We start from the raw sequence: 57671 nt of genomic DNA on the forward strand, positions 1-57671 counted from the left end.
ACATCTCAACTTCTACTTAGATTTACATCTCTCATTATACACGCTCGATGATTTACAAATCATTTGCGCTCGCTATAGAAGTGCTATTTGATGCCAATTTTTTTCTCCAAAAGCCTGTTGGATAGCTTCTTCTTTAGATTTTTTTATGTTATTGAGAAGGCTCGTACCTACAGTAGAAATTAGTCGATTTCTCATTTTTTACTCCCAACATTAAGATATCTGTACTTTCAGTTTATTCTTGATTAGTTTTTTCCATCTTTTAAATACTTGAGATGTCGAGAGCCATAACCCAAATAACGGCGAATTAGTTCTAGCCAAATAGGTTTGAAGTCTGTTTGGGAACATTCGGCAATTATCCCAGCATTTTTTTTGATGTTACCATCAATATCTTGAATTACCCTTGTCGCTAAAGATTTTTCCCCCCTTCCCCATTTTTTATCTCTTCCTACTTGATATCGGAGAAAGTTTTTAATAACTTCTGCACTATCTGTTGTGTCAGCAACGCGGACTAAGTTGCGGAACTGTGATTCCTCTAGTTCTTCCTTTCCAGACTTACCATATTCGCAAGTGTCTAAAGCATCTTGAATCCAAATGACTAGATCGTCTTCTGTCTGGCGAATAGCTTTTTGTACTTGTAACTCTATCCTTTGTTCTGTACTTATACTCATACTGCTTCCTCCCGAAATACAAGGTGAAACTGGTTGCAAACTTGAACTTGACCGAAGCCTTCGCAAGTACGATCGCCCGCACCTTTTTCTTCTAACTGTCCTAGTTTATCAAACCAAATATCGGGTTTACTCGTGCTGAATAAATACACGCTGCCTTTATTGGTAATTAACTCCATATCTTTCATCAATTCCCACGCAGAATTCCATCCAGATCGATAATCATAACTGCTGTAGGCAACATGAAGCTTGAGAAAATTATCTTTCTCTTCGCTGTCGAGGTTTGAAAATTCCTCCTCTAAACCAGCCAACTGACATAACATATCTGGAGAAATTACAGTAGTTCGCCTCCATTTTTCAGTTAGGATAGCATCCGATTGCAAGTCGAGGGTAAAGTAAGTACGACCTTCTAACAAGTTTTCTCTGGGCTCGCCAAAAACTGACCAAAGTTGCCAGCGGTTTTTAAGCCGAGCGTTAAATCTATTAATCCGAGATTCGATGCTTTCTGGTATTTTACCATCTTTTGCTTCAATTTTAACCTTTCCTAAGCCTCTTGATGCAGAACCGCCGAGACGAAAGCGATCACTGTTATTATCGATAAACCTTTGCAAAAGTTTTGCTATTTCCTCATTTTCAACTAAAATCAAGCTGCGATAGACAAAATTATCCCAAATTTTTAACAACTTTGATTTCGGATTTTTTTCAAATAATTCGTTCAAAACTTCAATACTGTAGAGAATATCATCTTCAGATGTAGCGCGGCGTCGATTGATACCAACTCTTGTTAAGAAGCGGGTGCTAACGGAATGGCTGCGATATTTATATTTTACTGTGCTGTCATCAGTTTTGCTATAAAAACCTCCATAGGGTTCTACTCTCGCATCGGTTTTATCTTCTAAAGATTTGGGGTCGCTGGGGTCGAATGGATAGTTATATGCTTCTGCACAAAAGCGATCGATCAGAGTGTCGAATACACCATTACTCTTGGGTTTAAAACCGGAGTCTGCTTTGGAACTGACTGCTGTAGCCGGTAAAACTCTAACTTCATCTGTAACAAGTTCAAACTCATCCTCCTCATCCTCATTTTTTTTATCTTTGTATATCTTGGCGATCGCCGGATAAGCATTTTGAAAAATTGCCGAATTTTCGCTTAAAAATAGCGATTGAAAGTGATTGCCATGTGCTGCCAAATTAGCATTTTTTTGACCGTACTGTTCCAGCATTTGACCCGCGATCGCACCCCGAATTACCGAACCGGGAATGTAGGTTTCAACCTCGCTAACCGAACCGCCCGGTTTCTGTCGGCTAATTGCCAGTGGCGATAAAGCTGTAATTTTTAATTCAATTCGTTTCATGGCATTTTTCTTGGTAGCAAGCTTGACCAATTAGCCTCTTTTTCTTCTATTTCGGGTAGTTGTTTCCAAGTTAACCAACCAAGTCCGGCAGACTTGCTCCCACCTAAAGCATGAATGTGATGCAGCCCAGATAAAATCAAAAGTTTAGCGTATTCAGGACAGTCTGGTTTCAGTAGGGAAATTGCACCCTGAAACTCTAGTTTAGTATTAGCAGGAGAAGTCTCTAAAAAGTAGAGTTTTTTCTCCTCCGCTGTACCGCGACGGCGGTTAATTGTCACACCCGGACGCAGAACTTCTGGTAAATCTTCTGGTTCGGTAGCACAAATCAAATCGTCCACAATAATTCGAGAAGGCAAAATAGGATTGCCAAATATTTGAGATATTAGACAATGATAACCTCTGTATCCATGAATCTGATAAATTTCTCTAAATTGAGATTCAACCTGGTTTTCACTAGGACAAAGTTTTTCCGCACCGGGAGACTCAAAAATCTGCCAGCCCAATCCTCTTGCTAGTTTTTCGCATTCGTGTCGCAATCTTCCTTTTAGTTGAGAAGCTGGAATCAACAATTGTCCTTTGGCATTGCGGACAATTGGTTTATCTGCCAGGGAACCAGAAGAGCCGCCCGCACCTACGCACAAAGCTGTGTCAATTACCGCTGTCAAGGAAATTGTTTCTACCCCATTAGGAGGTAAATGATTCAAATCAATCATGAATTAACCTCTGTTTGTTCTTGCTGTTTAGATCCAGATTTATCTTTTGTATCTTCAATAAAAGGATAGAGATCGACCAGTTCGCGCCAGATAGTTTCATAAGTCATTTTTTCGGCGTCTGTACCATCCTCTTTTAAGGTCATCCAGGGAGCTAAATTTCCTTTGTTCTTTGGATCTTTAGGCTGACACCAAGCACGATCGAACTCGGTTTTAAGCAGATTTTTCTGCTCTTTAGTCTTGAGTCGGACTTGGAAATAAAGGTAGTTGAGAATGGCAGTATGTTTTCCTTGTTCTAGTAAACTGCGAATTTGGTAGATCTGCGATCGCGGAAATTCAGAATCCTTTAAAGCCTTAGCAGTTTTCAGCAGTCCCTCAATTTCATACAGAGTATAGGGTGCACCGTACAGCTTAAGTGTTGGCTGTCCCCGTCTATTTTTAGTTAATCCCTGGCTGCGGAATTCACCGATATTTGAAGAAATCATTGTTACTGATTTCATCACTAAAAAGTCGATCGTCCCTCCTAGATAGTCATCTTTTTTCAATTCCTTAGCCCGTTTTTTAGCTGATTTAAGCAACTGCTCGGTAAGTTTCTGGGCATAGTAAATTGGTGTATTTTCTGCTGCAATCAAAACACCTGTTGACATACTCAGCTTGCATTGTCCCGAACCTGATGGGATTCGATCGCCCCGATATCGGTGTATCAGTTGAGGAGCGTAAGTTTTTTGGAAACTGTAGCGCCGTTGTTTTTCTGGGGTGTCAAGAAGCTGCTTTTCAAACTCTTCTCCGATCGTTTTGGCGATCGCCAATGCTCGCTCTGCTGGCACAATCAACATTACATCATCGCCGCCGATCGTCAAAATTTCAAAGGGATGAATCCAGACTTCTTCTTTGCTCCTTCGACCTGACTCAGCATCAGGCTTGTACTTGTGAGGTTTGAGATGTTTCGCCAGAGCAACATACACAGACTTCTCTGTTGCTTCAAAAATATCGCGACTGAAACGCTGATAATCTTCGGGATTTTTAATTTCTTTCTGAATGTAACCTCCCATGTTGTTACCATCAGCGTAGATATAAGCAACAAAACCTTTGACTAGGCTAGCGTCCGCAATTTCTCTAACCGAGCGTGCTTCTTTAACATCTGATGGGCGAATTTTTCCGTAATAGTCATTATGTTTTTGATAGGTTTCGTCCAAAAAGCTGTCAAAGTTATTAACCCAACTTTCAACTGATCCCGGATCTAAATTTTCCGGGGTTGCAAAGTCCCACTCTAGCTGAGAATCCACCCACCAAGTTGGTAATTTACGGGATGATGGGAATTCTCGTTTTGCAATCTGTCCAATTAATCGCTTGCGAGCTAAAGACTCAGAAAGCCAAGGCTCGCCGGGAAGTCCTTTATTTGTATCATCAAAATCGCTTTTAGCTTGAAAAACAGCCGATCGCCGATCGCTCTCATCTCTCCTCAAATAAGGATGGGTTTCAAACATCGGCGGATAGCGGCGGCTGGAGCGATAGCCCTCCGGCCAATTATTTCCATTCCGTCGCTGATTGAATAAAGCTGCTAGCTTTCCCGCCAATTCATTAAATGTCTTGCGTTCCTCAAAAGCTTTTTCTGAAGATGTATCCTGTTGTTCAAAGTAAGCTTTGATCAATGGGTTATCGGGATTTTCGAGATATTTTTATTTCCAGAATGTCCGAGCGTTAATTTCATCTGGCAATAGCCCAAACTGAATTTCCAGCGCTTTAAATTTAGCTCCAACTGCACAGGAATTGGCCGTTAACGTCTGGTGCGTGTAGCGTTTTTCAATAGCGTCAGCCAAATCGTCGGCAAAAGCTGCCGGACAAAATGCTAAAATATTCCCGCCTGTCGAGTAGATAATTAACTCGGAAATCAGCGCTTTGGAAAGTTCCGGGAAATTTTCTGGTTTATCTAACCATTCGGATCTAACTTGTTGGCAGTAGTCTTTAGCTTTTTGGCACTGAGGATAACTTGGGTCATTTTCGCAACCAAAAAAAGCAGGGAGATCGACTAAATTAATTCGGTCTAGCAAAGCTGATGCGCCGCGAATATCCGGTAGTTTTGCCGCCTCAAACACATACTGCTTGATTTTGGTTGCACCGCCGTAAACTAAACCAATTTTAGATTCCCAGAGTACCGGATATTTTTTTGTCAGTTCCGTTAGTTCTTCGAGAGTTTCAGGAAACTCAAGTTTTTCTAGTTCCCGAACCCGATCGACAATTTCCCTCACCTCTGTCGGCACTTCCTCCCCAGAATTCACAGCCTGTCGCATTTCCTGCAACACTCTGATATCACGAGGTTCGCGCCCCTCACCCCAAGCCAGACACCAAGCAATACCAGTCGCGATCGAACTCCAACAACTTTTCATATGCAAACCACTCCCAATCAGGTTGAACAGCCCCTAGATTGCCTCAATAATTGGTAATTATTCAAGGTGCAATTCCATCTAATTTCCTATTGTCACCTAAATTTTCCCGAACATCACCAGCCCGAAAAATAATCGCCCAAATCCCCAAAAAACCAGCAACTCTCGCAATTCTCACAACTCCCCCAACTGTCGCCACCAACGATTTTTCTGATGCGACTTGCTCTGCATCTACCCAAGATGACAGCAAATAAGGTAAAGTAAACGGCACAAGAGTCTAGAACTCTCGAACGACCGCAACTCGGCAAACCCGCCCCCGACCAGCAAAACTCGCCGGTACAGGCGGCATTAACCGCTAACCGTCAACCCCTAACAACCGACAAAAATGCAAACCTACTACTACGTTTTAGCCAGCCAACGCTTTTTGCTAGAAGAAGAAGCCCTAGATGAAGTGTTTAAAGAAAGAACTCGCAACTACAACGAACAAGAAAAACAAATAGACTTCTGGTTGGTCAAACAGCCCGCTTTCCTAGAAGCACCGGCAATGGCAGAAGCTAAAGCAAAATGCCCTCAGCCAGCCGCCGCTATTATTTCTACAGATCCTGTATTCATTACCTGGTTGAAACTGCGATTAGAATATGTACTGACAGGTGAATTTAAAGCACCATCAGAAACTATTCCCGATGCCCTTGCATCCCTACAGACAGCATGAACAAAATAGCAAAATATCAGACAAAACAACTAACAATAATTAGGGGTAAATTGTACAAATTTATTTTGTCTCTCCCCCTATTTTCTGCTACTTCGATCGCGCTTTTGGTATTGACTATTTTATCGAGTTCTGTTAAAGCTCAGTCGAGCTGCCAACCGCCGCAGTCCGACGAATATCTACTGTTAATTGTCACCAGAACACGCGAACAGCAAGAAAAAGCAAAACGCTCTTTCCCTGGAAATACTAACAACACAGTTTGTCGGTACATCAATGACACGGTGACGCGAGTTGGTGGATTTCGCGACTCGCAAATCGCCAGCGATTGGGTTAAATACATCGAAGATGTTGTCGGATTGCAAGCTTACGTAGTACGATCGCCCGCAGCGGCACTACCCCAAAATTTGCCAGTCTACAATCCTCAGCCAGCACCAGGTTCTGAACCAATCACTAATCCTCCAAGCGGTAATCTTGCCTTCAATCCCCAACCCCTGGGGCCTGGTTATGCAGTGTTAGTAGATTACTTCAACCAACCGGAATTAGCCGCCCAAGTTAGGGAAGCATTAGGCACGCAAGTAGGCTTAGCTTCCTACGGCCAGCGTCCCTTTTTATTCGTTGCTTATACAACGGATCAAAACGCCGCTACTGCTGCTGTAAAAAGATTGAGCGATCGAGGTTTTTGGCCGATGTTAGTAGACAGCCGCCGCGTTACTTTAATTGCTCCTGCTGTTCGCTAAAAGATAAAACTTGGCAATTCAAATTGCTTCTTGTCAAACAAAGTCCGCTTAAGGGAACTAATAACAATTATTGTTGTTGTTGTTGGGATTCTAGCGGGCTGCTTCCTAGCTGACTTTCTGCCCGCTTTTTTGCTTCCATTGCCGCTCCGTAATCTGGTTTGTAGCGAATTGCTTTGTCATAGGAGGCGATCGCATCTTCGTATCTTTTTACCGCCACCAGTGCATTGCCGTGACTGTACCAGGCTTCCGAGTAGTCAGGCTTGACATAGACGGCTTCATTGTAAGAGACTAGCGCATCTTCGTAGCGCTTTAAATTGTACTGAGCATTGCCTCTATTGTACCACGCTTGATATTCTTTCGGGTTTAAGTCTAAGGCTCTGTTGTAACACTCAATTGCTTGTTCGTACTTGCGTAATTCGTGGTACGACCAACCTAAATTGTACCATGCTTGATAATAATCTGGTTTTAATTTGACAGCTTTTTCGTAAGCTTCTACCGCTTCTTCATGTCGGCGCATTTTTAGCAAAGCGATGCCTTTACTGTACCAGGCTTGATAAAAATTTGGCTGAAACCGCACGGCTTTTTCGTAGGCTTCAAAAGCTTCTTGATTTTTGTTTAATTCTAGGAAAATATTGCCTAAGTTATACCAAGCTTCAAAATTATCGAATTTAATTTCAACTGCTTTTTCATAGGATTCTACGGCTCGATCGTACTGTTTTAATTTTTGGTAAGCTTGTCCCCGATTGTACCAAGCACGGTACAAGTTGGGCTGAAATTGTACGGCTTTTTCATAGGAGGCGATCGCCTCTTCGTACCGCTGCGAATCTAACAGGACATTACCTCTACCTTCCCACGCTGCGGGATAGTCGGGCTGGATTTTCAAAGCGTTATCAAAAGATACGATCGCCTCTTGAGACTGCTGCAACTTCTCCAAAGCATAACCGCGTCCCGTCCAAGCTTCTAAGTATTCGGGCTTTAATTCTATTGCTCGATCGTAAGCTGCCTGCGATTCTTGGTATTTTTTCAATTCGTACAAAGTTTTAGCTTTTTCCTGCCAAACTTCTGCGTAGTCAGGTCTGAGAGTTATTGCTCGCTCATAAGCTGCCAGAGCTTCTTTAAATCGGCTTAAATTGTAAAGAGTATTGCCTCTGTTGTACAGGTCAGTTGCATTTGCAGAGTTAAACGTGTTTACACCATAAATTGATGCTATAATACTGATGCCAATTAAACTGGCGATCGACAATATTTTAAAATACAGTTTTTTTCGGGATTTTACAGGCTGATTCGCAGCAGCAACCGGAGGCAATACAGGAACTGTACCGCTGCAATAGTTTTTTAATTGTTTAATAGCTTGCAGTGTTTCGCCGGCACTAGAATAACGTTGCCGAAAATCATACTTTACCATCTTATCTAAAATCTTCGCAAATTCCGGACTGACTGATGTTTTGTCCTGCCAAATAATTTCCTCTGTAGCGGGATTTTTTAGCATTTGGTGAGGATTTATGCCCGTGAGGAACTGAATTGCGATCGCACCTGCGGCATAGATATCGCTGCTGAGTTTCGGGTTGCCGTGAGCTTGTTCGCTGGGCATATAACCGGGAGTACCGATGCTGACACTCAAGCTATTCTTGGGCTGAGTATTGGTAATTTGAGTAGTAATTTCTTTGACTGCGCCAAAGTCAATTAAAACTAACTTGCCATCTCGATCTCTGCGGAGGATATTGCGGGGATTGACATCGCGGTGAATCACATTTTGCTGGTGTACGAAATCTAAAATGTCGAGAAGTTCCTGCAATATACAAATGACTGCATCTTCCTGCATGACTCCTGCTGTGCCCGGAACAACTGACGTAATTTCTTGACTTAAATCGTGGCCTTCTATAAATTCTTGAACGAGATAAAACTCTTGATTTTCTTCAAAGTAAGCAAAAAGTCGGGGAATGCGATCGTGATTTCCCAACTTGTACAAAACTTGTGCTTCAGTATCAAATAAACGTCTTGCTACCTGTAGAGTTTCCGGATCGGTTGCTTGAGGTTTAAGCTGCTTGACGACGCAGAGGTGATTGCCTGGTAGCTGCTTATCTTCAGCTAAATAAGTTTGAGCAAATCCGCCGCCTCCCAAGTGACGGATAATGCTGTAGCGAGTACCGAGTGTTATTCCAAGCATGAAATTCACCTAATATTTCCTAGTCTTTCTCCCCTTTCGGAGTAAAACAAGGGTTGGGGAGAGGTTTTGCATTTAATTAAGTGTAACTAATTTGCGATCGCCTTTGTAGCACAAAGCCTGTAAACTTACAAGCAAATTCTGCCGGTAACTTACAAACATAAACTAGGAATCTTACTCCCTCCCCTTGCCAAGGGGAGGGCTGGGGTGGGTTATTTCAGGCAATGAAAGTCAAAACTTCGCGCGATCGCAGCTATGCTGTAGGGAATCGCCCCTCAATTTATTGAGAATTCTAATAACTATTCTTCCTCTCCTAAAATACCTGGCAGATCGCGGGCTGCATGGAGTAGTCGGACAATCTCAATACACTCATCCCTTTATACATAAAAAATTAGATGCTTGTCAAATTTCTTGACTGCCAACTTCGGCAAACGAACCAGACACGAATTGTCAACATGATAAAAGGTACTAATACCAAGCCTTTGTCCTAATTGTGAGAAAGTTTGCCTTGCCTAGTCTAAAGAATCTCAACGCCGCATTAAAATTATTTTTAGCGATACAAGCAAACTGTTCGTCAATGTCAACATTAGCCGTTAGTCTAATCAAAATTCGTCTGGTAATGTCTTTTGTTTGCTGACTTTTTCTACAAGTTCAGTGATTTTTTTCCACCACTCATTGCTAATATCAATCGCTTCACCGCTATCTAAACCTTCCAATAGTAATCTCTCAAGTTTTGTTTTTGCCACTCGTTCTAGTTATTGGCGAATCAAGCGTCAGATGTATTAACTAGCGGTACTGTAGCCACCTTTGGCAACCTGCCGATCGAGTCCCGCATCGATTCGGGCAGCGAAATTTTGAGTGTGGTCATAGTTTGTAAAGCTTTACATCTTTAATTTAAAAATGGCAAATACTGTCAATCTTTGCCAACTGTTGCTTGAGGTTGGGCGTGAATCAACTAGCCAAAGCCCGATCGCACTCCCTGAACCCTCGATCGACTTTCTCGCCCCCACAGCCCAATTGTAAATTTTTGTGACATTTTTAATTTGGTAGCTTTAGATACAGAATTGTCTGTTATAGTGATAGAAGAGAAGAAAAAAGCAGCTCAACATTAATCTAAAGAATACGGAGGAACCCCATATGTCTACCGAAAATCAAGCTCGCTCTCTGATGATGCGCCACCACCAACTGGTGAAGAACCGGCAGCAATCCATGCTCAACCGCACCGCCACCGAAGTCGGGATGGAAGATACCCACTACTGGGGTCACATTCAAGGCAAACCGCAGCCCAGCTTTCAAGCCAGTTACGATCGCAGCAACGCCACTATGAGCTAGGGCAAGCTCAATTTCGACAATTGTCTACGAAGTTATTACCTATAATTTGGAGAAATCAGTTATGTCAACTCAAGAACAAGCCCGCAACCTGATGATGCGCCATCAACACGTCGTTAAAAACCGTCAGGAATCCATGCTGAGCCGTGTGGCTGCTGAAGTGGGTTTAGATGCTGGTTCTCCAGCGAGTATCGATCGCAAATAACTCCTTTTTTCAACGGCGAGATAGTTGAATCGAGTTTGTTGTTTGCCAGCTAAAAATTAATAATGTCAGTTACAACACCGTCGCGACTTCTTCTTGAGTTCTAACTCTAGATAGGAAGCCGCGATTAATTTTATGGGGTTGGTAAGAGACAAAAAGTGAGTCACAGCCTCGCTTAACTGCATTTCCACGCCTGGGAACCAGAAAACGAGCAAACCCTTAAAAAATCAGTTGTTCGCCATCTAAAATCTAAAATCTAAAATCTAAAATCTAAAATGATATAATCCCCTTTCAGCAGATTGAAGGCTAATAGGGAGGTCATCATGTCGGACTGGAAAGAAATTGGCGGCGGAGTTACAGCACCCAGAGGGTATCGAGCCTCGGGAATTACAGCGGGTTTGAAGCCTTCAGGCTTGCCAGATTTAAGTTTAATTTTGTCAGAGGTGGATGCCATCGCCGCCGGAGTCTTCACCACATCCAGTGTCCGGGCCGCTTGCGTGGACTACTGCCGCCAGCGTTTGCAAGCTAAACCCAGCGCCAAAGCAATTTTGTGCAATGCGGGACAAGCTAATGCGGGTACTGGCGAACAAGGTTTGGCAGATGCCCTCGAAAGTGCCAAATTGTTGGGAGAAGCGCTGAATATTCCTCCAGAATCGATTCTTTTGGCCTCCACTGGCGTCATCGGACAGCGGATTAAAATGGAGCCGCTGAGGGCGGGAATTCCGCGATTAGTTGCTGAGGCATCGGAAACTGGTTCCGATGCGGCGGCTAAAGCTATTTGTACGACTGATTTAGTGCCGAAAACGATCGCCCTGGAAACCGTGTTTGGCGATCGACCCGTGCGCATCGGCGGCATTTGCAAAGGTTCGGGAATGATTCATCCAAATATGGCAACTATGCTGGCCTTTGTAACTTGCGATGCAGCAGTGTCGTCGCATTTGTGGCAAGAAATGCTGAGTAGGGCGGCGGATAGAAGTTTCAATCAAATTACTGTTGACGGCGATACCAGTACCAACGATTCTCTAATTGCTTTGGCCAACGGTCAATCCCGCACGCCGGCAATTACCGAAATGGGGGCGGATGCTGAAAAATTAGAGGCGATGCTGACAGAAGTTTGCGTGCATTTAGCAAAGGCGATCGCCCGCGACGGCGAAGGTGCAACTTGTTTGGTGGAAGTACAAGTTAGCGGCGCGCTGGATGAAGTTTCTGCCAGTAAAATTGCCAAAACAATTGTCGGTTCTTCTTTGGTGAAAGCTGCTATTTTCGGACGCGATCCGAATTGGGGCAGAATTGCGGCGGCGGCGGGACGCGCTGGCGTACCTTTCGATCAAGAGAATTTGCGGATTCAATTGGGGGATTTTTTGATGATGGAACACGGGCAACCTAAAGAGTTCGATCGCGCTGCTGCGAGTAATTACATGAAAGCGGCTGCGGAGGGGGAATATTTGAAAGCTGATACGGTTTTAATTCAGGTTAGTGTCGGGAATGGCAGCGGTTTTGCGAAAGCTTGGGGATGCGATTTGAGTTACGACTACGTGAAGATTAATGCGGAGTATACGACTTGAAGAATTGCGGGCGATTTTGCAACCCGCAATTTCAATCGCCCGCAATTCTAACCACCTGCCATTTCAATCACTATTTTCCCAGTTACTGAGCCTGTTTCTAACAATTCATGCGCGGCTTGAGCTTGTTCCAGGGGGAAAGTTTTGCTGACGTGAATTTTGAGCAAGTTGCGATCGCACAAACGAGCACACTGCTGCAAAATATGAGCTTGGTGTTCCTGTTCCTCCACCAAACCTTCCAGCATGGGTGTTAACATTAATTCCAAACTAATTCGCAGATTTCGCATTCTCGCTGTTTTCAAATTGCCCAAAGTTGGATCTGGTTCCAAAATAGTTACCAAATCTCCATAAATTTTCACAGCCGGAATAGTTTGGTAAAAAGTTTCTCCCCCGACTGTATCAAAAGCCAAGTCAACTCCTTGTCCTTGAGTCCAAGTCAAAACCTCATCGACAACATCGGTATTTTTGTATAAAATAACTGAATCTGCACCTAAGTGCTTGACAAAATTGGCTTTTTCCTCAGAGCTAACAGTAGTGCAAACCTCAGCACCCTGCAACTTCGCCAACTGTATCGCGACGTGGCCGACACCGCCGGCACCGGCTTGAATCAGCACCTTCTTTGATAACACCTGGCCAGCTTGCAAGCGCCCTCGATCGTACAGCGATTCCCATGCCGTAATTAAAACTAACGGTGCAGCCGCCGCCTCAGCAAAACTTAAAGCAGCAGGCTTGATGGCGAGAAAGCGTTGGTCTACAACGGCAAACTCAGCATAAGTACCGATCGGCCCGCCCAAACCGCCATTGCAGAAAAAAACCTCGTCTCCCACTTGAAAACTTTGCACGCCAGCACCAACAGCCTCTACGACTCCAGCACCATCGCACCCCAAAACGTGAGGAGTTTTTTCGGGATAAAAAGTGCCGCGGGCCCGCAATTTAGTATCTATAGGATTGATCCCCGCCGCCCGCAACCGCACCAAAACTTCAGTATCTCTTTGTATAGTAGGGGCGGGGATGTGTTGCAGTCTCAATACGAACGGGCTTCCGGGCGTGTCAAAAACGATCGCTTTCATCACGGTTGTTAACTCTGTTGTCGCTTTCACCTGCGATCCTACCTTGTATGCGTTACTCATTCGTGACGATACTTAGTTATTTTAAAAGAGATTGGCTTCAGGTAACTACAACAATTGTCGAGCGGTGCTAATCGATGTTCGATCTAAATTTATTTTTTTACTTTGAAATTCTTGCATACTTTGTGGGATTGTCGGCGACTTTAGCCTTGGCGTCGGCGATTTATCTCAAGTGGCACCGAAGGCGGCCCGGTCTGCCGCTGGCCCAAGAGCAACGGCAGTTGGCAGAATTAAAGGCCGACGATTTATCAGCAGGATTGAAAATGCGGAAAAAATTTTTGATTTTCCCAAACTCAAATCTGTGGCGGCCAACTGACAGTTGCTTGGGTAAAGTTTTAGGTATTGGCCGCGCTGTATTCTTGGCTCAGCAACAGCGCCTAACTGTGAATTCTTCCCCTGTTGTTGGGCCTCGAACCAACAACAGCCTAAGTCAGAGCATTTCGGGTTCGATGGGGGAAAATCGCGATCGCCCGAATGCCGACAACCCTCCCAAAGTCACCGCTTCCCCGCAATTAGAGGAAGACTTGCTCGGCGACATTCTCGCAGGTACTGATTCGCCGGGGGGAGCAGAATTCTTTGATGCCTTAGTTCGCCACCTAGCCTCAGCACTCGGAGTTTGCAGCGCCGTCGCTGCCAAATCGATTAAGTCAATGGAAAGCGCCGATGCTGCTCCCGATAGATTGCAAGTTATCAGTTTTTGGAGCAACGGACTGTGGCAGCCAAACTTTGAGTACGACACCGCCAATACTCCCGAAGCGCTGGTACTCGATCGGGGAATGTACTCCTGTCCCGACTACCTGCTGGAAACCTTTCCAGAAGACCGCAGACCGGTAGTTACAGGTGCGCGCAGTTTCCTGGGAGTCTTGCTCAAAAACTCTTACGGCGAACCTTTAGGCATTATTTGTATTTTCCACGATCGACCCCTGCCGGAAGCACATCTTGCCAACTTCCGACTAATTCTCAGCATTTTTGCCGGACGGGCTGCCGCCGAATTAGAGCGGCAGCGCTTAGAAGCAGCACTGTGCACTGTAGAAGCGAAATACTGCGCCCTTGTAGAACAAATGCCGGCTGTCACCTACATTTCTCCCCTCAACCGCAGCGCTGCCAAACTTTACATCAGCCCGCAAATCGAGACTTTTCTGGGTTATTCTGTCGCTGAATGGCGGGCAGACCCCGACCTGTGGCTGAAACTGGTTCACCCAGAAGACCGCGACCGCGTGTTAGTTGAAAACGCCACACAGAAATTTACCGGTGGAGAAGAGTTTTGGGACGGGCCGCTGGTTTCAGAATACCGCGCGATCGCTCGCAACGGTCGAGTTGTCTGGTTCCGCGATCGAGCGATCGCAGTTCGCGATGAAGCCAGCAAGTCTGTTATCCTTCAAGGTGCAATGTTTGACATCACGGAGACTAAAGTAGCTGCCAGCGCGCTGCTAGAAAGCGAATATCGCTATTACACCTTGGCAAAAATCCTGCCGGTCGGGATTTTCCGCGCCGACGCTAGTGGAGATTGCTTGTACGTCAACCAGCGATTTTTGGAGATGGCGGGGCTGACAGCACCACAGGCACTAGGCGAAGGTTGGACGCAAAGTTTGCATCCCGAAGACCGAGCGCGCGTTTTGAGCCTGTGGTATGGCGCTGTCAAAGAGAAGTTGCCTTGTAAGTTAGAGTACCGCTTTTGCAACGGCGACCTCACAACCTGGGTATTTTGCCAAGCAGTGCCGGAAATTGCCAAAAGCGGGGAAGTTCTCGGCTATCTCAGCACGCTGACCGATATCAGCGATCGCAAGCAGGCAGAATTCGCGCTGCAACAGGCTGAAGAGAAATACCGCAGCATCTTTGAAAACGCGATCGAAGGAATTTTCCAGACAACGCCCGACGGGCGCTACCTCAGCGCTAACCCTGCTTTGGCGAGAATTTACGGCTACGACTCGGCCGCCGAATTGATCGCGAACATCCACGACATCGACCACCAACTCTACCTCGATCCCGACCGCCGCGTCGAGTTTTTGCGGGCGATCGAAAAACACGGTTTTGTGTCTGAGTTCGAGTCTCAAGTTTACCGCGCTGACGGCACCACCATCTGGGTTTCCGAGAACGGCCGGGCAGTGCGCGACGCTGGCGGCAATTTGCTTTATTACGAAGGTACTGTCGAAGATATCACCCTCCGCAAAATAGCAGAAGAGAAGTTAGTACACGATGCTTTGCACGATATGCTAACGGGTTTGCCCAACCGAGCTTTATTTATGGATCGCTTGGGACACGCGATCGAGCTTTCAAAACGCCGTCCCGAAATTTTGTTCGCGGTGCTGTTTATCGATCTCGACCGCTTTAAGGTTGTCAACGACAGTTTGGGGCATTTAGTGGGCGATCGGTTGCTGATCGCGATCGCGCAGCGCCTGGGAACCTGTTTGCGGGCTGGAGATACCGTTGCTCGTCTCGGCGGCGACGAATTCGCTATTTTGCTGGAAAATATCAAAAACACCGAGGATGCGACTCACATTGCCGATCGAGTGCAAGCGGAACTGGCAGAACCTTTTTACCTCAACAAATATCAAGTTTTTACCAGTGCTAGCATTGGGATTGTGTGTTCCGGTTTACCGCAGCATCCAAGCGAAAGCAGCGAACAGTCGAGTCCTGGAAATCTGGTAAATATCGATCGGGAAACTTATTTGTCTGGCTTATCTTCCGACTCCCCAGTTCCCAATTTCCCGTTCCCAACATTGTACGATCGACCAGAAGAACTGCTCCGAGATGCAGATGCTGCCATGTATCACGCTAAGGAATTGGGCAAAGCTCGCCACGAAGTTTTTGACTTAAGTATGCACACTCGCGCCGTCGCCCTTTTGCAACTGGAAAACGACTTGCGGCGCGCTTTAGAATTTCAGGAATTTCAGCTTTACTACCAGCCCATCGTCTCTCTCACTAGCGGTAAAATCAGGGGTTTTGAAGCGCTGCTGCGGTGGTATAACCCGGAGCGGGGTGTCGTATCTCCCGGGGAGTTTATTTTAGTAGCAGAAGAAACTAGATTGATTGTACCTATTGGTTGGTGGATGATGCGATCGGCTTGCAGTCAGATCCACCAGTGGCACCAAAAATTCCCAGCAAATCCGCCCTTGACTGTCAGCGTCAACCTTTCTAATCAACAATTTAAACAACCGGATTTAATCGATCGCATTCGCGAAATTTTACAAGAAACTCAGCTTGACCCCCGCACTTTTAAGTTAGAAATTACTGAAGGCGTCATTATGGAGAATGCCGAATCAGCAGTCGCTATCCTCGCGGAATTGAAAAAATTAGAAATTCAATTATATATTGACGATTTCGGCACTGGCTATTCTTCTTTGAGCCGCCTGCACACTTTTCCAACTGACGCTTTAAAAATCGATCGAGCTTTTGTCAGCCGCATGACTGAAGATGAAGGAAACGAAGCCATCGTACAGACAATTTTAATTTTAGCCAGTCATTTAGGCATGGATGTAATTGCTGAAGGAATCGAAACCAGCGAACAGCTTAATTTACTCAGAGCGCTGCAATGCGAATACGGACAGGGATACTTTTTCTCAAAGCCGATAGACAGCATCGCAGCCACACTTTTGATAGAAAGTCAACCTAAATGGTAATTGGACTGTTGACTGTTGACTGTTGACTGTTGACTGTTAACCTTTGGCTGTTGGCTGTTAACTGTTAACTGTTAACCTTTGGCTGTTGGCTGTTGGCTGTTAACTGTTAACTGTTGACTGTTGACTGTTAACCTTTGGCTTTTTGTTTTAGTGAGTTAAGATAAGCATTAAGTTTTGGTGACAGTTCATTTAATAAGGGATGCAGGCGATCGCTCTGTTCTTGAGTTAAAAGATTTCGAGCGTAGGCAAGTCTTAACCAGTGTCTTGTTTCGTTTAATGAACCCAAGAGCAATTTTCACAAAACGCTGATTATCTTGGCAGCTATAACGTCCATGTCCTTCTGCAATATTAGCACCAACACTATCAGCCGATCGCACTATTTGTTTGCCCATCGTATCCTTCGTAAACTCGTCCCATTTTTTAACAATAAACCATATTTCGTTTGATATTTTTTCAGCTAATTGATAAACTTGTAGCTGTTGAAAGCTTTCCATATTAGCTCCTTTAACATAGTTGATGGCCAACCATTGACTGTCAACTGTCAACTGTCAACTGTCAACTGTCAACTGCCAACTGCCAACAGTCAACCGTCAACAGTCAACCGTCAACTTCCTTAAACTTTCGCTTCCAAAGACTTGAGAAACTCAGTATTTACCCCCGACTCTCGCGTCAGGGCAATTTTCCCAGTACGAGCAATTTCCTTAATCCCAAATCTATTTAGAACCTGGACGATCGCCACCATTTTACCCGGATCTCCGACAACTTCCAATGTCAGCGTATCATCACCAATATCTACCACTCGCGCTCTAAAAATCTGAGCTAACTCAATTATCTCCGATCGCGTCCCGCTAGCAGCATTAACTTTCAGCAACATCAACTCCCGTTCCACACAGGGAATTTCCGTTATATCCTGAACTTTAAGCACGTTAATCAACTTGTACAGTTGCTTGGTCAACTGCTCAATAACTTGGTCATCTCCGGGTACAACCATCGTAATCCGAGAAATTCCTCCTTGTTCCGCCGGGCCAACGGCCAGACTTTCAATATTAAAACCCCGACGGGCAAACAAACCAGCAATTCGAGTGAGGACACCCGCTTCATCTTCAACTAAAACCGAAAGAGTGTGTTTCATTTCTCCAAAAAGACGCATTTCGTGCAATTCTACTTTCGCCAATTCGCCTTTTAGCAGAACTGCACGGTCATTGAACCTGTATTAAACAATATATAGCAGTTGACAGTTGACAGTTGACAGTTACATATAGCAGTTCGATCGCTTTGTGAGGTACGCCCGCTGTGTCATATATCCCAGAACACCTGATGTTACTGAGAAAGGCTCTAGTATCCGACTCAAACCGTTGACGAAGCAAGGGATCGCGGGATCTATTCATGACGTTATTTATGTCAAGACCGATGTAGCGGTTGCTATATTATCTTGTACGAGCAGGTATGGGGTGGATTGTTCAATTCTAAAATTGCTTTCGCATTGTTCGCGCTCGCCCTGCAACCTCTAAAATCTAAAATCTAAAATCTAAAATCTAAAATCGATTGACGGGGACTGAAATTTTGAGACCCATTGGGTCTCAAAATTCCTTCACAGAAAAACCCGGTGTTGCAGCGACGGCATCTGGCGGCGGACTTGTTCTAGTCTATCGGGATTAATTTCTGCAATCGCCACTCCCGGTTCCTCTCCAGCATCCGCCAAAACCACACCCCAAGGGTCTACAATCATCGCGTGACCGTGAGTTTGACGGCGGCCGTAGTGGCGGCCCGTTTGTGCGGGGGCGATCGTATAACAAGTATTCTCGATCGCCCTAGCTTGCAGCAAAACCTTCCAGTGATCCTTGCCAGTGTAAGCAGTAAACGCCGCCGGCACGAACAAAATATCGGCCCCCTTGTACGACAAATGCCTGTACACTTCCGGGAACCGCACGTCATAGCAGACAGAAAGTCCCAGCGTCCCCAACTCCGGCGACACATAAACCGACGGCAAATCTTCACCAGCTTTGACAGTGTTCGATTCCCTGTAAGTAATGCCGTCTGGCACATTCACATCGAACAAATGTACTTTTCTGTACCTTGCCACTTCAGTGCCGTTTGGGTCTACCAGCAAAGAGGTATTGTATACCTTCCCCCCCTCCGTCGGCACCGGAAACCCGCCGCCCAGAATCGTTACCTGGAACCGCTGGGCCATCGTTTTGAGGAATTTTTCGCTTTGGAGTCCGATCGTCTCTGCTTGAGCAATCTTTTCCTCCTCTTCTCCCATAAACGAGAAATTTTCTGGTAAAGAAACTAACTCTGCACCCCGACGCACTGCCAGGTCGATTAATTCCTCTGCCTGAACCAAATTTTTTTGCAGGTCAGGCAAGCTAGTCATTTGAATTGCTGCGGCGAGATAAGACTTCATCGATTCACAATATTAGTCATTAGTCATTAATCATTAGTCATTAATCATTAGCCATTAGCCATTAGTCATTGGGAACTAATTTGACAACTAAATAGTTGAGATCCTTGGCTTTAACCCATTTAGGCGCTGGTTTTGTACTCACTGCTCCGGTTTGAGAGTTTTGATATTTGAGCTTTGAAATAACTTGATAAATCACCGCTCCAACTTCAAAACTCTCAATTTTTTTCCTAGGTTTGGGAACCTAAATTCACTGATTTTTTATGGCATCGGATGGAAAAGCAGGTCGGGGAAAAAACGGTTGAATTCAATTAAAATTCCCGCCGTTATCACCATCCAAGCTGCTGCCAATACTGGTGCGGTCGAAAGATACTTCAGAAAGTATTGCATGAATACTGCTCCTCAAAAGTCGAGACAACTTAAATTATGCGAACCGATTTTAGATTAAGGATTTTAGGCTGGGAATTTGTACACCAACTAAAATCTCAAATCTCAAATCCCAAATTGCTAGCGCGGCGAAACAGTAATTTCGTCGTCCTTCGCAAACATTTCACCAGTGGTGATTTCTTTGAGAGCTGCTAGAGGCCACAAAAAGCCACTCAGCATCAATGCGACTGCCTTTGGAACATCGATAATAATCTCTTTTTCCTCAGGAGAGCCAGATTTTTTGGCTGCTTGCAGATAAGCGCGGCCTACCCAACCAATCCAACCAGCAATATACAAGAACAGCACGCTGGGAATCAAAAAGTCTCCGGCTTTGCTCAAATTGCCGTCTACGATTAAGTGCGGATATCCTTCCGGGCCGCACATAGCTTGAGAATAGCGATCGAATCTTGCTTTCGCAGATGCGGGGTCGCCATTCGTAGAACGGGCATTTTTAGCCAGTTCCTTAAATTCGGGAGAGTCCTTGCACGGCACTAAATTGTAAGCCGAAGCAACTGGAGCAAAACTGATCCAGACACTCAACACTAAAATTGCAGCAAACAATCGTCGCATGGAATTGTTTCCTTTTGTTACAAAACAATAAGTTTTTGTACAAGCATTTCAACTTGCCGATCTGGAATCCAGATTACCGTGTTTGTTGACAGTGTAAAGTATCCATCTTTGATGCGGCAAATCCCAATAGAATGAGGGATTCGCGTTTTCACAGGTCAGTGCTGAGCTAGCAATACCGCGAGGATATTCCTTCCTTGCATCAGATGAAGACCTTACCTGTCGATGATCGGGCAAATATGCCTCAACAATAACCTGAGTACAGGTAGAGCGGGGGACTTGCGCCGAATTAGTTAAGCTAGCAATAACTAACCTATCAAATAAAATTACCAGTTAATGGCAACCATTTTCGCAATCGAAACAAGTTGTGACGAAACAGCAGCAGCAATTGTTAAGAATCGTCAAGTTTGCAGCAATGTTGTAGCATCGCAAATTAAAATCCACGAGCAGTACGGCGGAGTAGTGCCGGAAGTGGCTTCGCGAAGTCACCTAGAAATGCTAAATCAGGTAATTGCCCAGTGTCTCTCGGAGGCAAACCTGAGTTGGTCAGAAATTGACGGCATTGCAGCGACTTGTGCCCCCGGTTTAGTAGGTGCATTGTTAGTCGGGCTGACAGCGGCGAAAAGCTTGGCAATAGTCCATCAAAAACCTTTTTTAGGCGTCCACCACCTCGAAGGGCACATCTACGCTTCTTACCTTACCGAACCCGACTTGCAGCCACCGTTTTTGTGTTTGTTAGTTTCCGGGGGACACACTAGCTTTATTTATGTCAAAGATTGCGGCGTTTATGAAACTGTAGGACACACACGCGACGACGCCGCCGGCGAAGCTTTTGATAAAGTTGCCAGACTGTTGCAGCTAGGATATCCCGGCGGGCCGCTGATTGACAAATTGGCCGCCCTTGGCAACCCCCAAGCATACCCTCTACCAGAAGGCAGAATTTCTTTGCCTGGTGGCGGCTACCATCCTTACGACAGTAGTTTTAGCGGGTTGAAAACCGCAGTTTTGCAATTAGTACAGAAACTCAAGAAACAAAATCACAATGTGGGTGGCGAAGGCATCTTGCCTGCCTCTACAGTTAATGATATTGCGGCCAGCTTTCAGGAAACAGTAGCCAAGGGTTTAACTAAAAGATCGATCGACTGTGCCCTAAATTTCGGGCTTACCACTATTGTAGTCGGCGGCGGAGTTGCAGCAAACAGCGGACTGCGAAAACACTTACAAGCCGCCGCCACCAAACACAATTTGCGAGTATTGTTTCCGCCATTAAAATACTGTACAGACAACGCAGCAATGATCGGCTGTGCGGCGGCCGAACACTTACAGCGAGGACACACATCGCCGCTGACTTTGGGAGCAAATTCAAGAATGGCCCTCAGCGAAGTCATGGAACTGTACAAGGTGCAGTAAGGATAAGTTTGTAGTGAGGACGGAGATCCCTCAAAAATATCAAAGATTGACTGCAAATAAATAAAATTGCTATAAAATATTTTAAGTTTGTAGTGAGGACGGAGAGTCCTCTCTCTGGCTTTGAATCAATCAGGACTAAAGTCCTTACTGCAAACAACTTTTCTTATGGGTCCTTCTTCCGACTTCCATTCGTTACATCCGTTACAAAATCCGTTGCCGAACTTCCTTCTTCCTTAAACCATGAAAATCCGCGACGCAGTAGAAAGCGATTTGCCAGCAATTGTTCAAATATACAACGCAGCAATACCGGGCAGAATGGCTACAGCAGATTTAAAACCAGTCTCAATCGAAAGCCGCCTCCCGTGGTACAGAGAACACTCCCCCAATTTATGGCCTATTTTGGTAATGGAATCAGAACAAAATATTGTTGGCTGGCTGAGTTTTCAGCTTTTCTACGGACGCGCTGCCTATCAGCATACAGCAGAAGTTAGCATCTACGTTGCACCCGATCGCCAACGCTGCGGAATCGGACAAAATTTATTGCAATCGGCAATTGTGCGGAGTCCAGAATTGAAGCTTAAAACTCTCATAGGAATAATTTTTGCTCACAATCAGCCGAGTGTAAGATTGTTTGAGAAATTTGGCTTTCAGCGGTGGGGATATCTGCCACAAGTTGCCGAACTTGACGGGGTTGAAAGAGATGTCGTAATTGTCGGTTTGCGTTGTTTGTAGGGACTGAGATGTGGCACCATTCTCAAGAACAGGCAAGATGCCTGTTCCACAAGAGATGAATTTTCTTGTGGAACAGGCATCTTACCTGTTCATAAAATGATTATTGACAATGCTGCCACATCTCAGAAGCAACTGATATCAATTCCGGTGACACCGGAATTGATGTGAGGTTTGCTCAATCTGGTAAAATTGTAATTTCATCCAAAGATGCGATCGCCACATCAGCTTTTTCCAAATGGCGAACCTCCGCATTTCCCCAACAAATCCCAATACAGCCCGCCGCGCCCGCATTTTTACCCATCTGAATATCCCCCGCTGAATCTCCCACCATCAAAGTTGCTGCAGGTTCAACTCCGAGTTTCTCACAAGCTTGCAAAAACAATTTCGGGTCTGGTTTATGAAGGGTTGAATCAACTCCCATTTCTAACTGAATGTAGTCGGCTAATGCGTGGTGTTTCACAAACTTCTGCACCGCCGCAGTCGTAGCCGCCGAAAGAATTCCCAGCTTCAAACCCGCTTCCGAAAGATATTTCAGCACTTCCAAACTGCCGACAAATAAAGGAGAAACAGCATTATTTTTAAACATTTCGTCAGCTTCGTCAAAAGCGCGGCGCGCAATCGTTAAAGATTCCAACCATCCCCTGCCGGTTTCCGCGATGTATCCCGCCGCAACAATTTCATTTTCCCTGCGGCTGCCCACTGCAAGCAAGCCTGCGGGGTCGATGCTGCCACCTTCGATACCAAAAGCCATTTGTAACGGCTCTCCAACGCCGGGAATTTGAGCGTCTGCGAGGCGCGATCGCTTAATCCCCAACAGTCTCAAAAACTCCTGAGAATCCTCTAGAGTGCCGTCTTTGTCAAAAATCACGGCTTGGATATTTGAGAATGTAATGCCCCGACATTTAATAGTTACCAAGAATCATAACTCCCGAATTTCTATATTTTTTTCTATTTTCTCATATTGCGCTCTTTATAGCAATTATTTTTAGCAATAATCACTTGATTGTCTGACCATTGCTCAATAACGGCAGGTGCGTTGCCGCCCACCACGCTGAATACACTTATCCTCATTTAACCTCATATCTTTCACCAAATCAAGTCAATTTACAATCAACTCCTGCCCACGAATAGCCTCATAAAAATGACTGGTAACTTAATTTAAAATAATTAAATAAGAGTGTTATTGGTGAAATATATCAGTTAAATTGAATGGTTTTTTTTTTGATAAGAAAATGCAAAATATCGTCCGGTAATTGTGTTTTCTAAAAAACTAAAGTTTTAGTTTGTAAACAAATTATAAAAAATGGTGGTGGCGACTTGTGGTTAGTCTACAGCCATGAATATATATGTTTTTTTACCATAAAAATCAACTAAATTGTTGCTTAGTCAAGCTGTTTAAGTATGACAACATGAATAATTATCGACCATAATCTCGATATTTAAACTTTTATTCCGGGTAAACTTAACTTTTTTTTTAATGTATTGACAAGCGCACTTTCACTATTTAATCGGCTAAGAATTCAGGTAAATTGAATAATTATAAGACTTACGCACGATTGTTTAGAAACCGGGTTATTTTTACGAAAAAACGCGTTGTAGACCGCAGATTCGGTAAAAAACCCGGTTTTTGGGCCCCGACGCGTAAGTCCTGAATTAAAATTATCACTGATTGTCCTGACTGTGTAGGACTACCAGGTGTGCATTGATGAATTCGTGCACTGTGAGTTTCAATCCTCTCGGGGGAAGTGGTTTAAGGAAAAGATTGTCAAGCTTTTGAGAACACTTCCTCGCTCATCTCCGGTTCCGGGGGTGCAATCTGCTGCGATTTCAATTGTCTGACAACTTCGTCAAAAGGCAAAATTCGGACTTGATTGTTAAATACATTGACTTGATAAACTCTGCGGTAGCTGAGGTCAAATCCTGTCAGCCAGCCACTTTTGGGATGATAAGCACCCGTGTCAATATCCAACCAGCCTTCGCCCCTGACTAATTCGCCTGGTCTGACACCCTCAAAGGTAAAAGTGATGGTGTGACCCGTGATAATTAATTTATTGGGAAAATAGGGTTTCGATATGGTGTGAAATTCTTTGCGAATCCAGCAGAATTGTTCGATCGACTGCTTGTCAATTGGCATATGGGGGTGGACGCCGGCGTGAACCAGCCAGATGTCCCCTAAGTCCAGGTGGGTGGGGAGCGATCGCAGCCACTCTAAGTGTTTGTACGGCATCATCCCTGTATCTCTGTAGCTCGCTACTGTCGCATCGCCGCCGCTGTACAGCCAAGATTGCCACGCTCGCATATCCATCGGCACCGCCGACAAAGCCTCCAGCATCAGTTGTTCGTGGTTCCCCAGCAGAGTTTGGTAGGGGCTTTGCTGGACAAAATCTAATACCTGAGCGCTTTTGGGGCCGCGATCGATTAAGTCTCCCAAAAAATAGACGCGATCGTCCGAGCTGGGGGCCAGTGCCTCTAGCAGGGTCATTAAGCCGTCGTAATGCCCGTGTACGTCCCCAATAACAATGCGCCGGTGCTCCATTGTGCTTATGCGCTTCCCTGACTCAAAAGCCAAATCTTTGGCTTATAGCATCTGATTTTGCTGCTATTTGCCTCCCCTCTTTTACGGTGGAGGGGTGTCACCCATTATACTGCTTCGGATCGGGATTTGGTAAAGATCGCCAGTATCTGTTTCCGTAGCTACCGATCGGTAAGTGGGTAAAAATAAACATAATGTGGGAGAGGGCGGGTTGTGCAAAGGTCAACTCGCTTCTAGTATAGATCCTGGGCTTAACCCCCCCTATAATTTCTTGTCAATTGTGCTTTTGCAACTGCTGTTACTGAGTCAAAGCTTTGAGGAATGTCTGGAGTTCTGCCAAAAAACCTTTCTTTTTTAGCGGTTTTGCAGGTGTGGTGGAGTCAGGATCGGCGCTTGGGAGAGAAGCGGCTAAAATCCGCTCTAAATCGTCTCCCACAGGTTTTTGGGCGGTTTCAGAAATTAGTTCGTATTCGTCGTTTGTTTCCAGCCAGACTTGCCAGGATTGGGGGTAGCAGCGGAATAAAGCCGCAGTGTCTAGGGGTCTGATGTAGTAGCAGGATTCGATTTTGTTGAGGAATCGATCGCGCAATTGGCGGCCCGCATAGCCTATACCTATGGTGGCAACATCTTCGAGGCGCGGGTTGAGTAGAATTACTGGGCGACCCGCCGCAGCTATGTAAAGTTTTTCAACTTGGGCCACTTCTACGGCTGCTGGATTGATCAAGAGGAAAAGTTGATCTTCCGGTGCTATTTTGTCTTCAACAGGGGTGCGACTGCTGCCCAAATCAGTGACTTTAAACGGTGTTTCTCCCCAGTCGCGGCGCGCGAGGGCGGCCGCACCGGTGTCGGGAAAAAAGACTTTTACTCCGGCGTATATTTCCTCAAATTCTGGGAGGAATTGTAGGGTGATAGACTGTGCTTGCAGGGCGATTTCTGGAAATATTAATTCGACTTGCAGTAGAGTTTTGCCGTCCGAGAGGGCAGCGGAGGTGGCAATGCGGGATTGGGCGATCGCCTCGTTGAGATCCTTGGGCAGTTCTGTCATTAATCTTATTGTTTTTACTCGACTTCTCTCAATCTAATTTTACCTGATATCTTGCACCATTTTCAATTACCTATTTAGGAACGGGCATCTTGCCCGTTCCACAAGAAAATTCACTCTTTGTGGAACGGGCATCTTGCCCGTTATTGAAAATGGTGCAAGATGTAAGTTTTACCGCATCAAGCAATAAAAGCTAACACCGACACGGGCGAACCGGAACCTCCCAAAAGGCGCAATATTCCGATAACTAAAGTGATTTCATCCGCAAGTAACAAGTCTAGATTTGCTAGATTTTCTAGCACTATTCGCTGCTTTTCCAATACCAGTTTGTTAACGGCAAAGCTTTCATCTCGGCCGGTATCGACTCCGTGGGTGTCGGTTCCTATTCCGGCGATCGAGCGTTCTTCTAGCAAAAATTGAGTTGCTGCTTTTCCAAATCCGGGAAAGTGGCAAATGCCGCTCTCGTCTCGGTTGAAAAATGATCGCTCGTCATCCCATTTTTCTTGCCAGCCAGTATACAATAAAACCAGATTTTCCGGTTCTATAAGTTTGTGCTGCCGTTCCCAATTTAATACATCGTCTATGGTTAAAGTGTAGTCTGGATTGGCAAGACTTTGCTCTCGGATGTCGATCGCAATTGCGGGGGAAACTAGCGACTGCGGCGCATAACTATCAATGCTGGTGCCTCCTGCATAAAAGCTGTTGGGTGCGTTGATGTGAGTGCCGCTGTGTTCTCCCATTGAGAATTTTCGCAGGAAATAGCCGTGTTTTTCTATTTGAGATACAGTTTCAAATTCTGTCGCTGGATCTCCGGCCCAGGTAGGAATATTTGGGTGAATTGCATGGGTTAAGTCTACAATTTGGCTGTAGGCGATCGTTTTTAGATTGTTTGACTTTAATTTGTCTCTCATTATGTAAAATATATCTATTATTTATTAAACACAGTTTATTTTTTGACAGTCTGCGAGCTCAATCTAAAATCTAAAATCTAAAATTCGATTAGTCGATCGACGGTAGCTTCCATCACATCCTTTGTTTGCCCGGAAACAGTATACACCAAAGCTTCTCGATAAACTCTCCCGGCCGGGTGTACCGCACCGTTAGCAGCGCCGCTAGAAACTGCAACCGCAGCGTGCCCGCAACGCGCCGCTAAATCAATGGCTTGAGCTCGCAGCGCTAATTGTTCTGCTTTCGAGCTATGTTTAGATTGTTGAAAATTTTGTTTTAGCCGATCGAGCTTTTGCTCTAGTTTTTGAGAAGCTGCCGCTATAAAAGGTGAATTCTTAGCAGCCGCCGCTGCTGCAATTACATCCAATCCCGCTCGAATACAGCCAAAAGTACCGGGGACAAAATTCAGTATATTTTTGCTGTCGTTTTCCGAAATCCAGCCGACAGGTTTAACTGAAATTATTTCCGATTCATGCAGCCACCAATTATCGAGAGTTGCTGTCACAGTATTAGTCGAGTTCATGGCGATTAACTGCATGATTTCGCTGAACGCTATTTTACCATATTCGCGTTCAATATTAACAAAAGGCAGCAAACCGAAAACAGCGCGTTCGTCAGGAAGTACCGCAGCTACAATAAACTTTTGAAACAATCCAAAACCTGTTATCCAAGGAACTTTTCCTGACAGTAAATAGCCATCTTTTTCGGGAGTCGCGGTGACGGCAGGATTGCCCGATCGCCTTAAATGCGAAAACCCAATACCCAAGCGTAACTCTTTTTGGGCGATCGCGGGCAAGTATCTGCTTTTTAGCATTTCATTGTCGCTGTTGGCAAGCATCGCAGTTGCGCTGTGGTGCTGAGTTTGCAAGAAAGACAAAGCGCCGGAATATCGAGCCGTCAATTCCTGATATTCGTGAAAAATCTCCGGTGCAATTTCAGCCCCGCCCCATTTTTGGGGAACTCGCAATGCTAAGAGCGATCTATCTTCCAATCCAGCAACTGCTGTTTTCAGTGCTTCCGAGTCGCTGTCGATAATATCCGCCTGGGGTGCAACCCACTTTTGCAGGTAAATTTCTGTGCTGTTGAGAATTTCTTGGGAATCCATTTTTTATAATTATTTTATAGCAGAGGTAGGGACACGGCACTGCCGTGTCCCTACTACTCGCTCGCTCGCGGGGTATACTTCATAAACGTATAATCTGCCATTTATTCAAATTCTTATGAAGCGAGCCTAAAAGCCCGCCCCAAAAATAACTCATTTCCAAACTTTCCAAGGAGCCTTCCCTTCATCCCAAAGTTCGTTTAAATACTTGTACTCTCGATAAGTATCCATCGCAAAGAAAAAGCCGTCATGACGGTAAGCCATCAACTGTCCGTCTGCGGCCAAACGCTGCATCGGCTCTTGTTCTAAAATACAATCATCTCCTCCCAAATACTCAAATACCCGGCGGTTAAATATCATATATCCAACACTGATCCAGCCGTCGATTTGAGGTTTCTCAGAAAATTGTACTACCCGGCTATCGCTGTCTACCTCCAAAATTCCAAAGCGAGAGATCGGGCGAAATGTAGTGACAGTTGCCAGCTTACCGTGAGACTTGTGAAAATCGACTAAGGCGTCAATATTGACATCAGCTACTCCATCACCGTATGTCACCATGAAATTCTCGCGATCGATATATTTTTCGATCCGTTTTACCCGCCCTCCCGTCAGGCTTTCTGCCCCAGTTTCAGCCAGTGTCACCTTAAAATCTTGTTCGAGATGTTCCTCGTGATAAGTGATGGTATTTTCGCGTCCCAGACAGATAGTAAAGTCATTGTTCATGGCTTCATAATTGAGGAAATATTCTTTAATCATGTTGCCGCGATAGCCCAAACACACAATAAAGTTTTGGAAACCGTAGTGTGCATAGATCTTCATGATGTGCCAAATAATCGGATGCCCCCCTACATCAACTAAGGGTTTGGGACGAAATTCTGTTTCTTCTCTGAGACGAGTACCGAGACCGCCGGCTAGGATAACTACTTGCATTTTTTCACAGTTTTAAAGATGATTAATTAATTTATCATCAATCATTAGTGATTTTTTCAAAGAATTATTAATATTTTCTCATAATCAGTAAACCTTTGTAAACCACAAAAATCACGAACTATTATAAATAATCGTAGGGCGTTCCGTGCGCACCGTGTATTTATGAATAATCCTAAGGTGCGCATGGAACACTATGTATTTAAATACGGCCCGCAATTTCTAACTAACAGTAGGGCGTGCACTGCCCACCGTATATTTAAATGCTGCGCGCAATTTATAACTTACGAATGGTAGATTATAAAATAGACAAAAAAACAGCAATCATTTATACTAAATCTAAGAAAGAGATTCAACAGCAATGAAAAATCAACTCGATCGCCTAAAAAAGTTTTTAGGTATCCTCTGTGCGATCGCCTCAATAATTATATTATTCCAATCGGCAATACCTGGTGTTTACGCCACGGTTATTGCACAAGAAGGATCAACTATACCACAAACCACCCTAGCTTTTGTGCCCAACATACCGGGCGGCGGATTAGACTTTCACGAATCAGCAGGAGGACACACTTTAGAGAGACACGTTGGCAAAACAGAAGCACAACTAGCACAGCGACTCGCCAGCGAAACGAGAATTTCTGCAGCATCTTCTTTTACTGACCGTTCCGTCGCTGAAGCGGCTATTGGAGAAGCAATGAACAGAAATCAAAGTGCGATCGACTCTTGGGTGAAAAGTCGAGGTAATCGTTATACGATCGACTACAACGCCAACAGAATAATTGGCATTACTCTGCGCCGCCGCGCATCCAAAGCAACTTCAGCATCTCGTCTGAGAATCGTCCTCCAGCGCAGCACCAAATTACCTCCCGGATACTTTATTCTCACAGCCTATCCCCAATGATCAATCAATTTCCTCATTTAACCCAATTTTTCAGTTCCTACTTTCACCAAGACTGGCCTTTAGAAGCTGACACTCCCAGTGATGTAGTGAACAACTACCGCAGCAGCGAACCGCCCGCAAGTGTTGAAGCTGCATCGCAAGAACTCAGCAAACTGCTAGAAACGCCGATCGCCCCAGCAGATTTAGAAACATTTATCCTCGATGAATTAGGGTGTTACTACGACCCACAATCCGAAAATCAAACAGTCCGAGAGTGGTTGGAATCGGTGCAAAAATCTTTGAATAATCCTAGATAAAATCTATATATTTGTAAGGACACGGCACTGCCGTGTCCCTACAAATTGTTCACAATTTAATAGGATAGGTAGCTCACTTGCTAACCGTCAATAAGTAGCCTTCGTGGACGTTGAAATTAGGGATAACATAAGCCAAGCTGCCACTACCCACCGAAAAATTTTCTTCTTTAACTGTGACAAGCTGTGGCACTGCTCCTTCTTGATTGTTGGGAATCTTTTCTAATTTTAGAGTGATTTTCTGACCCCTTTGAATACCTAGCTGCTCCAAATTGCCGAGGGTTAATGTTACCGTTGTTGCTGAGGAAAAATTGGGGTCGAAATAACCTAAAAGTATCTGTGCTTTACCTTCAGGATTTGACTTGCTGGCTAAAGCGACAAGGCGATTGTTATTTGACCAACTCCGCACCCGCGAATTAACTCCGTCAGCATAAGCTTTGTAAGTCCACCAAGCTGCTCTCGGCTCAAAAGTATTAGGCGTGACCATCCCACTCAGCGTATTGTTGAAGCAATTGCTAACTTTATTTGGCCCTTTGCTCTCCCAACAAGCTCTGCAAGCACCGTCAGCTTTTGCATACTCTAAGTTATACAAATAACCTAAGATTTCTCCCGGCTGGTACTGCGCTAAGTTCCCGACAATTTCGTTGACGTAAATTTTTTGCAATTTCAGTTCCTTGTAAGAGGGGCTTTGCTGAAAATTGCGTTTAGCCTCAATTACGTGATCGTCAATAAATAAAATCATCGTGTCGTTAAGTTCGTGCCACGATAGGAAATTCACTTCAAGTTTGTTAGCCTTGCAGTAATCCAAAAAAGCGGCGAGATATTCTTTGCTGTAGCGGCCGAGGCTTGGCCCGCCAATCATTGCTGACGGCCCCAATTCTTCCCGCAAGATTTTGTAAGCTCTTTTGTAAGTTTCAAAGAATTGTTCTCTGCTTCCCTTCCAAAATGGATCTTTCCAATCTGGCTCATTCCATACATCCCAAATAATTTTTTTGCCTTTATTTTGCTGGGCTAACTGTCGGATGAATGCTTCCCACGCGGGGTAGTTTTGATAGGGCCAGCCATTGGGATTGCTACCGTAGCCCCACAAGTCGCTGACTACTAACTGAAACTCGGCTCCGCTGGCGATTACGCGATCGTAAATATCGAGTCTCCCCGCCCGCCAAAGTTTGGGCTGCAAGGGTTTTATCGAGCTATCCGGCGGTTTGGCAGTGTCGATTCCGTGCAGGATGCCACTCATGGAAATTGTACCGGTGGCAGGCTGTCCAAAATCTACTGTCACGTTCGATCGCAGTTGGGCGATCGCTCTTGGCTGTCCCAAATAGGCTATTAACAGAACAGTGACAATAGCTAAACCAATTGGCAGCAGTTTATTAATACGTGGGAACTTGAATGTAAATTGCATATCTTTGTTTGGTTGATGTTTGGTGGAATGGGCATCTTGCCCGTTCCTAAGAATGCTGCAAGAACTCAGTTTTAACGAACTGATGAAAACACTTCAAAACCCTGTATTGATTCTATCACTTGTTGCCACGAACGCGAGTTGATCAGCTCGTCGATCTCGAAATTAACTCCTTTTTCCGCAGCGAAAGTACCAAAATTTTGCACCCACTGAAAGATAGTTTCTGTGGTCAAATAAGGTGTGCAGGCCCAAGCAGATTGCAAATTATTCACCATCTCGGACATATCTCCCCGCTCGTAAGCCTCCCAAGCTTTCCACACTAAATAATAGTATTTCAGCAGGCTATCCACTTGCTGTACCTGCTTTTGGAGTTTCGGACTAATAGATAAACTGTCGCTCTCATCATCACTTACAAATGCCTGTTCAATTATTTCTCCATATTCCCGAAGCATCCGTTCTTCTTTGAACAGTTCTTGGGCTCGCGCTTTGCACGCTTGTCCTGCAAGCCTGCGCGATTCGGGATTTTCGGCCCATATTTCCACCGTTTCTACCAATTCTTTTACTGTTCTTTCTGGGTCGATTGTAGGATCGGGGAGCAACTTTCCCGTATCTCCCAATTCTTCAGGAATCCCGCTGACTGCTGTGGCAATTACGGGCAATCCTTTCGCCATTGCTTCCATAATTGCTAGGGGCATTCCTTCTGCTTGGGAAGATAAAATAAAGATGTCGCTGGCGTCGAGCCAATCGGCAATATCCCAGCGCTGTCCTAAGAATTTAACCTGTTCTTCTACTCCCAATTTGCTCACAGTTGCTCTTAATTCAGGTTCCATATTGTCGTGAGTAGTAGACCCCGGCCCGGCCCAAACAAAGTAAATTTGGGGCCAAATTGGACGATTTTTCAATTGGGCGATCGCCTGCAATTGATACTGATATCCTTTAATTGGAGTCAATCTCGCCGCCGTAAAACAAACGACAGCATTTTCGGGGATTCCTTGTTCTTGACGGAGGCGTTGGCGAGTTGAAAGATTCGGCGGTTCAAAATAACTGTTCGGTCTCCCATAATAAATAACTTTGCCTCGTTTTAGAGGCACTTTAAAAATTCTTTTGCACAAGTTTAAATTTTCCTGGGACACTGCTACTACTGCTTTGGCTAAATCGTACTGATAGGAGACAGCCGCCAAATAGGGAATTTGATCGCCCCGATCGAAACTTTCATAATTGCGACCCATATAACCGAGAGTAACTATGTACGGTATATTCTGCTTAATAGCAACTTGTTTGGCTGCAAAATTGGCCATCGGCGAGCCGTCGCTAAATATAATTAAATCCGGTTGAGCCTGCGCGTAAATTTTTTCAGCATCGCCTAAATTGTAAGCACCTCGCAAAAACTCTTTTATTGTGTCAAAATCTAGCCAAATATGTTCTATACCTAACTTTTTTTGTTCGGCAATTAAAGGGTGAGAAGCTTTAGTTTGAACGCTAATAACTTGGTAGCCTTCGGCTACTAATTTACACATCAGGGAGTGGTTGAACTGAGCTAAGCCTCCCACTCCGTGGTCTTCTGCGTACAGTAGTATGCGGGATTTTTGCGGTTTGCAAATGGAAATATGTGCAGGTTGAAATTGAGGAGTATTGTTAGCAGCAACCACTACGATATCTTGCCATTCTTTTAAATTGGTTAAGGCATAAGTATCAAAGTCGGTACCGTATTCTTGCGAAACACCCCTAAAAGTTTCTAACCATTTAAATACTGTTTCCGTACCTGTAAAAGGAGTGTAATGAAGAGATTTCTCCAAACACTCGACCATCTCTGCCAAATATCCATCACGGTACATCCGCCACGCTAGCCATACTAAACACCTGTAACGTTCCTCACGTTTCAAGTCGCGGATGTACTGAGGTAAGTCTAGCCGCGCGAAAAATTGCTCCATCACAATTTCCATATTTTTCATTACTTTGGAGCCGCTGGACATGAGATTACTGTCGTGCTGGCGATAGCAGGTTAATATCTCTTTTAACCAAACTGACTTGCAGCCTTTTAAAGCTAAACGTAAGACAAAATCTAAATCTTCGGTTGGCGGCAAGCGATGATCGAAACCCCCCAAGCGTTCCCACCACTCTCGCCGCAGCATCATGGCGCTGGGACGCACTGATTTGTACAAAACAAAAGTTTCTAAATCTAATTTTGGTGCTTCTTCCCAAGGCTTAACTCCATAGATGCCTTCGTCGTTTTTGCCAACGATAAGCCAACCTGTTTGCACCAAATCTAATGTGGGATCAGCGTCAAAGCAAGCTACTTGTTTGTCTAGTTTTTCTCGTAAGAAGAAGTCGTCAGCATCTAGAAAAGCTAAAAATTCCCCTTTTGCTAATTGGCAAGCACGATTTCGAGCAATTGCTGCTCCTTGGTTATCTTGATAGATGTATTGAATTAAATCGAGGTAAGGTGCTAAAACTTGGCTGGTATTGTCTGTTGAACCGTCATCTACGACGATAATTTCCCAGTTTTCATAACTCTGACTGAGAACGCTCTCTACGGCTTTGAGAATGTAGCGCTCGCAGTTATAAGTCGGGATAATGACACTGACGCGTACTTTTTTGGGAGTGAGGATACTAGCTATTAACTGTTTCCATTCTGGTAATTTTCCCATAGCAATGGCCTCGGTTTGGCAGCCGTAGGTTTTAGCAATTCCGGTGATGCGCTTTACCCAATCTGCTATAGTTGCTGTCAGGGAGTACGGGGTATAATCCAAAGATTTTTGCAAATAGTCAGTCATTTCTGCCGGATAGCCACTGTAGTACAGTTGCCACGCCATCCATGTCAGAGCCTCATAAAAAGCAAGCTTTTCTAATTGGCGGATGTCCTCGGGTAAGTCGGCTCTACTGAAGAAATTTTGCTTTAATTTAATACAAAGGTTTGCCTGTTTTATCGCTCTCTGGATGGACACATTTTGCCCGTGCTGGCGGTAGCATACTGTCACTTGAGGCAACCAAACAGCTTCGCACCCAGATAGTGATAAACGCACAATTAAGTCGGCATCATCTACTGAATCATACTGAGAATCAAAGCCACCGACTCGTTCCAGCCACGCCCGCGAAAACATCATGGCGCTGGGAAGTAGGGGCATATAAACAATCCAGGTTTTTAAGTCGAGCTGAGGAAAGTATTCCCAGGGTTTTATATCGCAAATACTTTCGCCTTGCTCTTTAACAATTCGCCAGCCACTATTAACAATTCCTAGTGATGGCTGAGCGTCAAATAACGCAACTTGTCCAGCTAACTTATCGGACAAGAAAAAGTCATCTTGATCTAAAAAAGCAATTAATTCACCTCGGGATTCCTGAATTCCTCGGTTGCGAGCGGCAGCTACTCCTTGGTTTTCCTGATAAACATAGCGAATTTTGTCAAAATAAGGCTGCAATGCTTGGCGGGTGTCGTCGGTTGAGCCGTCGTCTACGACGATAATTTCCCAGTTTTTATAGGTTTGGCTGATGACGCTTTCTACCGCTTGCGCGATGTAGCGATCGCCATTATATGCTGGAATAATTACACTTACTCGCGGTGTCGGATTTGCTATTGACATGAGTTTTATCGGTGATAAGGAAGGGTTCGGCAACGGATTCTGAAACGGATGTAACGGATGTAAGGGAGGTCAGGCAGAAGGCAGAAGGCAGATACAATTCTACTGCTGACAGCAATCCGAATTTGAAAGGTAAATCTGGTATTTTAGCGTGCATAAAATACATATTCAATACCCTGTAATTTCTGGACTAATTGTTGCCATTCTGCTGAATTAATTAGAGAATATGTATCTAAATTATGCCCTTTAGCTGACGAGAAATTACCAAAAAATTCTATCCAGTTTAACAGCGTTTCTGTACTCAAAAAAGGCGTACACTGCAAAGATTCTTGAAGCCACTTCTGCATCCCGATGAGATCTTCTTGACAGTAAGCGTGCCACGCTTTCCACACTAAAAAGTTGTAGCGCACCCGGCTTTCTACCTTCGCCATCCACTCCTGCACCTGTTTTTGAGTAACAAATTGATCTTTTTCGCGATCGGAAAGTAAAGCTTTTTCGATCGCCTCAACAGACTCGGCGAGCATCCGCTCCTCTTTGAACATTTTCTCGGCCCGCTGCTTGCAAGCTTTGCCGATTTGGCGGCGCAATTCTGGATTCATCGCCCAAGCTTCTAAAGTTTCCGCCAATTCCCTCGCTGTTCCCTCCGGATCGGTATTCGGATCGGGCAACAACCTCCCAGTATCGCCGAGTCCTTCTGGAATGCCACCCGCTGCCGAAGCAACTACGGGCAATCCTTTAGCCATCGCTTCCATGACTGAAAAAGAAGGTGCAGCATCGCCGAGAGATGTCAAAATGAAGATGTCGCTAGCATCCAGTAAATCTAAGATATCCCAACGCTGTCCGATCAATTTCACCCGATCGCTCACTCCTAACTCTCTAACAGCTTCCCTCAATTCTCTTTCTACATCGCAATGGCTTCCCTCACCATTCCCTGCCCATACAAAATACAGTTTAGACCACACGGGAGATTGTTTCAACTGCTTGATTGCTTCGATCTGATATCGATGCCCTTTAACGGGTGCCAATCGAGCAGATGTGAAACAGACAATCGCATCTTCAGGAATTTCTAACTCTTGCCGCAGGCGTTGGCGAGCCGAAGGATTAGGAGGTGCAAAATATTCAGGAGAGCGCCCCAAGTAAATCACTTGCCCCTTATCTTTGGGTAAATCAAAGTCATCCCACAATAAATTCAAATGTTCATAAGCGCCAACAATCACCGCTCTAGCTTGCAGGCACTGATACAGCACTCCCTCTCGATAAGGCACTACATCCCCGTAGGCAAAATTTGCGTGATCTGGCATGACTAACCCGATTACCATCATGTATGGTATTCCCATCTGAATAACTACCTGTTTAACTGCAAAATTGGAATAGGGCCAGCCATCGCTAAAAATAATCAGATCAGGTTTATTAGTAGAAAAAATCTCTTGTGCATCCTCAGTATTTCTTAACACCCGCGCTAAATCTCTATGGCTGCTAAAATCCAGCCACAAGTGCTCTATACCTAACTCTCGTTCTCGCTCAAGCAAGGGGCTAGAATGTTTGGTTTGCACGCAAGTGACTTGATAGCCCAACAAGGCTAACTGACAGAGAATGGCATGGTTGTACTGCGCTAATCCTCCCACGCCCGGATCGTCGGCGTTGTAGAGTAGAATGTGCGTTTCCCGACGGGATAGCTTCGCTTCACGCGGTTTTGAAGGTGTGGGAATAGAACTCTGTTGAGATTGGGGTGGATTAGTCATCACCATCAGAATTATCTCTTGCCATTCCGCTAACTTACTCAGCGAATAAGCATCAAAATTTTCACCATATTCTTCAGAAGCTATCCTAAAAGTCTCCAGCCAATTCAATACTGTTTTTGTGGGCGAAAAAGGCGTATATTGCAATGATTTTTCCAAACACTGGGCCATCTCTGCTAGATGACCGTCGCGGTACATCCGCCATGCCAGCCACTTGAAGCATAGATAGCGTTCCTGGTTTTTTAACTGGCGGATTGACTCAGGCAAATCAGGTCGATTGAAGAATTCTTTCATCAAAATTTCTGTATTCTTCATTAGCGGCAAACCGCTTGACATGATATTAGAGTTGTGCTGGCGATAACAGGTAAGAATCTCTTCTAACCAAACTGCTTTGCACCCCTTTAAAGCTAAACGCAAGGCAAAGTCTAAATCTTCAGCCAAGGGAAAATTATCATTGAAACCGCCCAATTTTTCCCACCACTTTCGGCGCAGCATCATCGCACTAGGACGCACGCATTTAAATATAATAAAGCTTTCTAAATCTAATTTAGGCGCTTGCTGCCAAGGCTTCATTTCAAAAATATCTTTCCCTGTTTCATCGACCATCAGCCAACCTGTTTGCACCATATCTAATGCGGGGTCAGCGTCAAAGCAAGCTAGTTGTTTCTCTAGCTTGGATGGTAAGAAATAGTCATCGGCATCTAGAAATGCTAAAAACTCGCCTTGCGCTAGTTGGCAAGCAAGATTTCTGGCGGCTGCTACTCCTTGATTTTCCTGATAAATGTAGCGTATTCTGTCAAGATAAGGCTGCAATACTTGCTGCGTGCTATCTGTCGAACCGTCATCTACAACTATAATCTCTAAATTAGTAAAAGTTTGACCTAGGGCGCTTTCTACCGCTTGCACGATATAGCGGTCGCCATTATATACTGGTATAATTACGCTGATTAGCGGTGTTCGATTGACTGTTGACATTATTTAGCTCGCTGTTAACCTATTATTGTCTAGTTTATATTAATTTCGCTGAGATTGAGCACTATTTATATGCCAGTCGGCAGAGGTATTTACTTGAATTTGAACTTTGACAAGTTGTACCATACAATAATACATGGAATTATTACTCAACAGGAACGCAAGAAGTGAATTCAGAAACAGCAGCGGTTGATTTTCAACAACAGGCAGAAATATATTTAGCTTTAGGGAAGTTGGATGAGGCGATCGCACTTTGCCAAAAAGTTTTGGCATCTCACCCCAATTCCGCCGAGACTTGCAAGACCCTGGGGAAGGCGCTGCAAGCTCAGGGTAAACTAGAAGACGCAAGGTATTGGTATAAAGTTGCGCTCGCCCTGCAACCGGATTTTGCCGAAGCTTTTGCTAACCTCGGCACTCTCTGCGCTACATTGCAACAGTGGCAAGAGGCGATCGGCTGTTACCAAAAAGCCATCTCCCTCCAACCGGACTTTGCAGGATTTTACCGAAATTTAAGCCGGATATTTACCCAAGTCGGTCAAGCTGAGGAAGCGGCAGATTGCTGGTATCAAGCACTCACGATCCAACCGATAGAAGTAGCGGAAGAATATCTCGACTTAGGTAATACTTTGTTGGCGCAAAACAAGCCTGAAAATGCCCTAGTTTGTTACCACCGCACCATTTATTTAAACCCCAGTTGTTGCGAGGCTTATTACCAGTTGGCAGCAACTGCCAGCCAACTACAACAGTGGGACGAAGCTATTGTTCACTACCGCAAAGCTATTCAACTCCAGCCAGATATTGCTGAGCTTTATTACAAATTAGGCAAGGTTTTTCAAGACAGCGGACGATTAGATGAAGCGGTCACGGCCTACCGGGAAAGTATTGAGTTAAATCCCAACTCTTTTTGGTCTTACTACAATTTAGGTAGTGTGTCGGTCAAGTTGGAACAATGGCAAGAAGCCGTCGTTGCCTACCGCACGGCTGTTGAAATTAACCCGGATTTTTCTTGGTGCTACTACAGCATCGGGGAAGCTTGCGGCAAATTAGAAAAATGGTCGGAATCCGCCGCTGCTTACCAGCGAGCTATTGACTTAGATCCTAATTATTCCGGCTCTTTTCATAACTTGGGAGATGCTTTTTTTCAACTACAAAAATGGTCGGAAGCTGAGTCTGCATATCAAAAGGCGATCGCACTTAATTCAGACTTCTTTTGGTCTCATTATAATTTAGCTTTAACTTTAGTTAAACTCCAGGATTGGTTAGGAGCAATCAGCGCCTACCAGCGGGCGATCGAATTCAACCCACACTTTTCTTGGACTTACCACAATTTAGGAGCAGCACTGTTAAAAACCCAGCAGTGGAAACCAGCCGCTGCCGCCTACAAGCGCGCTATTGAACTCAACCCCAATCTTTCTTGGTCTTATTACAATTTAGGCGATGCTTTGACTGAGATGCACGATTGGAATGAGGCTGTTTCCGCTTACCTTTGCGCCCTGCAAATCGAGCCTGAACTCCCGAATATCTACACCAAGTTAAGCGATGCTCTCATCAAAAGAACTCCGACCGATTTAGACGCAGCAACTAGCTACTATCACCACGAATTGCAGCCACTGCACCCTCCTGAATTTTACTGCGAAATATCCCAAAAGTTGGCCGAGAGCGATCGGCTTGACGCAGCCATCATGTTGTACTTGATGGCATTAGAAATTAGACCAAAAGATCCCGAAATATCCCAAAAATTAGAGGGGATTTTACAAAAACAGCGTCAAACAGGGGAATCCAGTATATTATTAGAGTTGGAGACTCACGATATTCGCGATCGCTACATTGCCCGAGCCGTCAAAGGCAAGACTTTTGGAGAAGTCGGCGGACTGTGGGGAACTGTCAACGAAAAAGTTTCTGTAGCTAGCAAATACGGTGCAGTTTCTCTGACAATGATTGATGTGATGCCCCCATCCGCACAACTTTGGCAAGATTTTCGCGGACGCATGGCAAGTTTAAATATTGCTAATTATAATTGTATCAGTCGAGATATAACTCAGATTCAGCTTGCAGAAATTGGCGAGCCTTACGATGTCGTCCACTGTGCAGGAGTTTTGTACCATCACCCCCACCCTTTGCAAATTTTAATTAGCTTGCGTCAAATAACTGGGGAGTATTTAATCTTAACTTCAGCTATTACTCAAGAGGTTATAGAAAACGAGCGGGGACGCTACGAAATTCCAGCTTCTGGGGTAATATTCATTCCCGCTTTAGGCGAAGCAGAACGAGCTATCTTAACCGCTTACTGGCAGCAACACACCGACGGCGCACCAATTTTCGGAGTAATTCAGAAAGCAGTTTTTGACATCAACGACTTTGGGCCGTGGTGGTGGCTGCCTACAGCTACTGCTTTAGAATCTATGTGTAAAGTAGCTGGATTTAAGGTTTTAGATAAAGGATTGACTTGGAACAATAATGCTATGACTCTGCTGCTAGGGATTTGAGGATTGGTAAACGAACAATAACAGTGCCAGACGCGCCAAACTGTTAAAAACCAGGTTTCTGAGCGGATTATTCGTTTCCTTCCGCCAATATTCCTACTAGAAACCTGGTGTTTTCCTTAAGTTTTAAATAAAATAGCTGCAAACATCTTTTCTGAAAACAGGAAAATAATTAATGAACAATCACCAACCAGGGACGGCATTAGGCAACATTTTAGTAGTAGACGATACGCCAGAAAACCTGCGCCTGTTGTCTACGATGCTTACTCATCGGGGGTACGCGCCCCGCTGCGTGATTAACGGAAAAATGGCTCTGAGAGCCTGCAATTCTAACCCGCCGGATTTGATTTTGCTCGACATAATGATGCCGGAAATGAACGGCTACGAAGTCTGTCAGCACCTGAAATCTGAAGCGAAAACTCGCGAAATTCCAGTAATTTTTATCAGCGCTAAAGATGAAGTATTCGACAAAGTAAACGCATTTGCTGTTGGAGCTGTTGACTACATCAGCAAGCCATTTCAGTTTGAAGAAGTGCTCGCCCGCATCGAAAGTCACCTCACCCTGCGGAATTTACAAAAGCAGCTAAAACAACAAAATATGCTGCTTCAAGAAGAAATTAACAGCCGTTTAGCCGTTGAAAAAGCTATTCACGAAAAAAACCAAATTCTGCAACAAGAAATTAGCACCCGCCGCGCCGTTGAAAAAGCTTTGCAAGAGCAAAATTTGCTCCTCCAACAAGAGATATCGAACCGCCAGCGCGCCGAATCTGCTCTCTTAAAATCTAACCAAGAATTGGCGCGTTCAAATGCGGAACTAGAACAATTTGCTTATGTGGCTTCTCACGACTTGCAAGCGCCTTTAGCAACAATTGCTAGTTATGCTCAACTTTTAGAAAAACGCTACAAAGATCAACTCGACAGCCAAGCTAGTAAGTTTATTGGCAATATCGTTCACGGCTGCACGAGAATGCAAAATTTAATTGACGATTTACTGGAATATTCGCGAGTTGGCAGGAGTCAGAAACCTTTTCAACTGACAGATTGCAATCACGCAGTGGAGCAAGCAATCGCCAACTTGCAATGGGCTATCCGCGACACTCAAGCAGTTGTTACCTACAGCGAATTGCCAGCGGTAATGGGAGATATTTCTCAACTCGTACAGCTATTTCAAAATTTAGTCGGCAATTCGATTAAATATCGCCAAGATGCACCGCCTGTGGTTCATATTACCGCTGGTAAACAGGAGAAAGACTGGTTATTTTCTGTCTCGGATAATGGAATTGGGATTGCGACGCAGCATCAAGAACGCATCTTTCAAATTTTCCAGCGCTTGCACACCCAAAAAGAATATTCTGGGACAGGTATTGGTTTAGCGATTTGTCAAAAGATTGTGGAACGTCACGGCGGATCTATTTGGGTGGAGTCGAAGCTGGGTGAAGGTTCAACTTTTTACTTTACTCTCGCTTAATTGAGACATCTTTTCGGCACAATATAGAAGCTATAAAGCCGCAAAATTTGAATTAAATCTTATATTTTAAGGCAGAATTTAGAAGGTACAAGGTAGAAGTAATAAAAATTAAAATTTTAAATTAAAGAATTGAAGAATTGGGAATGACTTGTGACTATTGGGGGTTGGAAGCGCGAGCTTAAAGTTGCATTTTTTTTTGCAACTTGTATAAATTACAAGTTAGAATAAAAAATGTTTTTCGTTGACATATTAGTTATTGCGTGATATAATTGTAACTCTTCTTCTACACAATTTTTGTAGCGCTCGCTCACACAGCAATGTGAGCGCCAATGTATGTGTAGGTGCAATTAAATAACTGCCCCGGAAATCAAAGGTAAAATTTAAGTTTGTTTAACATTTTTTTGATTAATAACTATTATGAAAGCAGCTTTTAACTTAGCTTTGCCTCCTATCTGCTTGAAAGTTCTGTTAGTAGAAGACAACCCTCAAGAAGCAGAGCTGATTGAAGATTTGCTGTCAGAAATTAGCGGCCAGCAGCGTATACTGCTGACGAAAGTAGAACGCCTAAGCGAAGCGCAGCAGCGATTGAATGAAGAAACTTTTGACATAATTTTATTAGACCTTTCACTGCCAGACAGTCTGGGAATCGAGACGGTTGCTCGGGTACAAGAGTACGGAGTAAATGTGCCGATCGTAGTTCTGACTGCCCAAAATGACGAAGAGCTTGCCCTGCGGTTGATTTCCGTCGGCGTACAGGATTATTTAGTAAAAAGAAAAATCGACGGCGAACTGTTAATTCGATCGCTCCGTTACGCCATAGAACGCCAGAACAGTCAAGATGCTTTGCGAAAAAGTGAAGAAAAATATCGCTCGGTGGTCGAAAATTCCCTGATCGGAATTGCCATCATCGCTCCAATTATTGACAGCGAAATTCCTCAAAATTGCAACTGGATAGAAGTTAACGACGCGCTGTGCAATTTGCTGGGCTATGAGCGCTACGAACTCGTGCAAAAGAATTGGCGGGAGTTGACTCATCCAGAGGATTTTGATGCCAATTTGAAACACTTGTCTCAAATGTTAGCAGGTGAGAGCGATGGTTACATCTTAGACAAAAGGTGGATCAGAAAAGACGGCGAAATAGTTCACACGCGAGTTTCCCTGCGCTGCATCCGCCGCCTGGACGGGTCGATCGACCGGATCATCGAAGTAGTGTTGGACGTGAGCGATCGCTACCGCTACGAAGCCAAACTGAAAGCGTCAGAAGAATTTTTAAACCACACCATAAATGCTACGCCAGACCCAATTTTCGTCAAAGACGAGCAGCACCGCTGGATGATATTAAATGATGCTTTTTGTCAGTTGGTCGGTAAATCGCGACAAGAACTGATCGGCAAATCAGATTATGACTTTTTCCCCACATCAGAAGCTGCTGTTTTTTGGACAAAAGATGAAGAAGTATTGAGAACGGGTGTCTGCTTGGAAACCGAAGAAAAATTCACAGACACCGCCGGTAAAGAACACATCATTTCTACCAAAAAAAGTGTTTTTACAATAGCAGACGGCAGTAAAGTAATAGTGGGCACAATTAGAGACTTTACCGAATACAGACGGCAGCAAAAAGCCCTGGAAAAAAGCGAAGCTCGATTTCAAAAACTGGTAGCTAACCTGCCGGGAATAATTTATCAATTACAAATGTCAGAAACTGGAAAGATGTCTTTCCCTTACATCTCTTCAGGCAGCAGGCAATTGTACGAATTAGAGGCAGAAGCAATAGAGCAAAATGCGGATCTGATTTTCAGCGGAATTCATGCAGACGACCTCTTAGATTTAAAAGCATCGATCGCAATTTCAGCCATTACGCTGGAACCTTGGCAGCAGCAGTGGCGACAGACTTTGCCATCTGGAAAAGTTAAGTGGCTGCAAGGAGCTGCCCGACCAGAAAGGCTCAATAATGAGAGCAAATCTGGCAGCGAAGGCGATATTCTCTGGGACGGTTTAGTGATGGATATCACTGAATTAAAGCAGGCACAAACAGAGCGCGACCGCTTTTTTACCATCTCCTTAGACTTGCTTTGTATTGTAGGTTTCGATGGCTATTTTAGACGATTAAATCCTGCTTGGTCAACGGTTCTAGGCTACAGTAGTGCTGAACTTTTTGCCAAGCCGATGATCGAATTTGTGCATCCAGACGATCGACAAGCTACCGCAGACGAAGGGGCAAAACTAATAGCAGGTAGCTCCAGTATCTCGTTTGAAAACCGCTATCTTTGCAAAGACGGTTCTTACAAATGCCTCCTGTGGACGGCATCGCCATTTAGTGAAGAAGGTTTAATCTACTCAGTCGGTCACGACATTACCTCTCGCAAACAAGCCGAGTCCAAACTTCAACGACAAGCAGTAGCAATGGCCGCTGCTTATGACGGTATCGCGATCCTCAATGCTAGGGAAGAATATATTTATTCTAATCAGGCTTATCTGCAAATGTACGGCTTTTTAAATTCCTCCGATTTATTGGGTAAAAGTTGGAAAATTCTTTATGAACAAGCAAAATTTAAAGAAATTGAACTAGAAATTCGTCCGGCTCTCCATGAAAAAGGATACTGTAATATAGAAGCAACAGGTCAGCGGCGAGACGGTACTTTTTTTCCTCAAGAACTTTCGCTGACTATGCTTGCCGATGGCGAGATAATTTCCATAGTCCGCGATATCACTAATAGAAAACAGGTAGAATCAGCACTGCGATCGAGCCAGCGCCGCTACCAAACTTTAGCAGAAGCATCGCCCGTTTGCATATTCCACACCGACACCTTGGGAAATTGCCTTTATGTGAATCAGCGGTGGAGCGAAATTACGGGATTAAAGCCAGAATTAGCAGCAGAAAAGGGCTGGATGAATGCCATACATCCCGATGATGTAGAAGGGGTGAAAAATGAATGGCATCGAACAATTATTGACAAAATTCCTTTTAAATCAGAATACCGCTTTCAGCGTCCAGACGGTCGGATAATTTGGGTGATCGGTCAGGCAATTGCAGAAATCGGAGACAAGCAGGAAATTAAAGGCTATATCGGGACTATTACTGATATTAGCGATCGCAAACAAGCAGAATTAGATTTGCTGCGAGTTACTCAAGCTGTAGAAAGCACCAGCGACGCGATCGGCATTGCTGACTTGACAGGGCGATCGATCTACCACAATCAAGCCTTTGTTCAGCGGTACGGCTACACAGCAGAAGAACTGAACACAGCAGGCGGAGCAACGGCACTTTACCCCCAAAGTCAAGTGCTGGTAGAAATGTTTAAAACAGTCCGTAAAGGCAAATCGTGGCAAGGCGAACTCCAAATCAAAACTAAAAGCAACGAAGTGCTAACGACTTTATTTCGTGCCGACTGCATTAAAGATGAAACTGGCAATTTAATCGGGCTAGTGGGCGTAATTACCGACATCACCGAACGCAAACAAGCTGAGATAGCCCTGCTGCACCAATTAAGGCGAGAACGGCTGGTAGTTGCCATGCTCGATCGCATTCGCTCCTCCCTCAATTTAGAAGAAGTCCTGACAACTGCTGTCGAACAAGTGCGGCAATTTTTGCAAACAGACCGCACAGTTATTTACCGTTTTAATCCCGACTGGAGCGGCTGTGTCGTTGTGGAATCCGTAGCCAAAGATAGAATTTCGCTGCGAAATTTTAACAATCTAGATGGCTGTTTTAGAGAGAAATTTGTTGATATTTATCAGCAAGGCGGTATTAGATCTATGGAAGATATTTACCGGGAAAATTTGACGGAATGCCACATGAAATTTCTCGAAGGATTTGAAGTAAAAGCTAACTTAATAGTGCCGATTTTAAAAGCACTAGAAAGCATTTCCCAGACCCAACCGACCGCAGAAAATCAGCTCTGGGGACTGCTGATCGCCCAGGATTGCAGCGGCCCCCGTCCCTGGGATTCCTCAGAAATAGAATCCCTCCGGCAATTGTGCGTCCAATTGGCGATCGCGATCCAGCAATCGACGCTATTTGAACAAGCACAAACCGAAATTGCCGATCGCAAACTTGCAGAATCTGCCCTCCAACAAGCCAAAGAAGTCGCAGAAAGCGCCAACCGCGCCAAAAGCGAATTTCTCGCCAACATGAGCCACGAGCTGCGCACGCCTTTAAACGGAGTTTTAGGTTACGCTCAAATCTTGAAAACCGACAAAGACTTAAGCTCAGATCAGCAAGAAAGTCTCAGCAATATTCAACAGTGCGGTCAACACCTGCTGATGTTAATCGATGATGTTTTAGACCTTTCCAAAATCGAAGCTAGAAAAATGGAACTCTACCCGGAAGAGTTAAATTTTCTAAATTTTACGAAAAACATTGCCGATCTCTTTCAGATGCGGGCATCGCAAAAACAAATTTCCTTCAATTACCAACAAGTATCTCCCCTGCCTACTTGCGTTCGTGTAGATCAAAAAAGATTGCGCCAAATTCTCATAAATTTACTCAGCAATGCCGTTAAGTTTACTAACAGCGGCGGTGTGACTTTCAAAGTCGGCTATGTCGGCACAGGTGCCTGGAGTCGAGGGCAAGGGGAAAATTATGAATTATCGATTTTGAGTTCGGAACTGAAAGAAAATTATATGCGCTTCGCCCACAATACTAGCGCAGCCGAACACGCTTTAAAAATTCGTTTTCAAGTCGAGGATACCGGCACAGGAATAGACCGAAGCAAGTTAGAAGAAATATTTTTGCCCTTCCACCAAGTAGGAGGCAATACATTTGTTGAAGGTACGGGTCTCGGACTCTCGATCAGCCAGAAATTAGCGAAAATGATGGGCAGCGAAATTGGCGTCAACAGCACTTGGGGAAAAGGCAGCACTTTCTGGCTGGATTTAGAATTGCCCGCAGTCCAACGGTACTTGGAGGTGTCTCCTTTGCGGGAAAAACGCTGGCTTGTGGGTTTTGTTGGCAATAAGCGGAAAGTGCTAATCCTGGATGAAAATCAACTAAATCGCGATTTGTTGTGCAGGCTGCTGGGGCGTTTGGGATTTGAAGTTGCAGAAGCACAAAACCGTCAAGAATGCCTCTGCAAAGCAGTTGAATTTCAACCGGATGTGATTTTTATCGACTTGGGGATGCCTGTAATGGATGGCGTAGAAACTGCCACAAGACTGCGGGAGTTACCGGAATTAAAAAATGTCGTGTTAATCGCTATGTCAGCTAGCGTTTTCGAGGCTGCGCAGCAAGAGAGAATCCTCGCAGGGTGCGATGATTTTCTTCCCAAGCCGATCGAAGCAAATCACTTTTTGGCACAGTTGCGCGTGCATTTGGGCCTAGAATGGATTTACGGGGAAGCTTCGGAAAACAAAAAGCGCAAAACTCCCAGTTTGTCACCCGCATCGGATTTTCCTGCTTATTCTTCTCTGTTACCTGCGGCTTCTGAGTCGGTAGCAAAACTTTTGAAACTCGCTGCTATGGGCGACATTGAAGAAATTTTTGAGGAGAGTTCTAAGCTGGAGAGTTTAGAACCTAAATTAGTACCGTTTGTCTCGAAGCTGCGCCAACTTGCTAAGGGATTTCAGCTCAAACAAATTCGGAATACTTTAAAGCAATATATCGAGGGAAAGTAGTCATAGCTTTTTATATTTGGGATTAATTAATTTAAAAATTGAAAATGACTGATGAAGCTCGTGGCTGGGTTCACTAGCCAGCAGTTGCATTTAAATTGTATGTTGAGGGCGGTCTTTCCTGCCCGCCCCACAAAAGTGAAAGTTTATTTTACCATACAATTTAAATGCGGATTAGCTTAGCAACCGCGCCAGACGGTTAGGAGGTTCTTAATTGCACTTTCTCCATCCGGTCGATTGCTTTTTCTTTCTCTCTTAGATAACTAAAGCCTTCTTCCTTCTTCTATACCATTTAGTTTGACCTCGAAAAAAACAGCGAAGCCGAGGGAAACCTCCTATTTTACTGAAAATTAGTCGATCGCGCTTTCACGCCTTGTTGATACCGCCGCGTTATTTCTCCGGAAATCGGGCAATTGTCGCTCGGGCAATTGTCAGTGTCGGCGGCCGTAAATCCCCACATTAAACAAGTTATTTGTCGCTTCAGAAGTTGTTCTCCCAGAGTTCGATTAGCTGCTGTTAAATGCCAGATATTGCGCACAGCATAGATTTTGAGCAGAGCCTCCTGTGGCTCGCTCTTACCGTGTTTTGTACTATTTAAAACCACAATTTTCTGGTAAACTAAAGTGTAAAGTTGCCTTTCATCCCTAGACAGAAGTCCCTGGGTTTTCAGGCTATTTTTTGACAATGGAGTTTTTGAGAGAGTTGGGATTGAAATTACTTTGCCTCAGTAACGGCCACGGAGAAGACGCGATCGCCCTTCGCATCTTGCGGGAACTCCAACAGCACCCGCATCCCCCAGAATTAGCCGTGTTTCCGCTAGTGGGCGAAGGGCAAGCTTTCGCTCAACTAGAAAACGCCCGCATCATCGGCCCGGTGCAGCGAATGCCTTCGGGCGGCTTTATTTACATGGACGGGAGGGAATTTTTGCGCGATGTTAAAGGCGGTCTGCTTCAGTTGACCCTCGCTCAGTTTAAAGCCATCCGCGCTTGGGTGCGATCGCAACAACAGTCTGGGAATCAAGACGGCGTTATTTTAGCCTGCGGGGATATTGTACCGCTGCTGTTTGCTTGGCTGGGCGGCGCGCCCTACGCCTTTGTGGGTACGGCAAAGTCCGAGTATTATTTGCGCGACGAGAACGGGCCTCTGGCTCGCAAATCCCGAGCCTTTGGTTGGTGGGGTTGCCCGCGATCGGTTTATTTGCCTTGGGAGCGCTGGTTGATGACTCGATCGCGCTGTCGGGCCGTTTTTGCCAGGGACGCGCTGACCGCCGAGACCTTACAAAAGCTGGGAATTCCCGCTTACAATCTCGGAAACCCGATGATGGACGGACTCGAACCGGAAAATCCAGCCGGTTTTTACGGCCCTGACGCAGAGTTTCGGGAAATGGAGCGATCGCTCGTCATCACCTTACTCCCCGGTTCAAGAGCGCCGGAAGCCTATGCTAATTGGCTGCTAATAGTAGAGGCTGTAGCCGGAATTTTGTTGCTGTTTGCCGATCGCAAATTGTTATTTTTCGGAGCGATTTCCCCTGAGTTAAATCTCGAAGCTTTGCGACCTATTTTAGAATTTTTCGGCTGGCGACAAGACGGCGAAACTAGAACGCAGCGGCGAGAAGGAAGTATTTTGCGACCTCCTGTTTCAAGCGCTCGAGAAATTCAAAAAGAATCTCCTAATTTGCTATTGCCCTTGACATTTGTGCAGAGAAACGCCACGATGATTTTAACTCAGCAAAGTTTTAACGATTGTTTGTACGAAGCAGATTTAGCAATAGCAATGGCAGGAACGGCTACAGAACAATTTGTAGGTTTAGGAAAACCCGCGATCGCCATTCCCGGAAACGGCCCGCAATTTACTCCAGCTTTTGCAGAAGCTCAAAGTCGCCTGTTAGGCCCGTCATTAATTTTAGTCAAACATCCCGCCGAAGTTGCCGCTGCCGTGCAGTCTTTGCTCCGCGACCCCGACAGGTTACAGCTAATCGCTGAAAATGGCTTGCGGCGCATGGGAGAACCCGGTGCAGCAGCCAGAATTGCCGAGTGTTTAATTCAGCGCTTCGGCGGTGAATCCAGCAACTCTCAATTGCCTGCAATCCACTAGGGACAAAACAATTTTCTGTTCCTGCCCAGTATCTTTAATACTACTTTCTTTTAAAAAAATCTTGTTCGCTAACTACTAATTTCCGTAGGTGCGCCTCGGCGCACCTTACTAATACTGCATTCGCAGAAAATGTCAATTCGCCGTTTTTTCTGAAGATTGAACCCAGAAATCTGTCTGAGGAATTTTAAAATCAGACTTAACCAAAACTCCCGGTTCTCGCTGCACCGGCAGCACATCTAAAGTATCCGTTTGCGCGCAATATTTTAAATCTTCAATTACACCTAAACCGAGGAGGCGCTGGCCGTGACTGGCACGTTCCAACAATTCGTGCAACCTATCTTGCCAGTGCAGGTAAAGAGCAATAGCCCCAAATACTTCATCGTTACCCGCAAAATCGCTCGCAGGAATACCGCTTTCTGCTAGCAGACTTTGGGCGATCGCACCAGCACAAACCGTATCTTCCAACGAATAACTCCCTTCCCAACCCGAACCCACAATCCAAATAGTTTCCGGCTGTTTATTTAACAAAAACTGCACCACAGATTTGCGGTTAATCAAAGCCGCCGTTAACACAGTTGCAGCAGCTTGCACTCGCTCCAGAGCCCGAGTACCGTTAGTTGTGCTGATAAAAATTCGCTTTCCAGTCACCGTTTCTGGCGTGCAGTCCAGCGGAGAATTCCCCATGTCAAATCCGTCAACTTTGCCGCCGCCGCGCTCTCCGGCGCGAATCCGCTTATCTGCGGGCCATTTTTCGCTCTCGGCCATTAGCTTATCTAAGTCGCTGAAAACTTGGACAGCTTCCGCCCCATTATTCAGGGCTGTTGCCATTGTCGTAGTCGCCCGCAGCACATCAACTGCGATCGCGCAAGCCGGCATTTTGTCGGCTGGCGTAAGTTCCGGGGTATGGTAAATAAAAAGCTTCACTTTTGGGCTACCTGCGATAAATCCTCATCAGCAATAATAATGGAAAGTGGATAATAGAAAATAGAGTCGAGTCCTCAAAAGCAGAAAATATGTCTAAACAGCTCAATTCAAATCCCGCCCGCGCCGCCATTACCGCACCAATTGGACTCCTGGCAGGTTTTACCTATCCTTTGCGAGCTTTCACGCTGATTTTGCAAACTCCCAAGCTGTGGACTTATGTATTAGTTCCCGTGGTGCTAAATTTTATAATTGGTATCGGTCTTTATTTAAGCTTGCTATTTCCCAGTTTGGCAGGGATAGACGTTTTGGTTGCCGATTTGTCCGTCCGATTTAATGCTCTAATTGCGAGTTTTCCAGCTTGGCTGAGCTTTCTCGGCGTGTTAACAGTTGCTTTCGGCTGGCTGCTGCGCGTACTCCTAGTGTCAGGACTTTTGCTGATAATTGGATTTTTGTTAGTGCAGTTTGGCGTGATTTTAGGTTCGCCCTGGTACGGCAAACTTTCCGAACAATTGGAACTCCTGCGGAACGGTCAATTGCCCGCAGAAGCACCAATGAATCTGGCGAGTAGTTTTGGGGATATTCAAAGGGCGATCGCCTTTGAACTGCGAAAACTACAAATTTTGTTGAGCGTCGGTATACCGCTGCTGCTGCTGAATTTTATCCCGGGAGTCGGCTCTATTCTTAGCAGTTTGGGTGGCGTAGCTTTGGGCGCGACTATTGTCTGTTTGGACTTTTTAGATGCACCTTTGGAGAGGCGCAGGCGACCTTTTCAGGAGAAGTTGGAGATAATTCGGGGGAGTTTGCCTGCCAGCGGGAGTTTTGGTGTGGTTTGTTTGGGTTTGGTGAGCATTCCGCTGTTGAATCTGTTGGCGATTCCGCTGTGCGTGACGGCGGGAACTTTGTTTTTTTGCGATCGCATTTGGCCGGCCCGCTTTGCCCCAGAAGAAACTCATAGCGATCGAGAAACTAACATTACCAATTAAAAACTAGGAAGATGCTTCTTCCTTCGGCTGACTCTGGGAGTTAAGACCCAAAAACGGGCTTAAAAACAGCCAGCTAATGAAGAAAAAGGATGCTGTAAATAGCTGGACAATATCGATCGCCGACAGATATCCGTCAGATAATAGTGCAATAGTTCTATCTGTCAGCCCGAATATCCAAGAGAGAATCCCAAACAGCCAAATGACTTTTTGGAGCATGGGCAAAAATGCTAAAACTTCGGAGTTTTGCTGGTTCATTGATTTAGCCCTTGTTTGCGAAGAATCTGATTAACCTGGGCACCCCAAGGGCTTAAGGATTTTTGGTGTCTCCTCGGATTCCCTGTGTTATCTATATGTTAAGAAATATTTTCCGATATGACAACGCGCCTTGAGAGGGATTTCCGCATCTATCTCAAGAGGTAGTAGCAGCCCTAACAAAGAGTGATATTTGCTACACTTTGGTAGGATGCGCGATCGGGCTATAGCCGACTTTTGTCATTAGTCCCAGGCGCTTGATATAGTGGCTCACAGGCTACGTAAAAAAGCGAAATCCCAAACTATGTTATTTAACAGTATTGAATTTTTAGTATTTTTTGCGATTGTTTTCACCATATATTATTTCCCTCCCTTGCAAAAGCTGCAAGTTCCCATCCTCATAATTGCGAGCTTTATTTTTTACAGTTGGAGCGCCCCCGCACTGCTACTTATCCTGCTGCTATCAATTATTATCAACGCTACGGCTAGCTTTCAAGTTGCCCGCATTTCCGACAACAAACAGCGAGTTTTTTTTGCTTTATCGGGAGTAGTTCTCAATCTATTAATTTTGAGCTTGTTTAAATACGCCGGTTTGCTAACTAACTTTGTTGCGGATGTTTTTAATATTGCTAGAACCGAAGGCAGCATTGCTTATTTATTCTTAAAATTGCCTCTGCCACTCGGCATTTCTTTCTACACATTTGAAGGTATAAGTCTCATCTTAGACGTACTGACTCAAAAAGATACCAGCGCAACAGCATCAAACGCTTACGTCTCGCCCAAGTTCACCCAACACCTGCTCAATACCTCATTTTTTATTGGCTTTTTCCCCACTTTACTGTCAGGCCCGATTTTAAAATCTCAGACATTTTATCCCCAGATTGCTCCTAAATATTTTAAAGATATTCCTTGGAATTTAATTTTTCGCTCGCTCGTTGTCGGCTACTTCCTAAAAATGGTCATCGCCGACAACTTAAAAGACTATACCTTCTGGATCAGCTTTCCCTACTACCAAGGATTTGGAACTCTTACCAACCTGACGCTGCTGTTCGGCTACTCAATACAAATCTTCGCCGATTTTGCCGGTTACTCCTTAATTGCGATTGGTTTTGCAGCAGCTTTGGGTTACAAAATTCCCGACAACTTCCACTTTCCCTACATCTCCCGTTCCCTCTCCGAATTCTGGAGAAGGTGGCACATTTCCCTCTCAACTTGGCTGAGAGATTATCTATACTTTCCCCTCGGCGGAAACCGCAAAGGAAAAATCAGAACTTATGTTAACTTAATCACAGTAATGACATTAGGAGGATTATGGCATGGGGCTGCTTGGAGTTATGCAGTTTGGGGAATTTATCACGGACTTGGTTTAGCCGTAGAACGCTTTTTTGGCTTGGATAAATCAAAAAAAAAATCGACAGAACTAAATCAAGCAGAAACCAAACCAATCTGGAAGCAATTATTATTTGACACAATTAGTGTTTTAGGAGTTTTCTCTTTTGTTTCCGTGGGATGGCTGCTGTTCAAACTACCTCGATTTGCAGAAGCGGTTGACTTCGCTGTTACTTTAGTTCGCAACTATCAAGTCATGCCCGGTTGGAGTCAAATTATTCCCACGCTAACTTTTTCCCTACCCGTAGTAATTTATCACATTCCTCATTTTCCCACTTGGCACAATTTGATGAAACAAGATTCAAATAAAAACGCTCAAAAAGTCGGGAGCATTTATCAAGATTTGGCTTTAGGAATTATGCTAGCCATGATATTCCTCAACAGCGGCAGCTCGAAACAATTTATTTATTTCCAATTCTAGAAGGTGTTCTATGCTTGTCAAATTCCCGTTGCGACCGATTTTGCGCCCGGTACTAATTTTTCTGTTTCTAATGAGTTTTTATCAAGTGCTCGTCAGCGGCGGAGTTTTGCCAGCTTCTGACGGAGTTAGCCTGATTCAAAATAATATTGTCAAAGCTCAAAGGTATGTATATCAGGATGATTACGATCTAAAAATGGTAATCGTAGGTAGTTCACTAGCTGGCAACATTAATGTAAAACACATTGGAGAGGGCGTAAAAAGCATAGCTTTTGCGGGAGGAGCAAGCCAAACAGGTTTAGAAATAGTTAAAAGAAGTAAAAGCAAGCCTCCGATCGTTTTGGTAGAAATTAATGATACTATTATCCGCAAAATAGATGCGAACTTAGTTGATGATTTGTATCACCCTATTTTTTATGGGATGCGTCAGTATCTGCCGATAATGAGAGAGGAATACCGTCCTGTTAGCGTTTTTATTGATTATTTAAAAAGTCGAACGCAGCAATATACAAATCTTTCAAAAGAAAAATTAGACAGCTTGGAAGCTCGCAATCTTACTCCAGAACTAGCGCAAAAGGGCATCCAAATGATAGTGGATGTGGAAAGCAAACCTTTGTCTAAAAACGATAGCAAAAACATTAAAAAACAAGCTGAGTTTATTAAAAGTCAAATCGCCGAAATCCAAAAAAATAGCGGGGTAAAAGTAGTTTTATTTGACATACCGCTAGAGTCGCGAGTTAACGCTGCAATCAGGAGAAAGCAAGTCCGAGAATTGGCGAAAAAGCTGTTTCCGTCCGATCGTTTTGAGTGGCTGCCGCCCCCAAAAGAGCGAGAGTGGCGTACCAATGACGGCGTTCACTTGATCCGCAGCGACGCTAGAGATTTTGCCGAGTTTTTGAGAGATAATACGATTTTAGATTTTAGATTGAAGAATTGAGAATGACTTATTCCATATGGGTTTGGAGCACGGGCCTACAGTTGCATTCTTTGTTTGGAGAGATATAAATTGCTGGGTACGGTAGCGACGGGTTCTCTTGGCACCGCGCCTAGAAAAGAAAGCTTGTAACTTATTTTGAAGTGTGATATACTACACAATGAGCAAGTCTGGTTAAAGAACGATCGTGAGGTTTGTACTGAGGACGGAGAGTCCTCAAAGCCCTAAAAGCCATAGGACAAACCATTTGATTATCAGTATTAAGCCGGCTTGATATCAGTTCAGCGTCAATAAAATCGAACAATGGCACGCTTAAATCAGATTATTGCGATCGAAAAAGGCATCAAAAGCCGCTGTGCCCAAGAACTGGCAGAAGCTCAAAAAGCTCTCCAGAAGCCCGCTGTGCTTTCTGGAATCTCCCGCACTTACCGTCCCAAAGACGAAGAAGGCGAACAACTGCCGCCCGAGTCCAAAAAAGTTGAAGTCAAAGCCGAAGAGATTATCCGCAAAACGACTGAAGTTTTGACCAAACTCTTCGACGTAACTGCAACCAAAGATTGGACAAATTGTAGCGCCCGCGCGGACGTAACTGTAGACGGAAACGTGCTTTTGAGCCAAGTTCCCGTCAGCTATTTGCTATTCATTGAAAAGCAGTTAGCAGATTTGCAAGCATTCATCAAAAAACTTCCAGTCTTAGATGCTTCTGAGACTTGGAACTTCGATGCTTCGGCCGACTGTTGGGCCACAGAACCGGTGCAAACTCTCAAGACTTTTAAAACTCCGCGCAATCACGTTAAAGCTGAAGCTACCGAACACCATCCGGCTCAAGTCGATGTTTATTACGAAGATATTACGATCGGCTACTGGCGGACTGTCAAGTTTTCTGGAGCTTTGCCAGCACGGCGGATCAATGAGTTGCTGCAAAGGGTGGAAATATTGCAGCAAGCTGTTATGTTCGCCCGCGAAGAAGCTAACAATTCTGAAGTTGAGGAACAGAGAGTGGGAGAGCGAATTTTTCAGTTTATTTTCCGCTGATGGCTTGCTTTTTTGATAGTTATGGTTTAAGATATCAACAGAGTACAAGTTCAAACTCAAACTTTAACTTAAACCGTACAAATGTGACAGTGCAGGTTCGACTCCTGTCCCTTCTACCCAAAATAGGGGGGTAGCCCAATTGGCAGAGGCAGCATTGCGTACAAATTCAACAGCAAGTTATTACTCTAAACTCAGCATTCACCGCCGATCGCTAAAACGAATGTCAGGAAAAAATAACATCATCGAGGTTGCTGGCTCATATCCAGCCCCCTCTACCAAACGCAGGGGGGTAGCTCAATCGGTAGAGCGCGATGCTATTAATCTTAAATCCTTGACTTAAATGTGATAGCGTGCGCAAATGGGCGGTAAATATAAACCCAGTAGTAAGGTCAGAACTGCTGGGTTTTATGCTAATAATTGAATCAATTCGTTAAATCCGTCAGTCCTGGACGTATCAAGACAGATGATTTACTGCATCAATCCTCAATGCGAACAACGTGAAAATCCTGCTGCTGCTCAAAATTGTCAGGCTTGCGGCACGGATTTGTTAATTGGCGATCGCTACCGCATCCTTAAACCAGTGCGATCGCCCAATCCCGCACGACCCACAGACATCTTTGAAGTCGAAGATTTGGGAACCGGGGAAAACGAATGGGGAACTGTCAAAATTTTAAAAGTCTTGAAACACACCCACAATCCCGATTTAGTTCGCGTGTTCAAGCAAGAAGCGCGAGTTTTGATTTGGCTGGCCGGAAAGGGCTCAGTTCCCCAAGTCGAACCTGACGGTTATTTCCCAACTAAACTCCCCCATAACTTCCAGAAATTGTCTTGTTTGGTGATGGAAAAAATTACCGGAGAAAACTTGGCAGAATTCTTAACTAAAAAACAGTACGTTTCTCAAAAGCTGGCTCTTGATTGGCTGCAACAAATGACCAATATTTTGCAGGAAATCCACAAATATCATGTAGTGCATCGGGATATTAAGCCATCCAACCTGATGGTTGAAGCCAATGGGAAATTGAGATTAATTGACTTCGGCGCTGCAACAGAAGCAGAGAGAGATACCGCACCCATAGGTTCTGCTGGATACGCCGCGCCGGAACAAATTGCAGGTAAAGCAGGCGTGCGATCGGACTTTTTTGCCGTGGGGCGTACTTTTGTACATTTATTAACAGGCATACAGCCGATCGACTTTCCTGTTAATGGAAAAACTGGTAAAATTAATTGGAGGAACCAGGCTGTAGATATTGACCCGTTACTCCTAGACTCGATAGACGAATTGATGGAACCGCTACCGGAAAACCGACCTGAAAATACCCAAGTTATTTTAGAAAAATTAAAAATTCATGACGGAGACCCCCTGCAAAAGGGGGACGCAACATCGCTTCAATAAATCTCTTCCAACCTGCGAAAATCCCGCTCAACTTCCGCCCACAAAGCCCGATTGTGAGGGTCAGTTTTCACAGCCTTTTTCAAATAAATTCTCGCCTTATCAACCTGCCTTTCTCCAATCAAATGCCGTCCCCAGCGCTGATAGGCGATCGCCTGCCACTGACGCACCTCCAAATCTTCGGGAACCCGCTGGGCCAAACCCTCAATCAAGGCGATCGCCCGCGGGAACCTCTGATATTTCAACAACTGCTGCAACTCAAAATAAGCATCTTGCTTTAACTTTTGTTCCGCAGCCGACAACTCCGCATTAGATTGAACCGCAGCCTCTTTTCGAGTCACTTTAACTGCCTGCGGTTGAGCTTTCACCCCCAGATCCGGCGGTGTAGAAGTAGGCGGCACAGTTGAATTGGCAACTTTCGACTCCGCAACATGGGGGGGGGCAATATTCACCAAGAACTTATAAGCCTCAGTAATAGCAATAAACTTACTCTTAGCCTGTTCGTTTCCCGGATTCACATCGGGGTGATACTGTCTGGCTAACTGCCGATAAGAAGCCTTCACTTGCGATAAACTGGCACCAGACCTCAGTCCTAACTGTCGGTAATAATCTGCAATATCCATTTAGCATGAATGAGCGTTGATAATACCATTAAATATGGCAGAATCCTTAAATGTAAAGATTCTGCCAAAATTTACTGCGAACTAGGTTGTAGTGCGAGGGTTGCCCGCACTACGGTCGCGCAAAAATAACTTACGGACGATCTTCGATCACTCTGTCAATCAAGCCGTATTCTCTGGCTTCCTCAGCGGACATGAAATAGTCGCGATCCATGTCCTTCTCGATTTTCTCGATCGGCTTGCCAGTATTCTTAGCATAGATATTATTGAGTTCGTGGCGCAGCCGCAGAATCTCTTTCGCCTCAATCTGAATATCCGTTGCTTGTCCCCGCGTGCCCCCAGAAGGCTGGTGAATCATGATTCGCGAGTGAGGCAAAGCTAACCGTTTTCCTTTCGCACCGGCAGCTAACAGGAAAGAACCCATTGAAGCAGCCAAGCCCACACAAATCGTCACCACGTCCGATTTAATGTGCTGCATGGTATCAAAAATAGCCATGCCTGCCGACACCATTCCGCCTGGGGAATTGATGTACA

At 44.8% G+C, this 57671-nt stretch carries 49 protein-coding genes (1 of these 49 running past the window's edge); 20 read left to right on the forward strand and 29 right to left on the reverse strand.

Translation table 11 applies throughout. The features are described from left to right. Positions 1 to 242 precede the first annotated feature (242 nt). From QUB30_RS15605 to QUB30_RS15630, 6 genes are all read right to left on the reverse strand, one after another. A complete protein-coding gene (locus QUB30_RS15605; protein WP_333334735.1) occupies positions 243 to 668 on the reverse strand; it encodes a hypothetical protein in 426 nt (141 codons plus the stop codon). Then, on the reverse strand, positions 665 to 2020 hold the full coding sequence (csx10, locus tag QUB30_RS15610; protein ID WP_333334737.1) for a type III-D CRISPR-associated RAMP protein Csx10: 1356 nt from the start codon (positions 2018 to 2020) through the stop codon (positions 665 to 667). The genes QUB30_RS15605 and csx10 overlap by 4 nt, the downstream gene beginning before the upstream one ends. Continuing rightward, a complete protein-coding gene (locus QUB30_RS15615; protein WP_333334739.1) occupies positions 2017 to 2733 on the reverse strand; it encodes an RAMP superfamily CRISPR-associated protein in 717 nt (238 codons plus the stop codon). Before QUB30_RS15615 ends, csx10 begins: the two co-directional genes overlap by 4 nt. Further along, positions 2730 to 4382 (reverse strand): type III-B CRISPR-associated protein Cas10/Cmr2, encoded by a 1653-nt coding sequence (gene cas10 / locus QUB30_RS15620; protein WP_333334742.1) that lies wholly within the window; start codon positions 4380 to 4382, stop codon positions 2730 to 2732. Before cas10 ends, QUB30_RS15615 begins: the two co-directional genes overlap by 4 nt. A 27-nt stretch (positions 4383 to 4409) precedes the next feature. Next, complete coding sequence (locus tag QUB30_RS15625) at positions 4410 to 5117, reverse strand: hypothetical protein (RefSeq protein ID WP_333334744.1); 708 nt, start codon at positions 5115 to 5117, stop codon at positions 4410 to 4412. 61 nt (positions 5118 to 5178) lie between these two features. Beyond that, positions 5179 to 5385 carry a hypothetical protein gene (locus tag QUB30_RS15630; RefSeq protein WP_333334746.1) on the reverse strand — a complete coding sequence of 69 codons (207 nt, stop codon included), beginning with the start codon at positions 5383 to 5385 and terminating at the stop codon, positions 5179 to 5181. A 114-nt stretch (positions 5386 to 5499) separates the two neighbouring features. On the opposite strand from QUB30_RS15630, the gene QUB30_RS15635 reads away from it, so the two are divergent. Together QUB30_RS15635 and QUB30_RS15640 are read left to right on the forward strand one after the other, a co-directional pair. Further along, on the forward strand, positions 5500 to 5826 hold the full coding sequence (locus QUB30_RS15635) for an MgPME-cyclase complex family protein (RefSeq protein WP_333334748.1): 327 nt from the start codon (positions 5500 to 5502) through the stop codon (positions 5824 to 5826). After that, entirely contained in the window at positions 5823 to 6560 is a 738-nt protein-coding gene (locus QUB30_RS15640; RefSeq protein ID WP_333334750.1) for a hypothetical protein, read from the forward strand. Before QUB30_RS15635 ends, QUB30_RS15640 begins: the two co-directional genes overlap by 4 nt. Positions 6561 to 6627: 67 nt before the next feature. Here QUB30_RS15640 and QUB30_RS15645 read toward each other — a convergent pair whose 3' ends face one another. Both QUB30_RS15645 and QUB30_RS15650 read right to left on the reverse strand, forming a co-directional pair. Further along, the gene (locus tag QUB30_RS15645; protein WP_333334752.1) at positions 6628 to 8727 is read right to left on the reverse strand and encodes a tetratricopeptide repeat protein; all 2100 of its coding nucleotides are present in this window, start codon (positions 8725 to 8727) and stop codon (positions 6628 to 6630) included. A gap of 599 nt (positions 8728 to 9326) precedes the next feature. After that, complete coding sequence (locus QUB30_RS15650) at positions 9327 to 9470, reverse strand: hypothetical protein (RefSeq protein ID WP_333334754.1); 144 nt, start codon at positions 9468 to 9470, stop codon at positions 9327 to 9329. 391 nt (positions 9471 to 9861) lie between these two features. Between QUB30_RS15650 and QUB30_RS15655 the strand changes: the two genes are divergently transcribed. From QUB30_RS15655 to argJ, 3 genes are all read left to right on the forward strand, one after another. Next, a complete protein-coding gene (locus QUB30_RS15655) occupies positions 9862 to 10056 on the forward strand; it encodes a hypothetical protein (protein ID WP_006631905.1) in 195 nt (64 codons plus the stop codon). A 61-nt stretch (positions 10057 to 10117) separates the two neighbouring features. Beyond that, the gene (locus QUB30_RS15660; RefSeq protein ID WP_015176121.1) at positions 10118 to 10258 is read left to right on the forward strand and encodes a hypothetical protein; all 141 of its coding nucleotides are present in this window, start codon (positions 10118 to 10120) and stop codon (positions 10256 to 10258) included. Positions 10259 to 10578: 320 nt separating this feature from the next. After that, a complete protein-coding gene (gene argJ / locus QUB30_RS15665) occupies positions 10579 to 11820 on the forward strand; it encodes a bifunctional ornithine acetyltransferase/N-acetylglutamate synthase (RefSeq protein ID WP_333334756.1) in 1242 nt (413 codons plus the stop codon). Positions 11821 to 11867: 47 nt separating this feature from the next. Here the strand turns inward: argJ and QUB30_RS15670 are convergent, their stop codons facing one another. Beyond that, entirely contained in the window at positions 11868 to 12887 is a 1020-nt protein-coding gene (locus QUB30_RS15670; RefSeq protein ID WP_333334914.1) for a zinc-dependent alcohol dehydrogenase family protein, read from the reverse strand. Positions 12888 to 13021: 134 nt separating this feature from the next. Here QUB30_RS15670 and QUB30_RS15675 point away from each other — a divergent pair, with 134 nt between their 5' ends. Continuing rightward, on the forward strand, positions 13022 to 16564 hold the full coding sequence (locus tag QUB30_RS15675; RefSeq protein ID WP_333334758.1) for an EAL domain-containing protein: 3543 nt from the start codon (positions 13022 to 13024) through the stop codon (positions 16562 to 16564). 127 nt (positions 16565 to 16691) lie between these two features. On the opposite strand, the gene QUB30_RS33870 is transcribed toward QUB30_RS15675, so the two are convergent. The 6 genes from QUB30_RS33870 to QUB30_RS15705 form a co-directional block, all read right to left on the reverse strand. Continuing rightward, positions 16692 to 16769 (reverse strand): hypothetical protein, encoded by a 78-nt coding sequence (locus tag QUB30_RS33870; protein ID WP_445300507.1) that lies wholly within the window; start codon positions 16767 to 16769, stop codon positions 16692 to 16694. Further along, complete coding sequence (locus QUB30_RS33875; RefSeq protein ID WP_445300505.1) at positions 16750 to 17109, reverse strand: four helix bundle protein; 360 nt, start codon at positions 17107 to 17109, stop codon at positions 16750 to 16752. Before QUB30_RS33875 ends, QUB30_RS33870 begins: the two co-directional genes overlap by 20 nt. Positions 17110 to 17177: 68 nt before the next feature. Next, entirely contained in the window at positions 17178 to 17696 is a 519-nt protein-coding gene (gene ilvN, locus QUB30_RS15690; RefSeq protein WP_333095566.1) for an acetolactate synthase small subunit, read from the reverse strand. A 459-nt stretch (positions 17697 to 18155) separates the two neighbouring features. Next, positions 18156 to 18968 carry a carbon-nitrogen hydrolase family protein gene (locus tag QUB30_RS15695; protein ID WP_333334763.1) on the reverse strand — a complete coding sequence of 271 codons (813 nt, stop codon included), beginning with the start codon at positions 18966 to 18968 and terminating at the stop codon, positions 18156 to 18158. 258 nt (positions 18969 to 19226) lie between these two features. Further along, positions 19227 to 19355 carry a photosystem I reaction center subunit IX gene (psaJ, locus tag QUB30_RS15700; RefSeq protein WP_015174876.1) on the reverse strand — a complete coding sequence of 43 codons (129 nt, stop codon included), beginning with the start codon at positions 19353 to 19355 and terminating at the stop codon, positions 19227 to 19229. A gap of 117 nt (positions 19356 to 19472) precedes the next feature. Further along, positions 19473 to 19961 carry a Photosystem I reaction center subunit III gene (locus QUB30_RS15705; RefSeq protein WP_333334765.1) on the reverse strand — a complete coding sequence of 163 codons (489 nt, stop codon included), beginning with the start codon at positions 19959 to 19961 and terminating at the stop codon, positions 19473 to 19475. 333 nt (positions 19962 to 20294) lie between these two features. Between QUB30_RS15705 and tsaD the strand changes: the two genes are divergently transcribed. Together tsaD and QUB30_RS15715 are read left to right on the forward strand one after the other, a co-directional pair. Continuing rightward, entirely contained in the window at positions 20295 to 21368 is a 1074-nt protein-coding gene (tsaD, locus tag QUB30_RS15710; protein WP_333334767.1) for a tRNA (adenosine(37)-N6)-threonylcarbamoyltransferase complex transferase subunit TsaD, read from the forward strand. A gap of 240 nt (positions 21369 to 21608) precedes the next feature. Beyond that, the gene (locus QUB30_RS15715) at positions 21609 to 22100 is read left to right on the forward strand and encodes an N-acetyltransferase family protein (RefSeq protein WP_333334769.1); all 492 of its coding nucleotides are present in this window, start codon (positions 21609 to 21611) and stop codon (positions 22098 to 22100) included. Positions 22101 to 22275: 175 nt separating this feature from the next. On the opposite strand, the gene QUB30_RS15720 is transcribed toward QUB30_RS15715, so the two are convergent. The 6 genes from QUB30_RS15720 to rfbF form a co-directional block, all read right to left on the reverse strand. After that, positions 22276 to 23016 carry an HAD family hydrolase gene (locus QUB30_RS15720; RefSeq protein WP_333334771.1) on the reverse strand — a complete coding sequence of 247 codons (741 nt, stop codon included), beginning with the start codon at positions 23014 to 23016 and terminating at the stop codon, positions 22276 to 22278. 849 nt (positions 23017 to 23865) lie between these two features. Continuing rightward, a complete protein-coding gene (locus QUB30_RS15725; RefSeq protein WP_333334773.1) occupies positions 23866 to 24636 on the reverse strand; it encodes a metallophosphoesterase family protein in 771 nt (256 codons plus the stop codon). 295 nt (positions 24637 to 24931) lie between these two features. Next, positions 24932 to 25678, reverse strand: a complete 747-nt coding sequence (locus QUB30_RS15730; RefSeq protein WP_333334775.1) for a DUF1995 family protein — start codon at positions 25676 to 25678, stop codon at positions 24932 to 24934. Between the two features lie 176 nt (positions 25679 to 25854). Then, positions 25855 to 26586, reverse strand: a complete 732-nt coding sequence (locus QUB30_RS15735; RefSeq protein ID WP_333334777.1) for a cyclase family protein — start codon at positions 26584 to 26586, stop codon at positions 25855 to 25857. 77 nt (positions 26587 to 26663) lie between these two features. Further along, a complete protein-coding gene (locus QUB30_RS15740; RefSeq protein WP_333334779.1) occupies positions 26664 to 27728 on the reverse strand; it encodes an acyl-CoA dehydrogenase family protein in 1065 nt (354 codons plus the stop codon). A 150-nt stretch (positions 27729 to 27878) separates the two neighbouring features. After that, positions 27879 to 28655, reverse strand: coding sequence for a glucose-1-phosphate cytidylyltransferase (rfbF, locus tag QUB30_RS15745; protein ID WP_333334781.1), 777 nt, complete (start codon positions 28653 to 28655; stop codon positions 27879 to 27881). A gap of 358 nt (positions 28656 to 29013) precedes the next feature. Between rfbF and QUB30_RS15750 the strand changes: the two genes are divergently transcribed. Both QUB30_RS15750 and QUB30_RS15755 read left to right on the forward strand, forming a co-directional pair. After that, entirely contained in the window at positions 29014 to 29553 is a 540-nt protein-coding gene (locus tag QUB30_RS15750; protein ID WP_333334783.1) for an RNase A-like domain-containing protein, read from the forward strand. Further along, positions 29550 to 29849 (forward strand): contact-dependent growth inhibition system immunity protein, encoded by a 300-nt coding sequence (locus tag QUB30_RS15755; protein ID WP_333334785.1) that lies wholly within the window; start codon positions 29550 to 29552, stop codon positions 29847 to 29849. Before QUB30_RS15750 ends, QUB30_RS15755 begins: the two co-directional genes overlap by 4 nt. A 73-nt stretch (positions 29850 to 29922) precedes the next feature. Here QUB30_RS15755 and QUB30_RS15760 read toward each other — a convergent pair whose 3' ends face one another. The 3 genes from QUB30_RS15760 to QUB30_RS15770 all read right to left on the reverse strand — a co-directional run bounded on the left by QUB30_RS15760 (position 29923) and on the right by QUB30_RS15770 (position 37540). Continuing rightward, positions 29923 to 31251, reverse strand: coding sequence for a GH39 family glycosyl hydrolase (locus QUB30_RS15760; RefSeq protein WP_333334787.1), 1329 nt, complete (start codon positions 31249 to 31251; stop codon positions 29923 to 29925). A gap of 71 nt (positions 31252 to 31322) precedes the next feature. Beyond that, the gene (locus QUB30_RS15765; RefSeq protein ID WP_333334789.1) at positions 31323 to 34829 is read right to left on the reverse strand and encodes a glycosyltransferase; all 3507 of its coding nucleotides are present in this window, start codon (positions 34827 to 34829) and stop codon (positions 31323 to 31325) included. 143 nt (positions 34830 to 34972) lie between these two features. Continuing rightward, positions 34973 to 37540, reverse strand: coding sequence for a glycosyltransferase (locus QUB30_RS15770; RefSeq protein ID WP_333334791.1), 2568 nt, complete (start codon positions 37538 to 37540; stop codon positions 34973 to 34975). 164 nt (positions 37541 to 37704) lie between these two features. Here QUB30_RS15770 and QUB30_RS15775 point away from each other — a divergent pair, with 164 nt between their 5' ends. The 3 genes from QUB30_RS15775 (at position 37705) to QUB30_RS15785 (ending at position 47101) form a co-directional block, all read left to right on the forward strand. Continuing rightward, complete coding sequence (locus tag QUB30_RS15775; protein ID WP_333334794.1) at positions 37705 to 40023, forward strand: tetratricopeptide repeat protein; 2319 nt, start codon at positions 37705 to 37707, stop codon at positions 40021 to 40023. Positions 40024 to 40195: 172 nt separating this feature from the next. Beyond that, positions 40196 to 41488 (forward strand): response regulator, encoded by a 1293-nt coding sequence (locus QUB30_RS15780; RefSeq protein ID WP_333334796.1) that lies wholly within the window; start codon positions 40196 to 40198, stop codon positions 41486 to 41488. 417 nt (positions 41489 to 41905) lie between these two features. After that, entirely contained in the window at positions 41906 to 47101 is a 5196-nt protein-coding gene (locus QUB30_RS15785) for a PAS domain S-box protein (protein WP_333334798.1), read from the forward strand. Positions 47102 to 47438: 337 nt separating this feature from the next. Here QUB30_RS15785 and QUB30_RS15790 read toward each other — a convergent pair whose 3' ends face one another. Continuing rightward, positions 47439 to 47783 carry a hypothetical protein gene (locus tag QUB30_RS15790; protein ID WP_333334800.1) on the reverse strand — a complete coding sequence of 115 codons (345 nt, stop codon included), beginning with the start codon at positions 47781 to 47783 and terminating at the stop codon, positions 47439 to 47441. Between QUB30_RS15790 and QUB30_RS15795 the strand changes: the two genes are divergently transcribed. Next, the gene (locus QUB30_RS15795; protein ID WP_333334802.1) at positions 47783 to 49192 is read left to right on the forward strand and encodes a lipid-A-disaccharide synthase-related protein; all 1410 of its coding nucleotides are present in this window, start codon (positions 47783 to 47785) and stop codon (positions 49190 to 49192) included. The two genes, QUB30_RS15790 and QUB30_RS15795, sit on opposite strands and share 1 nt — an antisense overlap. A gap of 132 nt (positions 49193 to 49324) precedes the next feature. On the opposite strand, the gene QUB30_RS15800 is transcribed toward QUB30_RS15795, so the two are convergent. Further along, a complete protein-coding gene (locus QUB30_RS15800) occupies positions 49325 to 50116 on the reverse strand; it encodes a 2-phosphosulfolactate phosphatase family protein (RefSeq protein ID WP_333334805.1) in 792 nt (263 codons plus the stop codon). An 89-nt stretch (positions 50117 to 50205) separates the two neighbouring features. Here QUB30_RS15800 and QUB30_RS15805 point away from each other — a divergent pair, with 89 nt between their 5' ends. Then, positions 50206 to 51099 carry an EI24 domain-containing protein gene (locus QUB30_RS15805; protein ID WP_333334807.1) on the forward strand — a complete coding sequence of 298 codons (894 nt, stop codon included), beginning with the start codon at positions 50206 to 50208 and terminating at the stop codon, positions 51097 to 51099. A gap of 3 nt (positions 51100 to 51102) precedes the next feature. On the opposite strand, the gene QUB30_RS15810 is transcribed toward QUB30_RS15805, so the two are convergent. After that, positions 51103 to 51354 carry a hypothetical protein gene (locus QUB30_RS15810; protein ID WP_333334809.1) on the reverse strand — a complete coding sequence of 84 codons (252 nt, stop codon included), beginning with the start codon at positions 51352 to 51354 and terminating at the stop codon, positions 51103 to 51105. Positions 51355 to 51655: 301 nt separating this feature from the next. On the opposite strand from QUB30_RS15810, the gene QUB30_RS15815 reads away from it, so the two are divergent. The 5 genes from QUB30_RS15815 (at position 51656) to QUB30_RS15835 (ending at position 56520) form a co-directional block, all read left to right on the forward strand. Beyond that, entirely contained in the window at positions 51656 to 53161 is a 1506-nt protein-coding gene (locus QUB30_RS15815; protein WP_333334811.1) for an MBOAT family O-acyltransferase, read from the forward strand. Positions 53162 to 53171: 10 nt separating this feature from the next. Beyond that, positions 53172 to 54095 carry a hypothetical protein gene (locus QUB30_RS15820; protein WP_333334813.1) on the forward strand — a complete coding sequence of 308 codons (924 nt, stop codon included), beginning with the start codon at positions 53172 to 53174 and terminating at the stop codon, positions 54093 to 54095. Positions 54096 to 54395: 300 nt separating this feature from the next. Continuing rightward, the gene (locus tag QUB30_RS15825; RefSeq protein WP_333334815.1) at positions 54396 to 55127 is read left to right on the forward strand and encodes a DUF7873 family protein; all 732 of its coding nucleotides are present in this window, start codon (positions 54396 to 54398) and stop codon (positions 55125 to 55127) included. A 139-nt stretch (positions 55128 to 55266) separates the two neighbouring features. Then, positions 55267 to 55467 carry a hypothetical protein gene (locus QUB30_RS15830; protein WP_333103761.1) on the forward strand — a complete coding sequence of 67 codons (201 nt, stop codon included), beginning with the start codon at positions 55267 to 55269 and terminating at the stop codon, positions 55465 to 55467. Between the two features lie 123 nt (positions 55468 to 55590). Further along, entirely contained in the window at positions 55591 to 56520 is a 930-nt protein-coding gene (locus QUB30_RS15835) for a serine/threonine-protein kinase (RefSeq protein WP_333334817.1), read from the forward strand. Here QUB30_RS15835 and QUB30_RS15840 read toward each other — a convergent pair. Both QUB30_RS15840 and QUB30_RS15845 read right to left on the reverse strand, forming a co-directional pair. After that, a complete protein-coding gene (locus QUB30_RS15840; RefSeq protein WP_333334819.1) occupies positions 56514 to 57140 on the reverse strand; it encodes a J domain-containing protein in 627 nt (208 codons plus the stop codon). The genes QUB30_RS15835 and QUB30_RS15840 overlap by 7 nt on opposite strands. A 130-nt stretch (positions 57141 to 57270) precedes the next feature. Continuing rightward, positions 57271 to 57671: the 3' portion of an ATP-dependent Clp protease proteolytic subunit gene (locus QUB30_RS15845; protein WP_332983122.1), read on the reverse strand. Its footprint extends 193 nt past the window's final position; the window shows 401 of its 594 coding nt (coding positions 194–594); the start codon falls outside the window, past its right edge; the stop codon is at positions 57271 to 57273.

Source organism: Microcoleus sp. BROC3, from assembly GCF_036702515.1.
In the GTDB taxonomy this organism is placed as follows: domain Bacteria; phylum Cyanobacteriota; class Cyanobacteriia; order Cyanobacteriales; family Microcoleaceae; genus Microcoleus.

Bases quoted from the DNA above. Each gene is read 5' to 3' on its own strand.
- psaJ (WP_015174876.1), bottom strand. From the start codon at position 19,355: ATGCAATACTTTCTGAAGTATCTTTCGACCGCACCAGTATTGGCAGCA.
- QUB30_RS15605 (WP_333334735.1), bottom strand. From the start codon at position 668: ATGAGTATAAGTACAGAACAAAGGATAGAGTTACAAGTACAAAAAGCT.
- QUB30_RS15770 (WP_333334791.1), bottom strand. From the start codon at position 37,540: ATGTCAACAGTCAATCGAACACCGCTAATCAGCGTAATTATACCAGTA.
- QUB30_RS15695 (WP_333334763.1), bottom strand. From the start codon at position 18,968: ATGAAGTCTTATCTCGCCGCAGCAATTCAAATGACTAGCTTGCCTGAC.
- QUB30_RS15805 (WP_333334807.1), top strand. From the start codon at position 50,206: ATGTCTAAACAGCTCAATTCAAATCCCGCCCGCGCCGCCATTACCGCA.
- QUB30_RS15835 (WP_333334817.1), top strand. From the start codon at position 55,591: ATGATTTACTGCATCAATCCTCAATGCGAACAACGTGAAAATCCTGCT.
- QUB30_RS15780 (WP_333334796.1), top strand. From the start codon at position 40,196: ATGAACAATCACCAACCAGGGACGGCATTAGGCAACATTTTAGTAGTA.
- csx10 (WP_333334737.1), bottom strand. From the start codon at position 2,020: ATGAAACGAATTGAATTAAAAATTACAGCTTTATCGCCACTGGCAATT.
- QUB30_RS15755 (WP_333334785.1), top strand. From the start codon at position 29,550: ATGATCAATCAATTTCCTCATTTAACCCAATTTTTCAGTTCCTACTTT.
- QUB30_RS15840 (WP_333334819.1), bottom strand. From the start codon at position 57,140: ATGGATATTGCAGATTATTACCGACAGTTAGGACTGAGGTCTGGTGCC.
- QUB30_RS15815 (WP_333334811.1), top strand. From the start codon at position 51,656: ATGTTATTTAACAGTATTGAATTTTTAGTATTTTTTGCGATTGTTTTC.
- argJ (WP_333334756.1), top strand. From the start codon at position 10,579: ATGTCGGACTGGAAAGAAATTGGCGGCGGAGTTACAGCACCCAGAGGG.
- QUB30_RS15645 (WP_333334752.1), bottom strand. From the start codon at position 8,727: ATGCTTGGAATAACACTCGGTACTCGCTACAGCATTATCCGTCACTTG.
- QUB30_RS15785 (WP_333334798.1), top strand. From the start codon at position 41,906: ATGAAAGCAGCTTTTAACTTAGCTTTGCCTCCTATCTGCTTGAAAGTT.
- QUB30_RS15705 (WP_333334765.1), bottom strand. From the start codon at position 19,961: ATGCGACGATTGTTTGCTGCAATTTTAGTGTTGAGTGTCTGGATCAGT.
- QUB30_RS15725 (WP_333334773.1), bottom strand. From the start codon at position 24,636: ATGGAGCACCGGCGCATTGTTATTGGGGACGTACACGGGCATTACGAC.
- QUB30_RS15660 (WP_015176121.1), top strand. From the start codon at position 10,118: ATGTCAACTCAAGAACAAGCCCGCAACCTGATGATGCGCCATCAACAC.
- ilvN (WP_333095566.1), bottom strand. From the start codon at position 17,696: ATGAAACACACTCTTTCGGTTTTAGTTGAAGATGAAGCGGGTGTCCTC.
- QUB30_RS15640 (WP_333334750.1), top strand. From the start codon at position 5,823: ATGAACAAAATAGCAAAATATCAGACAAAACAACTAACAATAATTAGG.
- QUB30_RS15730 (WP_333334775.1), bottom strand. From the start codon at position 25,678: ATGACAGAACTGCCCAAGGATCTCAACGAGGCGATCGCCCAATCCCGC.
- QUB30_RS15765 (WP_333334789.1), bottom strand. From the start codon at position 34,829: ATGTCAATAGCAAATCCGACACCGCGAGTAAGTGTAATTATTCCAGCA.
- QUB30_RS15735 (WP_333334777.1), bottom strand. From the start codon at position 26,586: ATGAGAGACAAATTAAAGTCAAACAATCTAAAAACGATCGCCTACAGC.
- QUB30_RS15655 (WP_006631905.1), top strand. From the start codon at position 9,862: ATGTCTACCGAAAATCAAGCTCGCTCTCTGATGATGCGCCACCACCAA.
- QUB30_RS15715 (WP_333334769.1), top strand. From the start codon at position 21,609: ATGAAAATCCGCGACGCAGTAGAAAGCGATTTGCCAGCAATTGTTCAA.
- QUB30_RS15760 (WP_333334787.1), bottom strand. From the start codon at position 31,251: ATGCAATTTACATTCAAGTTCCCACGTATTAATAAACTGCTGCCAATT.
- QUB30_RS15795 (WP_333334802.1), top strand. From the start codon at position 47,783: ATGGAGTTTTTGAGAGAGTTGGGATTGAAATTACTTTGCCTCAGTAAC.
- QUB30_RS15635 (WP_333334748.1), top strand. From the start codon at position 5,500: ATGCAAACCTACTACTACGTTTTAGCCAGCCAACGCTTTTTGCTAGAA.
- QUB30_RS15820 (WP_333334813.1), top strand. From the start codon at position 53,172: ATGCTTGTCAAATTCCCGTTGCGACCGATTTTGCGCCCGGTACTAATT.
- QUB30_RS15810 (WP_333334809.1), bottom strand. From the start codon at position 51,354: ATGAACCAGCAAAACTCCGAAGTTTTAGCATTTTTGCCCATGCTCCAA.
- QUB30_RS15825 (WP_333334815.1), top strand. From the start codon at position 54,396: ATGGCACGCTTAAATCAGATTATTGCGATCGAAAAAGGCATCAAAAGC.
- QUB30_RS15625 (WP_333334744.1), bottom strand. From the start codon at position 5,117: ATGAAAAGTTGTTGGAGTTCGATCGCGACTGGTATTGCTTGGTGTCTG.
- QUB30_RS15750 (WP_333334783.1), top strand. From the start codon at position 29,014: ATGAAAAATCAACTCGATCGCCTAAAAAAGTTTTTAGGTATCCTCTGT.
- QUB30_RS15615 (WP_333334739.1), bottom strand. From the start codon at position 2,733: ATGATTGATTTGAATCATTTACCTCCTAATGGGGTAGAAACAATTTCC.
- QUB30_RS15675 (WP_333334758.1), top strand. From the start codon at position 13,022: ATGTTCGATCTAAATTTATTTTTTTACTTTGAAATTCTTGCATACTTT.
- QUB30_RS15670 (WP_333334914.1), bottom strand. From the start codon at position 12,887: ATGAAAGCGATCGTTTTTGACACGCCCGGAAGCCCGTTCGTATTGAGA.
- rfbF (WP_333334781.1), bottom strand. From the start codon at position 28,655: ATGCAAGTAGTTATCCTAGCCGGCGGTCTCGGTACTCGTCTCAGAGAA.
- tsaD (WP_333334767.1), top strand. From the start codon at position 20,295: ATGGCAACCATTTTCGCAATCGAAACAAGTTGTGACGAAACAGCAGCA.
- QUB30_RS15740 (WP_333334779.1), bottom strand. From the start codon at position 27,728: ATGGATTCCCAAGAAATTCTCAACAGCACAGAAATTTACCTGCAAAAG.